General features: G+C 71.1%; 50 protein-coding genes and 2 pseudogenes (1 of these 52 cut by a window edge). 21 read left to right on the top strand and 31 right to left on the bottom strand.

Translation table 11 applies throughout. The features are described 5' to 3' along the window. Both A37W_RS0110850 and A37W_RS0110845 read right to left on the bottom strand, forming a co-directional pair. Nucleotides 1-430: the 5' portion of a hypothetical protein gene (locus A37W_RS0110850; RefSeq protein WP_018303065.1), read on the bottom strand. It extends 8 nt beyond the left edge of the window; the window shows 430 of its 438 coding nt (coding positions 1-430); it begins with the start codon at nucleotides 428-430; the stop codon falls past the left edge of the window. A 470-nt stretch (nucleotides 431-900) separates the two neighbouring features. Continuing rightward, the gene (locus tag A37W_RS0110845; protein ID WP_018303064.1) at nucleotides 901-1662 is read right to left on the bottom strand and encodes an NAD kinase; all 762 of its coding nucleotides are present in this window, start codon (nucleotides 1660-1662) and stop codon (nucleotides 901-903) included. A gap of 186 nt (nucleotides 1663-1848) precedes the next feature. On the opposite strand from A37W_RS0110845, the gene glyA reads away from it, so the two are divergent. Both glyA and A37W_RS0110835 read left to right on the top strand, forming a co-directional pair. After that, a complete protein-coding gene (gene glyA, locus A37W_RS0110840; RefSeq protein WP_018303063.1) occupies nucleotides 1849-3144 on the top strand; it encodes a serine hydroxymethyltransferase in 1296 nt (431 codons plus the stop codon). An 85-nt stretch (nucleotides 3145-3229) separates the two neighbouring features. After that, nucleotides 3230-3742, top strand: a complete 513-nt coding sequence (locus tag A37W_RS0110835) for a DUF2244 domain-containing protein (protein WP_018303062.1) — start codon at nucleotides 3230-3232, stop codon at nucleotides 3740-3742. A 2-nt stretch (nucleotides 3743-3744) separates the two neighbouring features. Here A37W_RS0110835 and A37W_RS23240 read toward each other — a convergent pair whose 3' ends face one another. Beyond that, a complete protein-coding gene (locus A37W_RS23240) occupies nucleotides 3745-3912 on the bottom strand; it encodes a DUF3008 family protein (protein ID WP_018303061.1) in 168 nt (55 codons plus the stop codon). Between the two features lie 133 nt (nucleotides 3913-4045). After that, nucleotides 4046-4510 carry a GatB/YqeY domain-containing protein gene (locus tag A37W_RS0110825; RefSeq protein WP_018303060.1) on the bottom strand — a complete coding sequence of 155 codons (465 nt, stop codon included), beginning with the start codon at nucleotides 4508-4510 and terminating at the stop codon, nucleotides 4046-4048. Nucleotides 4511-4719: 209 nt separating this feature from the next. Here A37W_RS0110825 and carA point away from each other — a divergent pair, with 209 nt between their 5' ends. Both carA and A37W_RS0110815 read left to right on the top strand, forming a co-directional pair. Beyond that, complete coding sequence (gene carA / locus A37W_RS0110820) at nucleotides 4720-5877, top strand: glutamine-hydrolyzing carbamoyl-phosphate synthase small subunit (RefSeq protein ID WP_018303059.1); 1158 nt, start codon at nucleotides 4720-4722, stop codon at nucleotides 5875-5877. Between the two features lie 86 nt (nucleotides 5878-5963). Continuing rightward, the gene (locus tag A37W_RS0110815) at nucleotides 5964-7727 is read left to right on the top strand and encodes a glycosyltransferase family 2 protein (RefSeq protein WP_156169346.1); all 1764 of its coding nucleotides are present in this window, start codon (nucleotides 5964-5966) and stop codon (nucleotides 7725-7727) included. On the opposite strand, the gene A37W_RS0110810 is transcribed toward A37W_RS0110815, so the two are convergent. Then, the gene (locus tag A37W_RS0110810; RefSeq protein WP_018303057.1) at nucleotides 7699-8343 is read right to left on the bottom strand and encodes a GntR family transcriptional regulator; all 645 of its coding nucleotides are present in this window, start codon (nucleotides 8341-8343) and stop codon (nucleotides 7699-7701) included. The two genes, A37W_RS0110815 and A37W_RS0110810, sit on opposite strands and share 29 nt — an antisense overlap. A 94-nt stretch (nucleotides 8344-8437) precedes the next feature. Here A37W_RS0110810 and A37W_RS0110805 point away from each other — a divergent pair, with 94 nt between their 5' ends. Both A37W_RS0110805 and A37W_RS0110800 read left to right on the top strand, forming a co-directional pair. Beyond that, on the top strand, nucleotides 8438-9082 hold the full coding sequence (locus tag A37W_RS0110805) for a pyrimidine 5'-nucleotidase (protein ID WP_018303056.1): 645 nt from the start codon (nucleotides 8438-8440) through the stop codon (nucleotides 9080-9082). 41 nt (nucleotides 9083-9123) lie between these two features. Then, nucleotides 9124-10332, top strand: coding sequence for a UbiH/UbiF family hydroxylase (locus tag A37W_RS0110800; RefSeq protein WP_018303055.1), 1209 nt, complete (start codon nucleotides 9124-9126; stop codon nucleotides 10330-10332). A 129-nt stretch (nucleotides 10333-10461) separates the two neighbouring features. Here the strand turns inward: A37W_RS0110800 and A37W_RS0110795 are convergent, their stop codons facing one another. Genes A37W_RS0110795 through A37W_RS0110785 form a run of 3 tightly spaced genes read right to left on the bottom strand, consistent with a single transcriptional unit; the run spans nucleotide 10462 to nucleotide 12612 of the window. Next, complete coding sequence (locus A37W_RS0110795; protein WP_018303054.1) at nucleotides 10462-11619, bottom strand: aminotransferase class V-fold PLP-dependent enzyme; 1158 nt, start codon at nucleotides 11617-11619, stop codon at nucleotides 10462-10464. Next, nucleotides 11606-12139: an Lrp/AsnC family transcriptional regulator gene (locus A37W_RS0110790; RefSeq protein ID WP_018303053.1), complete on the bottom strand. Its 534-nt coding sequence runs from the start codon at nucleotides 12137-12139 to the stop codon at nucleotides 11606-11608. Before A37W_RS0110790 ends, A37W_RS0110795 begins: the two co-directional genes overlap by 14 nt. Further along, nucleotides 12136-12612, bottom strand: a complete 477-nt coding sequence (locus tag A37W_RS0110785; protein ID WP_018303052.1) for an Lrp/AsnC family transcriptional regulator — start codon at nucleotides 12610-12612, stop codon at nucleotides 12136-12138. The genes A37W_RS0110790 and A37W_RS0110785 overlap by 4 nt, the downstream gene beginning before the upstream one ends. 116 nt (nucleotides 12613-12728) lie before the next feature. Here A37W_RS0110785 and ilvC point away from each other — a divergent pair, with 116 nt between their 5' ends. Next, nucleotides 12729-13751: a ketol-acid reductoisomerase gene (ilvC, locus tag A37W_RS0110780; protein WP_018303051.1), complete on the top strand. Its 1023-nt coding sequence runs from the start codon at nucleotides 12729-12731 to the stop codon at nucleotides 13749-13751. Nucleotides 13752-13846: 95 nt separating this feature from the next. Here the strand turns inward: ilvC and A37W_RS21535 are convergent, their stop codons facing one another. The 11 genes from A37W_RS21535 to A37W_RS0110725 form a co-directional block, all read right to left on the bottom strand. Then, a complete protein-coding gene (locus A37W_RS21535) occupies nucleotides 13847-14380 on the bottom strand; it encodes a carboxymuconolactone decarboxylase family protein (RefSeq protein ID WP_018303050.1) in 534 nt (177 codons plus the stop codon). A 67-nt stretch (nucleotides 14381-14447) separates the two neighbouring features. Next, the gene (gene glmM / locus A37W_RS0110770; RefSeq protein WP_018303049.1) at nucleotides 14448-15797 is read right to left on the bottom strand and encodes a phosphoglucosamine mutase; all 1350 of its coding nucleotides are present in this window, start codon (nucleotides 15795-15797) and stop codon (nucleotides 14448-14450) included. Beyond that, complete coding sequence (gene folP / locus A37W_RS0110765; protein WP_018303048.1) at nucleotides 15790-16782, bottom strand: dihydropteroate synthase; 993 nt, start codon at nucleotides 16780-16782, stop codon at nucleotides 15790-15792. Before folP ends, glmM begins: the two co-directional genes overlap by 8 nt. After that, nucleotides 16779-17663 carry a dihydroneopterin aldolase gene (locus A37W_RS0110760; protein ID WP_018303047.1) on the bottom strand — a complete coding sequence of 295 codons (885 nt, stop codon included), beginning with the start codon at nucleotides 17661-17663 and terminating at the stop codon, nucleotides 16779-16781. Before A37W_RS0110760 ends, folP begins: the two co-directional genes overlap by 4 nt. A gap of 87 nt (nucleotides 17664-17750) precedes the next feature. Further along, nucleotides 17751-18422 carry a cell wall hydrolase gene (locus tag A37W_RS0110755; protein WP_018303046.1) on the bottom strand — a complete coding sequence of 224 codons (672 nt, stop codon included), beginning with the start codon at nucleotides 18420-18422 and terminating at the stop codon, nucleotides 17751-17753. A gap of 170 nt (nucleotides 18423-18592) precedes the next feature. Further along, complete coding sequence (locus A37W_RS0110750; protein WP_018303045.1) at nucleotides 18593-21148, bottom strand: putative PEP-binding protein; 2556 nt, start codon at nucleotides 21146-21148, stop codon at nucleotides 18593-18595. A 219-nt stretch (nucleotides 21149-21367) separates the two neighbouring features. Further along, the gene (gene glyS, locus A37W_RS0110745; protein WP_018303044.1) at nucleotides 21368-23506 is read right to left on the bottom strand and encodes a glycine--tRNA ligase subunit beta; all 2139 of its coding nucleotides are present in this window, start codon (nucleotides 23504-23506) and stop codon (nucleotides 21368-21370) included. 85 nt (nucleotides 23507-23591) lie between these two features. Then, nucleotides 23592-24449 carry a DUF1206 domain-containing protein gene (locus A37W_RS0110740; RefSeq protein ID WP_018303043.1) on the bottom strand — a complete coding sequence of 286 codons (858 nt, stop codon included), beginning with the start codon at nucleotides 24447-24449 and terminating at the stop codon, nucleotides 23592-23594. 427 nt (nucleotides 24450-24876) lie between these two features. Continuing rightward, nucleotides 24877-25608 (bottom strand): amino acid ABC transporter ATP-binding protein, encoded by a 732-nt coding sequence (locus A37W_RS0110735; RefSeq protein ID WP_018303042.1) that lies wholly within the window; start codon nucleotides 25606-25608, stop codon nucleotides 24877-24879. Continuing rightward, entirely contained in the window at nucleotides 25605-26279 is a 675-nt protein-coding gene (locus A37W_RS0110730; RefSeq protein ID WP_018303041.1) for an amino acid ABC transporter permease, read from the bottom strand. The genes A37W_RS0110735 and A37W_RS0110730 overlap by 4 nt, the downstream gene beginning before the upstream one ends. Before the next feature lie 8 nt (nucleotides 26280-26287). After that, nucleotides 26288-27064: an amino acid ABC transporter substrate-binding protein gene (locus tag A37W_RS0110725; RefSeq protein ID WP_018303040.1), complete on the bottom strand. Its 777-nt coding sequence runs from the start codon at nucleotides 27062-27064 to the stop codon at nucleotides 26288-26290. A 337-nt stretch (nucleotides 27065-27401) separates the two neighbouring features. On the opposite strand from A37W_RS0110725, the gene A37W_RS0110720 reads away from it, so the two are divergent. The 5 genes from A37W_RS0110720 to A37W_RS0110700 are packed head-to-tail and all read left to right on the top strand — an operon-like array spanning nucleotide 27402 to nucleotide 32026. Then, nucleotides 27402-28229: an ABC transporter ATP-binding protein gene (locus A37W_RS0110720; protein ID WP_018303039.1), complete on the top strand. Its 828-nt coding sequence runs from the start codon at nucleotides 27402-27404 to the stop codon at nucleotides 28227-28229. Beyond that, entirely contained in the window at nucleotides 28226-29221 is a 996-nt protein-coding gene (locus A37W_RS0110715) for a FecCD family ABC transporter permease (RefSeq protein ID WP_229666033.1), read from the top strand. Before A37W_RS0110720 ends, A37W_RS0110715 begins: the two co-directional genes overlap by 4 nt. A 2-nt stretch (nucleotides 29222-29223) precedes the next feature. After that, on the top strand, nucleotides 29224-30234 hold the full coding sequence (locus A37W_RS0110710; RefSeq protein WP_156169348.1) for a FecCD family ABC transporter permease: 1011 nt from the start codon (nucleotides 29224-29226) through the stop codon (nucleotides 30232-30234). A gap of 11 nt (nucleotides 30235-30245) precedes the next feature. Continuing rightward, a complete protein-coding gene (locus A37W_RS0110705; RefSeq protein ID WP_018303036.1) occupies nucleotides 30246-31202 on the top strand; it encodes an iron-siderophore ABC transporter substrate-binding protein in 957 nt (318 codons plus the stop codon). Next, nucleotides 31199-32026, top strand: coding sequence for a hypothetical protein (locus A37W_RS0110700; RefSeq protein WP_018303035.1), 828 nt, complete (start codon nucleotides 31199-31201; stop codon nucleotides 32024-32026). The genes A37W_RS0110705 and A37W_RS0110700 overlap by 4 nt, the downstream gene beginning before the upstream one ends. A gap of 128 nt (nucleotides 32027-32154) precedes the next feature. Here A37W_RS0110700 and A37W_RS0110695 read toward each other — a convergent pair whose 3' ends face one another. From A37W_RS0110695 to A37W_RS0110675, 5 genes are read right to left on the bottom strand one after another with little or no spacing between them, the layout of a single operon-like run. Continuing rightward, on the bottom strand, nucleotides 32155-33273 hold the full coding sequence (locus tag A37W_RS0110695; RefSeq protein ID WP_018303034.1) for a substrate-binding domain-containing protein: 1119 nt from the start codon (nucleotides 33271-33273) through the stop codon (nucleotides 32155-32157). Between the two features lie 44 nt (nucleotides 33274-33317). Beyond that, entirely contained in the window at nucleotides 33318-34304 is a 987-nt protein-coding gene (locus A37W_RS0110690; protein WP_018303033.1) for an ABC transporter permease, read from the bottom strand. Further along, complete coding sequence (locus A37W_RS0110685) at nucleotides 34301-35287, bottom strand: ABC transporter permease (protein WP_018303032.1); 987 nt, start codon at nucleotides 35285-35287, stop codon at nucleotides 34301-34303. The genes A37W_RS0110690 and A37W_RS0110685 overlap by 4 nt, the downstream gene beginning before the upstream one ends. After that, the gene (locus A37W_RS0110680) at nucleotides 35284-36795 is read right to left on the bottom strand and encodes a sugar ABC transporter ATP-binding protein (protein ID WP_018303031.1); all 1512 of its coding nucleotides are present in this window, start codon (nucleotides 36793-36795) and stop codon (nucleotides 35284-35286) included. The genes A37W_RS0110685 and A37W_RS0110680 overlap by 4 nt, the downstream gene beginning before the upstream one ends. After that, complete coding sequence (locus tag A37W_RS0110675; RefSeq protein ID WP_018303030.1) at nucleotides 36792-37640, bottom strand: sugar phosphate isomerase/epimerase family protein; 849 nt, start codon at nucleotides 37638-37640, stop codon at nucleotides 36792-36794. Before A37W_RS0110675 ends, A37W_RS0110680 begins: the two co-directional genes overlap by 4 nt. Before the next feature lie 364 nt (nucleotides 37641-38004). Between A37W_RS0110675 and A37W_RS22815 the strand changes: the two genes are divergently transcribed. Genes A37W_RS22815 through A37W_RS0110660 form a run of 3 tightly spaced genes read left to right on the top strand, consistent with a single transcriptional unit; the run spans nucleotide 38005 to nucleotide 42924 of the window. Then, complete coding sequence (locus A37W_RS22815) at nucleotides 38005-38472, top strand: GbsR/MarR family transcriptional regulator (RefSeq protein WP_018303029.1); 468 nt, start codon at nucleotides 38005-38007, stop codon at nucleotides 38470-38472. Then, nucleotides 38469-39800 (top strand): efflux RND transporter periplasmic adaptor subunit, encoded by a 1332-nt coding sequence (locus A37W_RS0110665; protein ID WP_229666034.1) that lies wholly within the window; start codon nucleotides 38469-38471, stop codon nucleotides 39798-39800. Before A37W_RS22815 ends, A37W_RS0110665 begins: the two co-directional genes overlap by 4 nt. Before the next feature lie 4 nt (nucleotides 39801-39804). Continuing rightward, on the top strand, nucleotides 39805-42924 hold the full coding sequence (locus tag A37W_RS0110660) for an efflux RND transporter permease subunit (RefSeq protein ID WP_018303027.1): 3120 nt from the start codon (nucleotides 39805-39807) through the stop codon (nucleotides 42922-42924). A gap of 132 nt (nucleotides 42925-43056) precedes the next feature. Here the strand turns inward: A37W_RS0110660 and A37W_RS0110655 are convergent, their stop codons facing one another. From A37W_RS0110655 to A37W_RS0110635, 5 genes are all read right to left on the bottom strand, one after another. Continuing rightward, on the bottom strand, nucleotides 43057-44037 hold the full coding sequence (locus tag A37W_RS0110655) for a branched-chain amino acid ABC transporter permease (RefSeq protein ID WP_018303026.1): 981 nt from the start codon (nucleotides 44035-44037) through the stop codon (nucleotides 43057-43059). After that, nucleotides 44037-44924 (bottom strand): branched-chain amino acid ABC transporter permease, encoded by an 888-nt coding sequence (locus A37W_RS0110650; protein WP_018303025.1) that lies wholly within the window; start codon nucleotides 44922-44924, stop codon nucleotides 44037-44039. The genes A37W_RS0110655 and A37W_RS0110650 overlap by 1 nt, the downstream gene beginning before the upstream one ends. A gap of 84 nt (nucleotides 44925-45008) precedes the next feature. Continuing rightward, nucleotides 45009-46217: an ABC transporter substrate-binding protein gene (locus A37W_RS0110645; protein WP_018303024.1), complete on the bottom strand. Its 1209-nt coding sequence runs from the start codon at nucleotides 46215-46217 to the stop codon at nucleotides 45009-45011. A gap of 38 nt (nucleotides 46218-46255) precedes the next feature. Beyond that, on the bottom strand, nucleotides 46256-46993 hold the full coding sequence (locus A37W_RS0110640; RefSeq protein WP_018303023.1) for an ABC transporter ATP-binding protein: 738 nt from the start codon (nucleotides 46991-46993) through the stop codon (nucleotides 46256-46258). Then, complete coding sequence (locus A37W_RS0110635) at nucleotides 46986-47735, bottom strand: ABC transporter ATP-binding protein (protein ID WP_018303022.1); 750 nt, start codon at nucleotides 47733-47735, stop codon at nucleotides 46986-46988. The genes A37W_RS0110640 and A37W_RS0110635 overlap by 8 nt, the downstream gene beginning before the upstream one ends. A gap of 377 nt (nucleotides 47736-48112) precedes the next feature. Between A37W_RS0110635 and A37W_RS0110630 the strand changes: the two genes are divergently transcribed. The 5 genes from A37W_RS0110630 to A37W_RS0110605 all read left to right on the top strand — a co-directional run bounded on the left by A37W_RS0110630 (nucleotide 48113) and on the right by A37W_RS0110605 (nucleotide 54059). Further along, on the top strand, nucleotides 48113-49132 hold the full coding sequence (locus tag A37W_RS0110630; protein ID WP_018303021.1) for a TAXI family TRAP transporter solute-binding subunit: 1020 nt from the start codon (nucleotides 48113-48115) through the stop codon (nucleotides 49130-49132). 165 nt (nucleotides 49133-49297) lie between these two features. After that, entirely contained in the window at nucleotides 49298-51379 is a 2082-nt protein-coding gene (locus tag A37W_RS0110625; RefSeq protein ID WP_018303020.1) for a TRAP transporter permease, read from the top strand. Nucleotides 51380-52042: 663 nt separating this feature from the next. Beyond that, complete coding sequence (locus A37W_RS0110615; RefSeq protein ID WP_018303018.1) at nucleotides 52043-52249, top strand: cold-shock protein; 207 nt, start codon at nucleotides 52043-52045, stop codon at nucleotides 52247-52249. A gap of 56 nt (nucleotides 52250-52305) precedes the next feature. Continuing rightward, nucleotides 52306-53352: a fatty acid desaturase gene (locus A37W_RS0110610; RefSeq protein WP_047772249.1), complete on the top strand. Its 1047-nt coding sequence runs from the start codon at nucleotides 52306-52308 to the stop codon at nucleotides 53350-53352. A gap of 26 nt (nucleotides 53353-53378) precedes the next feature. Beyond that, nucleotides 53379-54059 carry a hypothetical protein gene (locus A37W_RS0110605; RefSeq protein WP_018303016.1) on the top strand — a complete coding sequence of 227 codons (681 nt, stop codon included), beginning with the start codon at nucleotides 53379-53381 and terminating at the stop codon, nucleotides 54057-54059. Between the two features lie 115 nt (nucleotides 54060-54174). Here A37W_RS0110605 and A37W_RS23725 read toward each other — a convergent pair. Next, nucleotides 54175-54321 (bottom strand): annotated as a pseudogene (locus tag A37W_RS23725) (IS256 family transposase); the annotation flags it as partial. Between the two features lie 232 nt (nucleotides 54322-54553). On the opposite strand from A37W_RS23725, the pseudogene A37W_RS0110600 reads away from it, so the two are divergent. Then, nucleotides 54554-55012: pseudogene (locus A37W_RS0110600) on the top strand (IS110 family RNA-guided transposase); the annotation flags it as partial. A 207-nt stretch (nucleotides 55013-55219) separates the two neighbouring features. Here the strand turns inward: A37W_RS0110600 and A37W_RS0110595 are convergent. Next, nucleotides 55220-55510 (bottom strand): IS30 family transposase (locus tag A37W_RS0110595; RefSeq protein WP_018303014.1); only part of this gene is annotated, 291 nt, incomplete at its 5' end.

The raw sequence follows: 55510 nt of genomic DNA, 5'->3' as shown, positions 1-55510 counted from the left end.
GGACGATCACCGCGACGTTGCCGCGGCCGCCCTGGCGGACGTAGGCGTCGCTGCCGCGGCCGGCCTGGATCACGCCCAGCGCGTTGCAGCGGCCGGTCTGGCGGACGTCGGCGTCGAGCCCGCGGCCGATCTGCGCGACGCCGAGGACGTTGCAGCGGCCGGTCTGGTCGGTCGTCACCTGGTTGTGGGCCCCGGACTGGCCGACGACGGTGCGGTTGCGCCAGCCGTCCTGCGCCGAGATCGTCGTGTTGCCGCGCCCGTTCTGGGTCACGGTCATGCGGTTGTGCCCGCCGCCCTGGTAGAGGCCCAGCTCGTTCCAGCCGCCCCACTGGTCGACGGTGACGCGGTTCGGCTCGGCGGCGGCGCCACTGGCGAGGGCAAGGACGATCGCGCCGGAGGCGGCGAGGCGGGTGAGGATCGTGGTCGTCATGTCGGCAGCTCCATCTGCTGAGGGCGCCTCGGGATGAGCGGCGCCGGTGAGGACGAAGCTGGGGGGTGTGGCAGAAATACCCAATATCGGCGGGAAGTTAGCCGATGAGTGCGGCGGCGCTATTGCCTATCGGACGGGGTGTTTGGGGGCTGTCGGGCAGGGAGGCGCGGCACGGGCCGGGCCTTGATGCAACGAAGTCCCGTGCTGCGCGAGGTCCCGGGTCAGGCCCGGGACGGTGATCGACGTCAGGGCGGCGTCTGGCCGCGGCCGGACGCGCCAACGATGCGGTGAGAGCGGTTTATCTCTCCACCCCCGGACAACCTCGATCGTCTCGCAGGTGGCGAGGTAGCGTCTGGCCGGGGGGCGGCCAGACGCTGCCCGGGCCGCTTGCGCGGCTGATTCCGGGCGGGTCTAGAAGATACCGCGGAGCGGCAGTTCCCTACGGGTCTTCGCCGCGGAGCCCACCCACCTCAGGCGAACTGCTCGCGAATCAGCCGCTCCTCCAGCCCGTGGCCGGGATCGAACAGCAGCCGGTGCGCCACCGCCGGCTCGCTGCGAATCTCCACCCGGCGCACGAACTTGACCGACCGCGTGTCCGCATCGGCCATGACCGGCCGCCGCTCGGCGTCGAGCACCTCGAATACCACCTCCGCCCGCTTCGGCAGCAGCGCGCCGCGCCAGCGGCGCGGCCGGAACGGCGCGATGGCGGTGAGGGCCAGGACGCCGGAGCCGATGGGCAGGATCGGGCCGTGGGCGGAATAGTTGTAGGCGGTCGATCCGGCGGGCGTCGCGACGAGGGCGCCGTCGCAGACCAGCTCCTCCATCCGCATCCGGCCGTCGACCCAGACCCGCAGCTTGGCCGCCTGCGGCCCGGCGCGCAGCAGCGACACCTCGTTGATGGCGAGGCCCTCGTGCACCTCGTCCTCGAGGTCGGTCGCCCGCATCGCCAGCGGGTTCAGCAGCGCCTCCTCGGCATCGGCCACCCGCTCGGGCAGGTCGTCCTCGGCGTAGCCGTTCATCAGGAAGCCGACGGTGCCCCGGTTCATCCCGTAGACCGGCAGGTCCAGCCCCTCGGTGGCGTGCAGCGTCTGCAGCATGAAGCCGTCGCCGCCGAGGGCGACGAGGACGTCCGCCTCGTCCACCTCGGCATCGCCGTAGCGGGCGGCGAGGCGGTCGCGGGCCTCGCGGGCGAGCGGCGCCTCGCTCGCCACGAAGGCGATCGTCATCGGCATGGCGTCTGGCGTCCCCTCCGGTCCCGCGCGAGGCGGAGGATGGGCCGACGCGGATCGGAAAGGCAAGGGGCGCACCGGAAACGTGCGCCGCCGCAGAGTACCCGCGCCGTGTCGCATTGGCGCTTTTGACGCGGGGAGCGGTCCGCTAAGAGGGCGCCAGCCCGTCCAGCCCCGAGGAGCGCCCGCATGAACGCCCCCACCCGCGACCCCGGTTTCTTCACCGAGGACCTCGCCAGCCGCGACCCCGAGATCGCCCGCGCCATCGCCGGCGAGCTGGGCCGCCAGCGCCACGAGATCGAGCTGATCGCGTCCGAGAACGTCGTCTCCAAGGCGGTCCTGCAGGCGCAGGGCTCGGTGATGACGAACAAGTACGCCGAAGGCTATCCCGGCCGGCGCTACTACGGCGGCTGCGAATGGGTCGACGTCGCCGAGGAGCTGGCGATCGCGCGGGCGAAGGAGCTGTTCAACTGCGGCTTCGCCAACGTGCAGCCGAACTCCGGCAGCCAGGCGAACCAGGGCGTGTTCCAGGCGCTGCTGAAGCCCGGCGACACGATCCTCGGCCAGAGCCTCGACGCGGGCGGGCACCTCACCCACGGCGCGAAGCCGAACCAGTCGGGCAAGTGGTTCAACGCCATCCAGTACGGCGTGCGCCAGCAGGACAGCCGCATCGACTACGATCAGATCGCGGCGCTTGCGGCGGAGCACCAGCCGAAACTCATCATCGCAGGCGGCTCGGCGATCCCGCGGATCATCGACTTCGCCCGGATGCGCGAGATCGCGGACAGCGTCGGCGCGTATCTGATGGTCGACATGGCGCACTTCGCGGGGCTGGTGGCGGCGGGCCTCTACCCCTCGCCCTTCCCGCATGCGCATGTCGCGACGACCACGACGCACAAGACGCTGCGGGGCCCGCGCGGGGGGATGATCGTCACCAATGACGAAGGCATCGCCAAGAAGGTGAACTCCGCCATCTTCCCGGGCATCCAGGGTGGGCCGCTGATGCATGTGATCGCCGCCAAGGCCGTCGCCTTCGGCGAGGCGCTGCGGCCGGAGTTCCGCACCTATCAGGAGCTGGTGGTCAAGAACGCGCAGGCGCTGGCGGACGAGCTGATGAAGGGCGGGCTCGACATCGTCACCGGCGGGACGGACAGCCACGTGATGCTGGTCGACCTGCGGCCGAAGGGCGTGAAGGGCAACGAGACCGAGGCCGCGCTGGGCCGTGCGCACATCACCTGCAACAAGAACGGCATCCCGTTCGACCCCGAGAAGCCGACCGTGACGTCCGGCATCCGCCTCGGCAGCCCGGCGGCCACGACCCGCGGCTTCGGCGAGCCGGAGTTCCGGCAGATCGCCCGCTGGATCACCCGCGTCGTCGAGGGGCTGGCTGCGAACGGCGCCGAGGACAACGGCGCGGTCGAGGCCGAGGTGAAGGCCGAGGTCGAGGCGCTGTGTGAGCGGTTCCCGGTCTACACCGACCTCTGACCCGATCCGCCGGGGCGTGATCCCGCCGCGCCCCGGCCTACATCGCCCGCCGCGGCGCGTGGACGCCGCACGATGACCAAGGCCGATGCCCTACCGCTGGACGATTCCCGAGCCCGATCCCGGCGCGCCCGCCGCGGAACTGCACCTGTGGCCGCACCGCTCGCTGCCGCCGGTCGGCTTCGTCTGGGCGATCTCGTTCATGGCGGTGATGCTGGCGCTGCCGCTGGTCGCCGTGCTGGGCTCGGCGGTGCTGTGGGGGCTCCTGCCCTTTCTTCTGGGCGCCATCGCCGCGCTGTGGTGGGCGCTGCGGCGCTCCACCGGGGACGGCGCGCTGACCGAGGTGCTGGGCCTGTGGCCGGACCGGATGCGGCTGGTCCGCTCTGCCCCGCGCAAGGCCGAGCAGACATGGGAGGCGGACCCCTACTGGGTCGAGATCCGCCTCCATGAAGAGGGCGGCCCGGTCGAGGGTTACCTGACCCTCCGGGGCGCCGGACGCGAGGTCGAGCTCGGCGCGTTCCTCAGCCCGGAAGAACGGCGCGCGCTGCGCACCGACCTGCAGCGACGGGTCGCGGCGCTGTCGCGGCGCCCGGACGCCTGATCTCAGGCGGCGCTGCCGATCGGCCAGGCGAGCTCTTCCAGCTCGGTTTCGGTCAGCCAGTCGAACAGGTCGCGCGACTGGCTGGTCAGCCGGCGGGGATCGAGCCGGCCGCGCTTGGCGTCGAGCGCCTGGCGGGCAGCCTGTTGCTGGGTTCGGGATTGTGCCAACATGGCCCCATCTCCTCCACAGAACAACTTACATTACGTTAAGCGCAGCCGACGAAACGCCGTCAGCGCCGCAGTGTTCCAGACAAATTTGCGAAAGACGGACCGGCCGGCGGGCTCTCGCCGAACCGCCGGTGCGTCAGCCCAGACGGTTCTTCACCATCGGCCCGACCCGGCCGAAATCCATCTGGCCGGCATGTCGCTCCTTGAGGACGCCCATGACCTTGCCCATGTCGCGGATCGAGGTCGCACCGACCTCGGCGATCGCGGTGTCGATGGCGGACTCGGTTTCCGCCTCGTCCAGCTGGCGCGGCAGGAACTCCTCGATCACCTTTACCTCTTCGATCTCCTTCTCGGCCAGTTCCAGCCGGCCGCCCTCCTCGTAGGCGCGGGCGCTCTCCTGCCGCTGCTTGACCATGCGGCCGAGGATCGACAGCACGACGTCGTCCGACACGCCGCCATCCTCGCCCTCGCCACGGGCCGCGATGTCGCGGTCCTTGATGGCGGCGTTGATCAGCCGCAGCGTCGACAGCCGCTCGGCCTCCTTCGAGCGCATCGCGTCCTTGAGGGCGGCGTTGATGCGCCCGCGCATGTCCGTCGTCATGTGGGTGCCGGTCCTTGAGTGGTGGGAGGCAAGGGGCCAAGGTATCCGCTCCGCCGGCCCCTTTCAACGGGCCGGGACCCGAGGTCACGAGCGCGCGGCCCGCCGGCCCTTGACCCCTCCGGGCGCCCCCCGTAGACCGCGCAGCGATCCGCGCGCCCCGGGCCGGTCGGCCCGGCACACCCGGCGCCCGCCCGTCCCAGGAGCCCGCCATGCCCCGCACGATCCCGACCGCCTGCCTCGCCCTCGCCGACGGGACGCTGTTCTACGGCCGCGGCTTCGGCGCGACCGGGGTGACGACGGCCGAGCTGTGCTTCAACACCTCGATGACCGGGTACCAGGAGATCATGACCGACCCGTCCTATGCCGGGCAGGTCGTGACCTTCACCTTCCCCCATGTCGGCAATGTCGGCGTGAACCCCGAGGATGACGAGACGGCGGACCCCGTGGCCGAGGGCATGGTGGTGAAGTGGGACCCGACCGAGCCGTCGAACTGGCGCGCGGCGGAGCCGCTGTCCGACTGGCTGGCCCGGCGCGGCCGCATCGCGATGGGCGGCGTCGACACCCGGCGGCTGACCCGGGCGATCCGGCAGCAGGGCGCGCCGCACGTGGCGCTGGCGCACGATCCCGAGGGCCGGTTCGACATCGAGGCGCTGGTCGCCGCCGCGCGCTCTTTCCGCGGGCTCGTCGGTCTCGACCTCGCCAAGGGCGTGACCTGCGCACAGTCGTACCGCTGGGACGAGATGCGCTGGGCCTGGCCGATCGGCTATGCCCGGCAGGAGACCCCGCGCCACCGTGTCGTCGCCGTCGATTACGGCGCCAAGCGCAACATCCTGCGCTGCCTCGCCTCCTCGGGCGCGGACGTGACCGTCCTGCCGGCCACGGCGACCGCCGACGACATCCTGGCGCTGGAGCCGGACGGCGTGTTCCTGTCGAACGGCCCGGGCGATCCGGCGGCGACGGGAGAGTACGCGGTGCCGGCGATCCGCGGCGTCCTCGACCGCAGCGAGGTGCCGATGTTCGGCATCTGCCTCGGCCACCAGATGCTGGCGCTCGCGCTCGGCGCGAAGACGGTGAAGATGAACCACGGCCACCACGGCGCGAACCATCCGGTGAAGGATCTCGAGACCGGCAAGGTCGAGATCACGTCGATGAACCACGGTTTCACCGTGGACAGCCAGACCCTGCCGTCGGACGTGCGCGAGACGCACGTGTCGCTGTTCGACGGGTCGAACTGCGGCATCCGCATGGACGGACGATCGGTCTACTCGGTCCAGTACCACCCCGAGGCGTCCCCCGGCCCGCAGGACAGCTACTACCTGTTCGAGCGCTTCGCCGAGGCGATGGACCGCCGCAAGACACCGGCCTGACGAGAGCCCTTGCGCGGGAGGCGCCCGGCGGCATCTGGGCGGCGCGCCCCGCGGGCTGCTTAACCGCGAATTAACCAAGGCGCGGAATGGTACCTCCGACAGGGGGCGCCATGGCACGGAACGACCGACAGGACGCGTTGCCGGCGAAGGCTGCGGCGAACACCGCGACGCGGCCCCTCCGGCCCGGCCGACCGGGGACGATCCCCTTCGATCGCGGGGCGGTGCGTCCCGACCCCTCCCTGGCCGGCCGGCTTCCGCCGCAGGACTGGCTGCGTCTCGGCGTTCTTCCCTGGCGCCGCCTGGGCGGGGCGACGGTCGTCCTGACCGATCGGCCGCGGCAGGGGCGAACGGCCGTGAGCTGGCTGGAGTCGCTCTTCGGCCCGATCCGCTTCGCGGTCTGCGACCGGGCGACCCTTCGCGACGCGTTGATCGAGGTGGCAGGGCCCGAACTCGTCGCCCGCGCCGAGACCCGGGTTCGCGCCGCCGAGAGCTGCCGCGGCCTGACGGCGGGGCGCCGCACCGCCTGGAGCCTCCTCGCCGCGCTGGCGGCGGCGGCGGTGTCGCTGACCTCGCCCGCGACGCTCCTCACCGCGCTGATGGGCCTCGTCCTGCTGACGCTCGTCGCGACGACGCTTCTCAAGCTGGCCGCCCTCCTCGCGACCCTGCGGGCCGGACCCCCGGTCGGGGAGATGACGACGGACATGCCCGATATCCTGCCGCTCATCTCCCTTCTCGTTCCCCTCTACCGGGAGACGGAGATCGCGGCCCACCTTCTGCAGCGGCTCGAGGCGCTGGACTACCCGCCCGACCGGCTGGATCTGTGCCTGATCCTCGAGGCGGACGATGCGACCACGGCCGCCACCCTCGCGGAGGCTGCGCTTCCCCCCTACGCGCAGATCGTCACCGTCCCGGAGGGCACGCTGCGGACCAAGCCACGGGCGCTGAACTTCGCTCTGGACTTTGCGCGGGGGTCCATCATCGGCATCTACGATGCCGAGGACGCGCCTGCGCCGGACCAGCTCCGTCTCGTCGCGGCGCGGTTCGCCAAGGCCGGCCCGAGGACCGCCTGCCTGCAGGGCAGCCTCGACTATTACAACACCTCGGCGAACTGGCTCGCCCGGTGTTTCACTCTGGAATATGCCGGCTGGTTCCGGGTTGTCCTGCCGGGCCTCGTCCGGCTGGGCCTCGTCGTGCCGCTGGGGGGGACGACCCTGTTCCTGCGCCGTGCGGCGATCGAAGCGGTGGGCGGCTGGGACGCCCACAACGTGACCGAGGATGCCGACCTCGGCATCCGCCTCGCCCGCCACGGCTACGCCACCGAGATGATCGGCACGGTCACGCAGGAGGAGGCGAACGCCCGCGCCTGGCCCTGGGTGCGCCAGCGGACGCGCTGGCTCAAGGGCTATGCCGCGACCTGGGCCGTGCACAGCCGGCGGCCCTCGCGGCTGGTCCGCGACCTCGGCCTCTGGCGCGCCGCCGGACTGCAGGTGCTGCTCCTCGGCACGCTGACGCAGTTCCTGCTGGCTCCGGTGCTGTGGGGTATCTGGTGGCTCGCCGCCGATGCCGATGCCGGCGCCGGCACGGCCGGGCGCGGGGCGCTGCTGGCCATCACCGTGCTGGCGCTCGCCGTGGACGCGGCGGTTCTGACGCTCGGTGCGGTGCGGGCGGGCAAGGGGCGGCTGTGCGTCTGGATTCCGACGACGCTGCTCTACTTTCCGCTCGCGACCGTCGCGGCGTGGCGCGCCCTGTCGGAATTGCTGGTGCGCCCGTTCTACTGGGACAAGACCACCCATGGGCAGTCACTGCCGCAATGGTCCGTCCCTAACCCGCCCGGTCGGCATCCAGCTTGAGCCGGGTCATGAAGGCGCGGCTGATATGCTGCCGCAGGGCCGCCTCGGCGGCGTCACCGTCGCCCGCCTCGATCGCCCCGACGATGGCCGCATGCTCGTCGAGGGCGCCCACCGCCCGCCCCTCCGCCGCGAGGGAAGTCGAGGCGAGGAGCGCCATCGACCGGTGCACGAGGTCCAGCTGCCGCATCAGGAACCTGTTGTGCGAGGCGAGGTGGATCTGCATGTGGAACCGCCGGTTCGCCCGCGCCAGCGCCTGCGGATCCCCCGCGATGGCGCGGTCGGCCTCCAGCATCTCGCGCAGGACCTGCACCTCCTCCGGCGTCGCGTGCCGCGCGGCGAGACGGGCGGCCAGTCCCTCCAGCTCTCCGCGCACGACGTAGAGGTCCGACAGCTCGGTGTGGTCGAGCGAGGCGACCATGAGCGACCGCCCGTCGCGGGCCAGCAGCCCCTGCGTCTCGAGCCGCTGCAACGCCTCGCGGATCGGCGTTCGGCTGACGCCGAAGCGCTCGGCCAGCTCGCTCTCCACCAGTCGGTCGCCGGGGCGGTAGAGCCCGGCATCGATCGCGTCGAGCACCAGCGCGTAGGCGTCCCGCGGCGGGCTGCGGCCCTCGTCCATGCCGGATCCTCCTTCGCGCGCAACCTACGCCCCCGAGTGGGGCGCGATCAAGGCGATGGTGGACGACGGTATACAAGCGGTCTAGACCGGCCGCATGGTCCGCGCCGCCTTTTCCCACGTCCGCGCCTGGGTCTTCGACCTGGACAATACGCTGTATCCGCCGGAGGCGCGCCTGTTCGACCAGATCGAGGTCCGGATGACGGCGTGGGTGATGTCCGCCCTCGGCGTGGACGCGGCCGAGGCGGACCGGCTGCGCGCCGACTACTGGCGGCGCTACGGCACGACGCTCGCGGGCCTGATGGCAGAGCATGGCGTAGATCCCGCGCCCTACCTGACCGACGTGCACGAGATCGACCTGGGCCACCTCGCGCCCGACCCCGCCCTCGCCGCCGCCATCGCCCGTCTGCCGGGGCGGCGGATCGTCTACACCAACGGGTCCGAGCCCTACGCCCGCCGGGTGCTGGCCGCGCGCGGGCTGACGGACTGCTTCGACGCGATCTACGGGGTGGAGCACGCGAACTTCCTGCCCAAGCCCGAGCAGGCGGCGTTCGAGGCGGTCTTCGCCCTCGACGGCCTCTCGCCGTCCGAGGGCGCGATGTTCGAGGACGACCCCCGCAACCTCGCCGCGCCGCACGCGATGGGGATGCGGACGGTGCTGGTGGGGCCCCAGGCGCATCTCCACGACCACATCCACCACCACACGTCCGATCTCGCGGGTTTTCTGTCGCAGCTGACCTGAGCCGGCTTTCCGCCCCGGCCGCCGCGGCCTAGATGTCGGGCATGGCGGACGACAGCTGCGACATCTTCATCTCCGGCGGCGGCGTCGCGGGCCTCGCGGCGGCCGCGGTGTTCGGCGCCGCGGGTCTTTCGGTCACGGTCGCGGACCCGGCGCCCCCGGTGACGGACGCGGGTTCCGACGGCGCCGACCTGCGGACGACGGCGTTCCTGCGTCCGGCGCGCGACCTGCTCGTCGAGGCGGGCCTGTGGGCGCGGCTGGAGGCCGACGCGACGCCGCTGAAGGTCATGCGCATCGTCGACGCCGGCGGCGCACGCACGGTGCCGCGTGTCTCCCGCGACTTCGACGCCGCCACGATCGGCGAACCGGCCTTCGGGTGGAACCTGCCGAACTGGCTGCTGCGGCGGGAGCTGGCGGCGCGGCTCGACGAGCTTCCGGGCGTGGACTTCCGGCCGGGCGTCGGGTTCCGCGGCCTGCTGGCGCGGGACGACGCCGCGCTGGTGACGCTCAGCGATGGGGCGCGGCTTCGCGCGCGGCTGGTCGTCGGCGCGGACGGCCGCGATTCGCCGGTGCGCGAGGCGTCGGGGATCGGTGTGCGGCGGGTGCGCTATGGCCAGAAGGCGGTGGTCTTCGCGGTGACCCACAGCCGGCCGCACGACGGCGTCTCGACCGAGGTGCACCGCGACGGCGGCCCGTTCACGCTGGTGCCCTTGCCCGACCGCGACGGCCTGCCCTGCTCGTCGGTCGTCTGGATGGTGCGGGGGCCGGAGGCGGCGCGCCTGATGGCTCTCGGCGAAGCGGCCTTCGCGGCGGAGGCGACGGACCGCTCGGCCGGGGCGCTCGGCCCGCTGACGCCGGTCGGGCGGCGGCAGGCCTGGCCCATCGTCAGCCAGATGGCGAACGCCCTGACGGCGCGCCGCGTGGCGCTGGTGGCCGAGGCGGCCCACGTCGTGCCGCCGATCGGGGCGCAAGGGCTGAACATGTCGCTGGAGGACGTGTCGACCCTGCGCGACCTCGCCCTTGCCCGGCCCGAGGGGCTGGGAGAGCGCGAGATGCTGGACGCCTACGCCCGCCGTCGGCACCCCGAGATCGCCGCCCGGCTCGCCGGGGTGGACCTCCTGAACCGGGCGTCGATGGCGGGGGCGCCGCCGCTGACGGCGCTGCGGGCGGCGGGGTTGGCCGCTCTGCACGACGTCCGGCCGGTGCGGCAGGCGCTGATGCGGCTGGGTCTGGGCGCGCTCGGGCGGCGCTAGGGCAAAAGACGACGGTATCACCCGAGCACGAGGGCAGCGTGTGGCCGCGGTCGGACGCTCCGGTTGCGGGCAGGATCAGGGGCGACGGGCGCAAGGTGGATCGGAAACCCGTCCCGAGGGGTGGCCGCCCTACCCCGCCGGCCCCAGCACCTTGTCCAGCACCGGCTCCAGCCGCGCCAGCGTCGCGTCCACGTCGCGCAGCTTGTCGAGCCCGAAGAGGCCCAGCCGGAACGTGCGGAACCCCTCGCCCTCGCCGACCTGAAGCGGCACGCCAGCGGCGATCTGCATCCCCTCCGCCAGAAAGGCCCGCCCGGTCTGCACCTCGGCGTCGCCGGTGTAGCTGACGACCACGCCCGGCGCGCCGAACCCCTCCGCAGCGACCGAGCGCACGCCCCGCGCCGCGAGCGTCTCGCGGACCCGTCGGCCGAGCTCCCGCTGCGCCGCCTTCGCCGCGTCGAAGCCGAAGGCCTTCGTCTCCAGCATGGCGTCGCGGAAGTCGCGCAGCCCGTCCGTCGGCATCGTGGCATGGTAGGCGTGTCCGCCCCCCTCGTAGGCCGCCATGATCGCGCGCCATTTCCTGAGGTCGAGCGCGAAGGAATCCGTCGTCGTCTCCTCCAGCCGCGCCACCGCCCGGCCCGACATCATCACGAGCCCCGCCGACGGCGTGGCCGACCAGCCCTTCTGCGGCGCGGAGATCAGCACGTCGACGCCGGTCGCACCCATGTCCACCCAGATCGCGCCGGACGCGATGCAGTCGAGGACCATCAGCGCGCCCACCTCGTGCGCCGCCGCTGCCAGCGCGGTCACGTACTCGTCCGGCAGGATGATCCCCGCCGACGTCTCGACGTGAGGCGCGAAGACGACGTCCGGACGCGTCTCGCGGATCCTGGACGTCACCTCGCCGATCGGCGGCGGGGCGAAGGGGCTGTCCGGAGCGTTGCCCTCGCTCCGCGCCATCGCCACCACCGTCTCGTCCGCGAAGCCCCCGGCCTCGAAGATCTGCGTCCAGCGGTACGAGAACCAGCCGTTGCGGACGATCAGCGCCCTGGCGCCGCGGCCGAACTGCCGCGCGACCGCCTCCATCGCGTAGGTGCCGCCGCCGGGGACCACGGCCACCGCCTCGGCGCGGTAGGCCTCCTTCAGCGTGGCCGAGATGTCGGTCATCACGCCCTGGTAGGCCCGGCTCATGTGGTTGAGCGCGCGGTCGGTGAAGACCACCGAGAATTCCGCAAGTCCGTCCGGATCCACCGGCCGCCGGATCGTGCCGGGTCCCTCACTCGCTGCCATGCGCCTGCCCTCCTGTAGTGCGCGCACGTTCTCCCCTGTCCCCGGCCGGATCACAAGCCGTCCCTCGGATCGGGCCCGGCCGCCGCTCCTCGGACAGCATCACGTTCGCCTCGACCTGCCCCACCCCGGGCAGCGTCATGATCCGCCGCCGCAGCACCCGCTCGAAGTCGGCGAGGTCGCGGGCGACGACGCGCAGGCGGTAGTCGTAGAGGCCGAGCATGTGCTCCACCCGCTGCACCTCGCGGATGGCCGTGACCGCGCGTTCGAAATCCTCGAGGCTGGCGCGGCCCTTGGCGGCGAGCTTGATACCGAGGAAGACGGTCACGCCGAACCCCAGCCGCGCGGCGTCCAGTTCCAGCCGACGCCCGGCGATCACGCCCGCCTCCTCCAGCCGGCGGACCCGCCGCCACGCCGCGGGCTGGCTGAGGCCGAGGCGACGGCCCAGCGCGGCGGCGCTGAGCCTTGCGTCCCGGGCTAACGCGGCAAGGAGGGCGCGGTCGGTCTCGTCGAGCTCGATCACAGCGGCAGCGCCTCGTCCGCCTTCACCGTGGCGACGGTCATCAGAGATTCGATGTCGGCGATGTGCGGCAGGGTCAGGATGCGGTCGCGGTAGACGGCCTGGTAATGGGCGAGGTCGGTCGCGATCACGCCGAGGCGCACGTCCACCCGCCCGAGGAAGGTCTGGATCTCCGTCACCTCCGGCACCTGCCGGGCGGCGTTCAGGAACTCGTCGAAGGCGCGCGGGTGCGACTTCTCCAGCGTGATGCGCAGGCTCACATCTACCGCGTAGCCGAGGGCCCGCCAGTCGATGACCGCCCGGACGCCGCGGATGACGCCCGCCTCCTCCAGCCGGGCGAGGCGGCGGGTCACGCGGCTGGCGGCAACCCCGGCGCGCTCTCCCAGCTCGGCATGGCCGAGCGACGGCTCGGCCTGCAGGTAGCGCAGAAGGCGGCGATCGAGATCGCCGAGAATGATTTCCTCGCTTTCGGCCATGGGTGCGCATGCCTCCTTCGCATGTCCCCCAAATACGCACTCCCGCGCTTCTCGTCACGCGCGACGTTCGGGATTATGACCGGCGCCGGGAACGACCAATCGGAAGGACGAAGAACATGCGCGTCTACTACGACCGCGACTGCGACGTGAACCTCATCAAGGACAAGAAGGTGGCGATCCTCGGCTACGGCAGCCAGGGCCACGCCCACGCGCTGAACCTGCGCGACAGCGGCGCCAAGAACGTCGTGGTGGCGCTGCGCGAGGGCTCGCCCAGCAAGGCCAAGGCCGAGGGCGAGGGCCTGCAGGTGATGGGCATCGCCGAGGCGGCGGCCTGGTGCGACCTCATCATGTTCACCATGCCCGACGAGCTGCAGGCCGCGACCTACAAGCAGTACGTCCACGACAACCTGCGCGAGGGCGCGGCGATCGCCTTCGCGCACGGCCTGAACGTGCATTTCGGCCTGATCGAGCCGAAGCCCGGCGTCGACGTCATCATGATGGCGCCCAAGGGCCCCGGCCACACGGTGCGCGGCGAGTACGTCAAGGGCGGCGGCGTCCCCTGCCTCGTCGCCGTCCACCAGGACGCGACCGGCCGCGCGATGGAGTTCGGCCTGTCCTACTGCTCCGCCATCGGCGGCGGCCGCTCCGGCATCATCGAGACGAACTTCCGCCAGGAATGCGAGACCGACCTCTTCGGCGAACAGGCGGTGCTCTGCGGCGGCCTGGTGGAGCTGATCCGCATGGGCTTCGAGACGCTGGTCGAGGCGGGCTACGAGCCCGAGATGGCCTATTTCGAGTGCCTGCACGAGGTGAAGCTGATCGTGGATCTCATCTACGAGGGCGGCATCGCGAACATGAACTACTCGATCTCGAACACCGCCGAATACGGCGAGTACGTCGCGGGCCCCCGCATCCTGCCCTACGACGAGACGAAGGCGCGGATGAAGGCGGTGCTGCGCGACATCCAGACCGGCAAGTTCGTCCGCGACTTCATGCAGGAGAACGCCGTCGGCCAGCCGATGTTCAAGGCGACCCGCCGGATCAACGACGAGCACCAGATCGAGCAGGTGGGCGAGAAGCTGCGCGCGATGATGCCCTGGATCTCCAAGGGCAAGATGGTCGACCGGGCCAAGAACTGATCGGTCCCGCCGACACGGAAAGGGCGCCCCGCGGGGCGCCCTTCTTCGTTCACCTCGTCCAGAGCGGCGGCTCCCGCGCCGGATGTCGCAGCCCGTCAGCCGGCGGCGATCGGCCGGCCAAGGACGAGCGCGGAGGTGAGTGCGGGCGGCAGGTCGGCGTAGTCCGGGTCGGGCCGGGCGCCGACCGCGTCGAGGTACTTGGCGAAGAAGCAGCGCAGGGACGCCGTCGCCGCGAGGGCCGACACGGTCGCCTCGTCCGCGCCGGCGTCGCGCAGTCGCTCGACCGCCTCCGGCTCGACCGAAGCGGCATCGCGGGCGATGGCAGAGGCGTAGTCCATCGCGGCCGCCTCGAGCGGCGACAGGCCCTCGCGGCGTAGCGCGGCCAGGATCGCGTCCCCGTCCATGCCGAGGCCGATCAGCTGGCGGGAATGGGCGAGCGCGCAGTAGCTGCTGCGCAGCTCCACCGCCGCCGCGAGCGTGGCGAGTTCGTAGAGCCGCGGCGGCAGGCTGGCGCGGACGGCGGCGGACAGGGTCTGCCAGCCGGCATAGATGCCGGGCTGCCAGTCGAACGCCCGTTCGTAGTTCGGACGCCCGTCAGGGGCGTCCGGCCGATCATGAAGGAAGGACATGGCAGCGCTCCGCGACCCGGTTGCGCGACCGACGCTACGACCGCGACCCCGAGTCGCGCAATCGGCCTCAGGCGGCGACCGAGGCGGCCTCCACCTCGGCGACGATGCCCTCGACGACCTGGCGCAGCAGCGCCTCGTCCTCGCATTCGGCCATGACGCGCACCAGCGGCTCGGTCCCCGACTTGCGGATCAGCAGCCGGCCGCGACCCTGCAGCCGGCCCTCGGCGTCGGTGATCGCGCGGCGCACCTGCGCCTGCGCCAGCGGATCGGTGCCGGCGGCGAAGCGCACGTTCTTCAGCAGCTGCGGCACCTGTGTGAATTGACGGGCCAGCGCGCTCGCCGTCTGCCCGGTCTCGACCATCGCGGCGAGGAACTGCAGCCCGGCGAGCAGGCCGTCGCCGGTGGTGGCGTAGTCGGTCATCACGATGTGGCCCGACTGCTCGCCGCCGAGGTTCCAGCCGCCGCGGCGCATCGCCTCGACCACGTAGCGGTCGCCGACCTTCGTCCGCTCCAGCCGCAGGCCGCGGCCGCCGAGGAAGTGCTCCAGCCCGAGGTTCGACATCACCGTGGCGACGAGGGTGCCGCCCGACAGCCGCCCCTCGGACGCCCAGCGCGCGGCGAACAGCGCCATCAGCTGGTCGCCGTCGGCCACCTGCCCGTTCTCGTCGAGGATCATCACACGGTCGGCGTCGCCGTCGAGGCAGATGCCGACATCGGCGCCGTGGGTCACGATCGCCTCGGCCGCCGCGCGCACGCTGGTGGAGCCGACGCCGTCGTTGATGTTGGTCCCGTTCGGCTGGGTGCCGACGGGCACGACGTCCGCGCCCAGCTCCCACAGCACTTCGGGGGCGACCTTGTAGGCGGCGCCGTGGGCGCAGTCGATCACGACCTTCAGCCCGTCCAGACGGCGGCCGTGCGGGAAGGTGGACTTCACCCGCTCGGCATATCGGAAGCGACCGTCGTCGATCCGCTTGGCGCGGCCGATGTTCGAGGCCTGCGCCGGCTCGATGTCGCTGGCGACGAGGCGCTCGATCTCGGCCTCGGCCTCGTCCGAAAGCTTGAAGCCGTCGGGGCCGAAGAACTTGATCCCGTTGTCGTTGTGCGGGTTGTGGCTGGCCGAGATCATGATCCCGACGTCGGCCCGCATCGACGTGGTGAGCAGGCCCACCGCCGGCGTCGGCACGGGGCCGAGCAGCAGCACGTTCATGCCGGTGGAGGTGAGGCCCGCGGTCAGCGCGTTCTCGAACATGTAGCCCGACAGGCGCGTGTCCTTGCCGATCACCACCCGGTGCCCGTTGGAGCCGTCGTTGCGGAAGTAGCGGCCCGCCGCCGCGCCGATCCGCAGCGCCATCTCGGCGGTCATCGGCCAGTCGTTGGCCGTGCCGCGCACGCCGTCCGTTCCGAAGAGCCTACGCATCGTCCTGTCCCACTCCGCTCACTGCCTCGTGCAGGCTGATCGCCTGTCTTGTCTCCATCGTATCGTGGACGCGCACGATCTGCACGCCTTGCGCGATGCCCCAGAGGGCGACAGCGACCGATCCGGCCGTCCGGTCCCTGGGCTCGGGCGCGTTGCCGAGAGTTCCGATGAACCGCTTGCGCGACGCGCCGAGCAGGATCGCCGGGCCGAGGGCATGATAGCCGGCGAGGTGGCGAAGCAGACTCACGTTGTGTTGCAGCGTCTTTCCGAAGCCGATGCCGGGGTCGAGGATCACCCGCTCGGCCGCGATCCCGGCGGCGTCGGCGGCGTCCAGGCGGCGGGCGAGCCAGTCCGCGACCTCGGCCACGACGTCGGCGTAGGTCGGATCCCGCTGCATGGTGGCGGGGTCGCCCTTGGCGTGCATCAGGCAGACCGGAACGCGGTGCTCGGCGACGACGCGGGCCATGTCGGCGTCATAGGTCATCGCGGCGACGTCGTTCACCATGTCGGCGCCGGCTGCGAGGGCGGCCGCGGCGACGCGGGCCTTGCGGGTGTCGATGCTGATCGGCGTCGTGATCCCCTCGGCCCGGATCGCGCGGATCGCGGGAACGGTGCGGGCGATCTCGTCCGCCTCGGGCACCTCGGCCGCACCGGGGCGGGTGGATTCGCCGCCGATGTCGAGGATATCGGCGTGGGCTGCCATCGCCCGGGCGCGCGCGATCAGCGCTGCGGGGGCGGTGAGGTCGCCGCCGTCGGAGAAGCTGTCGGGCGTGACGTTGAGGATGCCCATGATCCGCGGCCGGTCGAGCGTGAGGCCGCAGAGGCCGGGCCGCTGCCGGAACAGGCGGTCGCGCAGGGCGGCGGGCAGGTCCGCGGCGTCGGTGACGGTCTCGCCGTCCAGCACGCGGTCGAACCAGGCGAGGCGGCTGCCGGCCAGCGGCAGGGCGGCGGGAGGACGCGGGCCGCTGCCGGCGAGGGGGATCATGCGTCCCCCAGGCGGTCGAGGGTGTGGACCGGGACCTCCGCCACCGGGGCCGGGCCGCCGACGACGGCGATGGAGGCGGCGCCGATCTCTCTCGCGAGCCACGCGGCGAGGGCGGAGGGCGTCACATCCGCCGGCGGCGCGGCGGCGCCGAGGACCAGGCGCGAGGGCGCCCAGACGGCGGGGCGGCCGCGACGCAGCGCCCAGTCGATCTCGGTCCGCGAGGCGGCGACGACGAGGTCCGGCGCCGCGGCGGCGAACAGCCACGCCGCCTGGTCGAGCGCGAGAAGGTCGATGCGCGTCTGCGCCTCGGGCGTGGCCGCGCGGGGGGCCGGGCCCGCGCCGGCGAGGAGGAGCGCCGGGCGTCCGGCGAGGCGGGCGACGAGGGCGGGCAGCGCGGCGTCCTCCGCGGCGCCGGCGGGCAGGACCCAGACGTCGGCGGGCGGCAGCGGCTCGGGCGCGGCAGTGCCGCGATGCTCCGCCCCGCGCACGATCTCGACGCCGAGGGCGCCGGGCCCGCGGTCGAGCTTCTGCACGCGGACGAAGACGCGCTCCGCCTGCGGCTCGGCGAGGAGGCGGGCCGCGATGTTGTCCGCGAGCGTCTCGAGCAGGTCGAGGCGGCGGGCGGCGAGTTCGTGCCCGATCGCCTCGGCGATGCGGTCGTAGCTGAGGATCGCGTCGACTTCGTCGCCCGCCTCGGCGCCCGTTACCTCGACCACGACGTCGAACTGCAGGCGCTGGGTACGGCCCCGCTCTTCCTCGAACGCGCCGATCTCGGCCTCGGCAACGTGGCCGCGCAGCGAGATCCGGTCGCGGGGGCCGGGTGCGGTGGCGGCGGCCCGTTCCTCGGGATGGGCGAAGGCGAGGCGCGTCTCGTCGGTCATGTCAGGGTTTCCCGGCCGGGGTCGGGCCGGTCTGTACCGCCGCCGTGCGCGCCGGGCAACCTCGCGCGTCGCGTGGACCGACCCCGCTCAGGTCGTGCGGACGGGGGCGCGGTAGAACAGGTGGGCGCCGATCTGCGCGGTGCGCGACAGGCGGCCGGCCCAGGACGGATTGACGGCGCGGGTGTGGTAGTGCGTGGCGCCGGCGGTCAGGGTGCGCGGCGCGCCGTCCAGCATGGCGCGGGCGATCTTGCCGGCCACCTGCCAGGCGATCGGCTCGTGGATCGCCTCGGCGGTGCCGTCGCAGGTGTAGGTGAACTGGCAGGCGTAGAGGCGGCCGGTGCCCTGGTTGATGACGCCGCACACGCTGCCGGGATAGTCGCCGCGGTCGACCCGGTTCAGGATCACCTCGGCGACCGCGAACATCCCCTCGACGCTCTCGCCCCGCGCCTCGAAGTAGAGCGCCTCGGCCAGGCACCGCCACTCGGCCCCGCCCGTCGCGACCGGCTGGCGCGCGACCCAGAGGGCGGTGCGGGCAAAGGCGGTGGGGTCGGTCTCGATTCCGCGGGCCGCCGCCGGGGGCGGCGCGGTGAGTGCGTCGAGCGAGGTCGAGGGGAGTACGTCGAGCGCCTGCCGCTCCTGTCCCAGCAGGTCGCCCAACCGGTGCGCGAGACCGGTGTCGGCGATCGCGGCGACCGGCGCCGTCAGGCTGGCGGCGAGAAGAAGGAGCGGCGCGAAAGCGCGGAAGACGAAGAAAAGCATGCGGTTGGCCCCGTCAGTTGAAGCGGGGCCACCCCCGCCGGTCGGACGCGGTGCTAAAAAACGACGAACCGGGAGTCTATCTGATGCCTGTCGTCGCGTCCGTATCGGCGGGATTTCGCTGAACCGGAAATATCATTCCGGCACAGCAGGTTGCGGACCTATCCTGATCTTCAGCCCGAGGTTGCACGCTGCGCCGCAATGGCGAGTTGCGCGGCGGCCAGCCGTGCCGCCGGCACCCGGAAGGGCGAGCACGAAACGTAGTCGAATCCGCGATCCCGGCAGAACTCTATGGCCCGCCGGCTGCCCCCGTGCTCGCCGCAGATCGACAGCGTGATGTCGGGCCGGCCGCGGCGTCCGCGCTCGGCGCCGATCTGCACCAGCTCGCCCACCCCCTCGGTGTCGAGCAGGTGGAACGGATCCTCCTCGTAGACGCCCTGCGCCACGTAGGCGGACATGAAGCGCCCGGCGTCGTCGCGGCTGAGGCCGTAGGTCATCTGCGTCAGGTCGTTCGTGCCGAAGGACAGAAAGGCGGCGTGGGCGGCGATGTCGCCGGCGCGCAGGCAGGCCCGGGGCGTCTCGACCATGACGCCGAGCCGGTAGGTGAAGTCCCGCCCCGTCTCGGCCTTCACGGCCGCGGCGACCGCGTCGATCCGGCCCTTCACCAGTTCCACCTCGCGCATCGCGCTGACCAGCGGGATCATGATCTCGGGCACCACCGGCGCGCCGGAGCGGCTCGCCTCGACGGTCGCCTCGAAGATGGCGCGGGCCTGCATCTCGTAGATCTCGGGCACCGTCACGCCGAGACGGACGCCGCGCATGCCAAGCATCGGATTGTACTCCGCCAGCGCCTCGACCCGGCGCGTCACCTCGGCGAGCGGCAGGGCGAGACCTTCGGCAAGCTCGCGCAGGCCGGCGGTGTCGCCGGGCAGGAACTCGTGCAGCGGCGGATCGAACAGGCGGATGCAGACCGGCTGGCCGGCCATGATGTCGAACAGCCGCGCGAAATCGTCCCGTTGCAGCGGCAGCAGCCGGTCGAGCACGGCGCGGCGGTCGTCGCCGTCCTCGGCGAAGATCATCTCGCGCATCAGGCCGATCCGGTCGCCGTCGAAGAACATGTGCTCGGTCCGGCAGAGGCCGATCCCCTCGGCGGCGAAGTTGCGCGCGGTCTGCGCGTCGCGCGGCGTGTCGGCGTTGGCGCGCACGCCGATGTCGCGGAACCGGTCGGCCCACCCCAGCAGCGTCTCGACCGCGCCGCCGATCGCCGCCTCCAGCATCGGCGGCTCGCCCGCCAGCACCTCGCCCCGCGTGCCGTCGACCGTGACGATCTCGCCTTCGGCGAAGCGGCGGCCGTCGGGGGCGACGATCTGCCGGCGCTTGCGGTCGATGACGAGGTCCGAGGCGCCGACGACGCAGGGCACGCCGAGACCGCGGCCGATCACCGCGGCGTGGCTGGTCACGCCGCCCCGCAGCGTCACGACGGCCTTCGCGGCGGTCATGCCGCGGATGTCCTCGGGCGTCGTCTCGCGCCGGACGAGGATGCAGTCCTCGCCGCGGGACGCCGACGCCTGCGCCTCGGCCGAGCCGAAGACGATGCGGCCCGAGGCGGCCCCCGGGCTGGCGGCGATGCCCGAGACGACGAGATCGCGCCGCGCCGCGGGGTCGACCTGCCGGTGCAGCAGCTCGGACAGGGCCGACGGGGCGATGCGCATCACCGCCTCTTCCGGCGGGATCGCCCCGTCCTCGGCCAGCGCCACGGCGATCCGGACCGCCGCGCGGTTGCTGCGCTGGACGCGGACGGCGTCGAGGATGAAGAGCCGCTCCGCCTCCATCGTGAACTCGATCTGCATCTCCTCGCGCAGGCGCGTGCGGATCAGGCCGCCCATTCGGACCAGTTCGGCGAAGGCGTCAGGGCACAGATCCTGCAGCGAGGCGCCGCGGTCGTCCCGCGTCAGGTACATCGCGCGCGCCCCGGCGGCCAGCGCCTCGCGGCCCTGGCTCTGGCTGAGGTAGCGGCCGGTGATCTGCGGCTCGCCCGCCACCGGCTCCACGAACTGGATGACGCCCGAGCCCGATTCGTCGGGACCGACCCCGAGGGCCATCGCCTGCACCACGAGGCCGAGCCCGGCGTCGGCTGGCGCGCCCTTGGCCTGCCGCAGCAGGCGCGCCGACGTCCCCTCCCACGCCCGGGCCATGGAGCGCAGGACGCCGGCGAGCTGCACCCCGGTCGCCTGAGGAAAGGTCTCGTCCGCCTCGTCCTCGTAGGCCTCGAGCATCCGCGCCAGCGCGGCGGCGTCGGCGACGTCCGGCAGGTGGAACGGCTCGGGGTCGAGGCGGGCGACATGGACGGCGTAGGACTGGATGAAGCGCAGGTACAGGCCGGTCGCCGCCGCCTCGCCGATGCGGGGGCGCATCAGGGCGTGCCGCTCGTCGTTCATGCCGATGTTGAGGATCGCGCCGGGGCCGCCCCAGTCGGGGTCCTGGCTGGACGGCCGGACCGAGAGCAGCGGCGCCGGGCCGAAGTGCGACAGGATCGCCGGCACGTCCGGCATCCGGCCGCGGGCGATGCCGCGGATCGCGTCGAAGGACAGCGCCACGGTTGTCGGCACCGGCAGGTCGAGACGGATCAGGCGCTGCAGACACTTTGCCCGGCCGCCATGCACCGCCGGCGACATCGCCGCGGTGGGCGTGATCAGGGTGACGTCGTCGAAGAGGGCGTGTTGCTGCATCGCGGCATTCCTTCCGGTGCGCAACATAGAGGCGGCGCCGTCGCGGACCAAAGGAAACTTTCGCGGCTGCCGCGACCGGACCGGGGGGCGAAGAAAATTCGGCGAATTTTCGTCTGCGGACAGAGGGAAATTCATCGAATTTCCCTCGCGAGGCAGGCCCGCAGGCGGCGAGGAGCGCAGGCGGCGTCGGCGCGGCAACGCGCCGCGAGGCGCGCGCCCCTACCCCTCCAGTCGCCGCAGGTCCGCCACGTCGAGGCAGAGCCGCCGGATCCGGCTCAGCAGGTTCAGGCGGTTGCGCCGCACGACCTGCGCCTCGGCGTTCACCTGCACCGCCTCGAAGAAGGCGTCGATCGGCGCGCGCAGGTCGGCGAGCGCGGCCATGGCGGCGGCGAAGTTCTCGGCCTGCATCGCCGGGCCGATCTTCGCTTCCGCCGCGTCGAGCGCGTCGAACAGCGCCCGCTCCTCGTCGGCCTCGGCGAACTTGCGGTCGGCGCCGTAGCTGTACTCGACCCCGTCCTTCTCCTCGGCCTGGGTGAGGATGTTGTTGGCGCGCCTGAAGCCCTGGACGAGGTTCCCGCCGTCCTCGGTCTTGAGGAACGCCGCCAGCGCCTCGGCCCGCCGCACCAGCAGCGTCAGGTCGTCGGCGCCCGGCATGGCGAGGCAGGCGTCGATGACGTCGTGGCGAATGCCCTCGTCGCGGAGGTGGACCTTGAGGCGGTCGTGGAGGAAGGAGAGGAGGTCGCGGGCTTCAGACCAAGCCGCATCAATATGTGGCTGATCGTCGTCAAGCATGGACTGCACGTCGGAAGCCAAGTGTCCCGTCGGAGTAGGATGCCGTGCGATCCCGATCTGGATCAATTCGAAGATGTTGAGTCTGTGGCCCTGATCCAGGATTAGGCGCACCACCCCCAGCGCCGCCCGCCGCAGCGCGAAGGGGTCCTTCGACCCCGTCGGCTTTTCGTCGATGGCCCAGAAGCCTGTCAGCGTGTCCAGCTTGTCCGCCAGCGCCACCGCGACCGACACGGGCGCGGTCGGCACCGCGTCGGAGGGGCCCAAGGGGGAGTAGTGCTCGGCCGAGGCGGCGGCGACCTCCGCCGGCAAGCCGGCGGCCTCGGCGTAGTAACGGCCCATCGTGCCCTGCAGCTCGGGGAACTCGCCGACCATCTCGGACCGCAGGTCCAGCTTGGCCACCTGCGCGGCCGTCTCGGCGAGGTCCGGGTCGGCGCCGACCATCGGCGCGATCTCCCGCGCCAGCGCGGCCACACGGGCGATGCGGTCGGCCTGGGAGCCGAGGCGGCTCTCGAAGGTCACCGCCTTCAGCCCCACGCGCCATTCGTCCATGCCGGCCTTCGCCACGGCGAGGTCGTTCTCCCAGAAGAAGCGGGCGTCGGACAGGCGGGCGGCCAGGACCTTGCCGTTGCCGGCGAGGATGGTGGCGCCGTCGTCGGACGTCTCGATGTTGGCGACGGTGACGTAGCCCTCGATCCGACCGGACTTGGGATTGCGCACCGAGAAGAACTTCTGGTGCTCCTTCATCGAGGTCCGCAGCACCTCCGCCGGCAGGCCGAGGAAGTCTTCGCCGATGCGGCCCATCAGGACCACGGGCCACTCGACCAGCCCCGCGACCTCGGCCAGCAACCCCTCGTCCTCGACCACCTCCAGCCCGCGGGCGAAGGCGAGGTTGGCGGCGTCGTGGCGGATCGTCTCGGCCCGCTCCTCGGGGCGGAGGAGGACGCGGGCGCGCTTCAGCTTCGCCTCGTAATCGTCGAAGGACGACACGGCGAAGGCGTCCGGCGCCATGAAGCGGTGGCCGCGCGTGGTGGCGCCGGCTTTCAGGCCGTCCACCTCGAGCGGCACCACCTCGGCGCCGTCGTCGCCGGCGAGGAGGCACAGGATCGACTGCAGCGGCCGGACCCAGCGCAGGCGGCCCGCGCCCCAGCGCATCGACTTCGGCCAGGGGAAGGTGCGGATCGTCCGCTCCAGCACCTCGGCGACGATCTCCGCGGCGGTGCGGCCGGGCGTCTCGATGACGGCGAAGTAGGCCTGCCCCTTCTTGACGTCCCGGACCTCCAGCGCGTTGCGCGCCACGCCGGCGGAGCGGGCGAATCCGTCGACGGCGGCGTCCGGCGCACCCACGGCGGGCCCCTTGCGCTCCTCGCGGGTAGCGCGGCTCTCGGCGGTCAGGCCCTCCACCGACAGAGTCAGGCGGCGGGGCGTGGCGAAGGCGGCGGCGGAGGCGTAGGTGAGGCCCGCCTCGACCAGCCCGTCGGTCATCAGGCGCTTGAGGTCGTCCGACGCCCGCGCCTGCATCCGGGCGGGGATTTCCTCGGAGAAGAGTTCGATCAGCAGATCGGGCATGAGGGGCCGCCTTGTCCGTCGCGCGAAAGTCAGGCGCGACGGATAGAGGACGGGCCCCGAAGGGGCAAGGTCGGCCGGGGCAAGGTCAGCGGGCGGCGGCCTTCGCCTGGCGCTCCGCCTTCTGCGCCAGCGTGATCACGTCGCTGTCCGCGGCCTTCGGCACGACGCGCCATCCCGCTTCGATCACGTTGTAGACCGCGTAACAGATCAGCCCGACCGCAACGATGCCGAGGAGAACCTGCCCGTAGGCCTGCTGGCGGATGGTGGCGAAGGCGTCGCCGAAGCCGCCCGCCTGCTCGGCGTTGGACTGGATCGCGGCGAAGAGGACGAAGCCCCCGATCAGCGCGACCACGCCACCGAAGGCGATGAGGCCGACCTTGGCGAAGGGGACCAGCTTCTCCATCGTCGTGGTGGCGCGCAGGTAGCGGCGGAACTTCTCGGCATAGCCCTTGTAGATGTAGAACACGCCCGCGCCGATGATGACGAGACCGATGGCGCCGACGATCCAGCGACCCGCCGGCATGGCGAGGACTTCGGCGGTCCAGTGCTCGGCGCGGCTGTCCTCGCCGCTGCCGCCGGAGTTGCCCATGGCCAGCTGGATGGCGGTCACGCCGAGGGCGGCGTGGATGATGCCGGTCACGACCTGGCCGGTGCGCGCGATGAGGCCCTCGCCGTCGGTGCCGCGGTCCTCGAGATCCATCCAGGCGCACATCCAGCGCCAGATGGCGTAGAGCCACAGGCCGATGCCGATGACCCACAGCAGGAACGTGCCGAACGGCCAGCCGCGCAGCTGGTCGAGCGCGCCGCTCTGCCCCTCGGGCGCCTGCCCTCCGGTAATCGCGGCGGCGAGCGCGAGCCCGCCGATGATGACGTAGACGACGGCGCGGGCCGAATAGCCGGCGCGCATCGCCGGGACGACCCATCCGGGGGCTTGTTCGGACATGGACACGCTCCTCACGTTGCTGAGAGGAGCAACGCGGCAAGGGGCGTGGGTGGTTCCGACACGGGAGTCGGGAACCAGCGTTGATCTCGTCCAGCATTCAATCGACGATGACAACTGGGCTCGCGGGGCTGCGTCTGTGGTTCTCCACATCGCATCGAGCGGGCCTCCACTGGCCGCCGCACCGCGAGGCGCTCCGCCGACGACGAGCGAAGGCGAGTGCCGCGTTGACCGATGCTCGAAGATCCCCGGATGCGCCCTTTGCCGTCAGCAGCAGCGTCGTCGCGACGCTGCCTTCCGGACTCGCATCCTCCACGTTGACCCGCTGCACGCGGCGCAGATCCGGCGCGCGCCCGGTGCCAATCGGTTCGCCCGTTTGTCGGATCGCTGAGGCGGCACAAGAGCCGCGACGGCGGCCGACGCTGCGCTCTCAGCCGACCCGCCGCAGAAACCGCTGCAACCGCTCGTCCCGCGGAGACGACAGCAGGTCGGCCGGCGGGCCCTGCTCGACGATGCGGCCGCCGTCCATGAACAGGATCCGGTCCGCGATCTCGCGGGCGAAGGACATCTCGTGCGTGACGATCAGCATGGTCTGCCGCCGCTCCGCCACGCGGCGCATCAGGTCCAGCACCTCGCCCACCCATTCAGGGTCGAGAGCCGAGGTCGGCTCGTCGAACAGCATCAGCTCCGCGCCGATCGCCATCGCCCGGCCGATGCCGACGCGCTGCTGCTGCCCGCCGGACAGGGCGGCGGGATAGCTGTCGGCCTTGTCGGCGAGGCCGGTCTCGCCCAGCACCTCCATCGCCCGCGCCTCGGCCTCGGCCTTCGAACGGCCCTGCACGGTGACGAGCGCCTCCATGATGTTCTCCTTCGCCGTGCGGTTGGCGAAGAGCGCGTAGTTCTGGAACACGAAGGACGTCGCCCGCCGCAGGGCGAGGATGTCGCGCCGGCCGGCGCGGGCGGCGTCGACCGACACCGACCCGATCTCGATCCGCCCCGCCTCGGGCCGGTCGAGGAAGTTGAGGCAGCGCAGGAGGGTCGACTTGCCGGTCCCGGAGGGGCCGATGACGACGACCCGCTCGCCGTCCGCGATGTCGAGGTCGATGTCGTCCAGCACCGTGGTGGTGCCGAACCGCTTGGTGAGGCCGCGGACCCGGATCATCGCGCGAACGCCCTTCCCAGCCGCGTTTCGAGCTGCTTCTGCCCCTGGCTCAACACCTCGACGATGATCCAGTAGATCACCGCCACGACGAGGAACGCCTCGAAGTAGAGGAAGCTGCCCGACGCCTCCTTCTGCGTCGCGCCCATCATCTCGGTCACCCCCAGCGTGAAGGCCAGCGAGGTGCCCTTGATCATGTCGATGAAGTAGTTGACCAGCGTCGGCGCGGCTATTCGGGCGGCCTGGGGCAGCACGATCCGGCGCATCATCTGCCCTTGGGTCATGCCGATCGACTGGGCCGCCTCCCACTGGCTGCGGTCGACGCCGGTGATCGCGGCGCGGATCGCCTCGGCCATGTAGGCGGCGAAGTGCAGCGTCAGTCCCATGATCGCCGCCGTCACCCCGTTGATCTGGGTCAGGACGGACACGACCTGCGGCAGCCCGTAGTAGAACAGGAACAGCTGCACGAGCAGCGGCGTGCCGCGGAAGAAGCTGATGAACAGGATCACCAGCCAGTCCAGCCCCGGCACCCGCACCACGCGTTCCACCGCGAGGAGCGAGGCCAGGATCAGGGCGCAGACCATCGCCACCGCCGCCATGAACAGCGTCAGCGGCACGTAGCCCAGGATGACGGGCACCAGCCCCAGCATGTAGTCGAGGTCGAGCGCCCGCATCTCTCAGGTCAGTCCGCGTCGGTGGTGGCGGCCGTCGTGATGTCGCTGCCGAACCACTCCTGCGAGATCGCCTCCAGCGTGCCGTCCTCGCGCAGGGCGGTCAGCGCGGCGTCCACCCGGTCGCGCATCGCGCGGCCCTCCTCGTCGTCGCGGAACGGCAGGGCGTTGCGGATCTCGGAGAAGGGCTGCCCGGCCAGCTGCAGCGGCAGCGGGCTCTCGGCGATCACCTGGGCCGACGAGACGCGGTCCATGACGAAGGCATCGACCCGGCCGAGCGCCACGTCCTGCTCGATGTTTGATTCGTAGGTGCGGATGTCGATCTCGTCCGCGTTCGGCAGATCGCGCAGCAGCTGCTCGAAGTTCGAGCCGAGGTTGACCGCGACCGACCGGCCGGACAGGTCCTCGACCCCGCCGATCTCGTCGTTGCCCTCGCGCACGACAACCTGCGCGCCGTCGATGACGTAAGGTTGCGTGAAGACGAAGGCTTCCTCGCGTTCCGGCGTGATGGTGATCTGGTTGGCGATCGTGTCGATCCGGCCGGCATCCAGCGCGCCGATCAGGCCGGAGAAGGACATCGTCTCGAACTCGATGTCGAGGCCGGCCTCTTCGCCCACGGCGTTCATCACGTCGACCTCGAAGCCCTGCAGCTCGTCCTGGCGGACGAAGGTGAAGGGGAAGTAGCCGCCCGACATGCCGACCCGCAGCGTGTCGGCCTCCTGCGCGGCGAGCGGGCCCGGCAAGGCGGTGGCCGCGAGGCCGGCGGCGAGGATGAGCGATCTGAGCATCACGAGGCTCCTTTTCTGGTTTCGAGTCAGGAGGTGACGGCCGGCGCCGGAGCTTTCAACGCGTGCATCGGAAAAAGGCCGAGCGTCCACTCGTCGAACGAGGCAGCCGGACTGTTGTTCCACGAGCCGCCCTGCGGCGGAACCTGCGTTTCATGAAGCTGCGGCGGCGGCGATCGAGGCCGGCCGTGACGCCCGTCCGGCCTCTCATGATGTCGACTGCTGGCGAAAGGGACCACGGCCGTCTCGAGCGACGCCGCGCGCGCACTGCGAGGCGGAGCTTCCCGCTTGTGCCCCGAAAAAGATCCCGACTATAAAAGTCGGGAATCGAGGACCCCGCATGATCCCATCGCCCCCGTCGCGTTCCCCCGCCCTGTCCGCCCGGTCCCTCTCGGTCGGATATGGTGGCCTGCCGGTGCTGGCGCGCGTCGATCTCGACATTGCCCGAGGCGAGATGACGGCCCTCGTCGGGCCGAACGGCTGCGGCAAGTCCACTCTGCTCAAGGCCCTTGCCCGGGTGCTGCGGCCGTCCGCCGGCGGAGTGCTGCTGGACGACGCGCCGATCGCGCAGCTGCCGACGCGGACGGTCGCTCGCCGGCTGGCGCTGCTGCCGCAGGGGCCGGTGGCGCCCGAAGGGCTGACCGTGGAGGAGCTGGTCCGGCAGGGCCGCTTTCCCCACCGCACGCTGCTCCGCCCCTGGTCGCGGGAGGACGCCGCGGCGGTTGCGCGGGCGCTCGCGCAGACGGGACTGCAGGGCCTTGCCGGGCGTCCGGTCGCGACCCTCTCGGGCGGGCAGCGGCAGCGGGCGTGGATCGCGATGGTCCTGGCGCAGGACACGCCCCTGGTGCTGCTGGACGAGCCGACGACCTTTCTCGACCTCAAGGTGCAGGTGGACCTGATGGCGCTGCTCTCCCGCATCGTGCGCGAGGACGGGCGGACGATGGTGCTGGTCCTGCACGAGCTGAACCTCGCCAGCGCCTTCGCCGACCGGATCGTGATGATGCGGGACGGCCGGATCGTGCGGGACGGGACGCCGCGGGCGGTGATGCAGCCCGGCATCCTGCGCGAGGTCTTCGGGCTGGAGGCGGACGTGATCACCGATCCGGCCACCGGGCGGCCGGTCTGCCTGCCCCGGCCGGGGGCGGTTCGGACCCAGGCCGCGGCGTGACCGCGCGTCCTCTTCGTGCAGGCGGGGCGGTGGTCCTCGGCCTCGCCGTGCTGGGGGCCGTTCTCGTCGTCCATCTCGGCGTGGGGGCGAAGCCGATCGCGCTCGGCGACGTCTGGCAGGCGCTGCTCGCCCCGCGCGAGGGTGTCTACGACGACATCATCGTCCGCGAGATGCGCCTGCCCCGCGCCCTCTTCGCCGCCTGTGTCGGCGCGGCGCTGTCGATGGCCGGGGCCCTGCTGCAGGGCGTGACCCGCAATCCGCTGGCGGAGCCGGCGGTGCTGGGGCTGACCGCGGGGGCGAGCCTCGCGGTCGTCGCCGCGCTCGGCTGGCTCGGCCTCGCCGGCACGGCCGCGCTGCCCCTCGTCGCCGGCCTCGGCGCCGTGGGCGGGGCGGCGCTGACATTCGGCATCGCCCGCGCCGCGCCGGCGGGATCAGGCCCGCTGACGCTGGTCCTGTCGGGCATGGCGGTAATGACGTTCCTCAACGCCGGGCAGGAGGCGGTGACGCTGCTGAACGAGGCGGTGTTCGACCGGTTCCGGGTCTGGCTGTCCGGCTCGCTCGCGGCGGGCGACATGGCGGCGTTCCGGCACGCCCTGCCGCTCTTCGCGCTCGGCGGCGTCGCCGCGCTGGCGCTCTCCGGCCGGGTCACGGCGCTGGCGATGGGCGACGAGACGGCGGCCGGCCTCGGCGTCGACGTGGCGCGGACCCGGGGCGCGGCGCTGGCGGCGGTGGTGGCCCTGACGGCCGCGTCCGTCGCGCTCGCCGGGCCGATGTGGTTCGTCGGACTGGTCGTCCCGCACGCGGTGCGCCTCTTCGTCGGTGCCGACTACCGCCGGATCGTACCGGCCTCGGCGCTCGCCGGGGCAGTGTTCCTCATGCTCGTCGACATCGTGGCGCGCACCGTGCTGGCGCCGGTCGAGGTCTCCACCGGAATCGTCACCGCGCTCGTGGGCGCACCCGTCTTCATCGCCCTCGTGCGGGCGCGGTTGTGAGCGTGGCCGTCGCCCTCCGTCCCGCGCCGTCGCCGCGCCTCGTTGCGGCGGGGCTGGTCCTCGCGTGTGCCGCTCTTCTCGTCGCCGGCCTGATGAGCGGCGATTACGCCCTGTCGCCGGCCGAGGTGCTGGACACGCTGGCCGGCGATCCGCCCGCGCCGATGGCCGCGACGGTGGTGTGGGAGTTCCGGCTGCCCCGGGCCCTCGTCGCGTTCCTCGTCGGCGCGTTCCTCGCCCTTTCCGGGGCCCTCCTCCAGTCGCTGACCCGCAACCCCCTCGCCGATCCCGGCCTCGTCGGGATCAGCCAGGGCGCGGCCCTCGCCGTCGTGGCGGGCGCGGTCCTCGCCCCCGGCCTCGCGACCGGCGCCCGTCCGCTTCTGGCGCTCGGGGGCGCGCTCGCGGTGGCGGGTCTCGTCCTCAGCCTCTCCCGCTCGTCCCGCGACGGCGAGACGCTGCGCTTCGTCCTGATCGGCATCGGCCTGTCGGCGATGATCGCGGCCGTCACCCGCGCCTTCCTGACCTACGGCACCCTGGGCAGCGCGATGAGCTCTCTCGGCTGGCTCGCCGGGAGCCTGCACGCGGCGAGCTGGGTGGAGCTGCGGTGGCTGTCGCTCGCCGCCCTCGCCCTCCTGCCCGCGCTGGTCCTCGCGGTGCGCCCGCTGTCGGCGCTGCGCTTCGGGACGGAGGTGGCGACCGCCCTCGGCCTGCGCGCCCGCCCGGCGCGGGCGGCTCTGGTCGCGCTGGCGGTGGCGCTGGCGGGCGTGTCGGTCGCGGCCGCGGGGCCGCTCGCCTTCGTCGGCCTCGTCACGCCGCACCTCGCCCGCCGCCTCGCCCCCGCCGGGATCGGCGGCCACCTCGCCCTCACCGCGCTGGCCGGCGCCGCCCTGACCGCCGCGGCGGATCTGGCGGGCCGCCTGGCCTTCGCCCCGGTCCAGGTCCCCGCCGGCCTCGTCACCGCGCTGATCGGCGTGCCGATCTTCGTGGCGCTGATGCTGCGGCCCCAACCATCCTGAAGGAGATGACAATGCACCCGACACTCACGGCCGCCGCCCTGGCCCTGCTCGCCGCGCCCGCCGTGGCCCAGGATTATCCCCTGACCATCGAGACCAAGTTCGGCGAGACGGTGATCCCCGAACGCCCCGAGCGGATCGCGACCGTGGACTTCAACGGCGCAGACAACCTCCTCGCGCTCGGCGTGCAGCCCGTCGTGATCCGCGACTGGTTCGGCGACCGCCCCCGCGCCGTCTGGCCCTGGGCCGACGCGGTGATGGGGGAGACGCCCGAGATCCTGCGCGGCGACCTCAACTTCGAGCAGATCGCGGCGGCCGAGCCCGACCTCATCACCGCCGTCTGGTCCGGCATCACTGCCGAGGACTACCGCCAGCTCTCGCTCATCGCGCCGGTCGTCGCGGTGCCCGAGGGCACGGCGGACTATGCCCTGAGCTGGGCCGAGCAGGCGCGCATCGTCGGCCGCGCGATCGGGCAGGAGGACGAGGCCGAGGCGCAGATCGCGGCAATCGAGGCGCGGATCGAGGGGATGCGCGCGGCCCACCCGGACTGGCAGGGCCGCACCGCGACGCTGGCGACCTACTGGGACGGCACGCCGGGCATCTACCTGGAGGACGACACGCGGGTGATCCTGCTCGACGAGCTCGGTTTCGTCGCCAACCCGGTGGTGCAGGACCTGTCGGACAGCCACGAGTTCTACGCCGAGGTCTCGCCCGAGCGGATCGACGCGTTCGACAGCGACCTGCTGCTGTGGTTCGCCGACGAATACATGGCGGAGATGCAGGACCTGCCGTTCCGCTCCGCGCTGCCAGCGGTGCAGGAAGGGCGCGAGATCTTCCTCGGCCCGCTGATGACCAGCGCGTTCAGCCACGCCTCACTGTTGTCGCTGCCCTATCTCTTCGACGAGCTCGAGCCGCGGATCGCGCAGGCCTTCGACGGCGGCCTCCCCGAGGCGGAGGCGGTGACGGAGTGACCCTCCACGCCGACATCGGACGGGGCGCCTCCACGGCGCTGGCCGCCCTCGCGACGCCCGCGCCGGAGGCCGGCGCCTTCGCCGCGCGGCTGGTCGGCCCATCCGGGGCGGCGCTCGACCCGGCCCGGCTGACCGACGGCGCGGTCCGCGCGCTGATGGACGGCGAGGCCGCGGACGAGGATGGCGCGGACGACCGTCTGCGGGCCTGCTACCTGGTCGGCCGCATGGCGTCGGGCCTGTCGACGATCCTTGCCCGCCTCGCCCTCCGCGGCGTCGGGGTCGACGGCCTGGCCGCGGACGTGCGCCTTGTCCCGCGGCTTGAGGAATGGCGCGTCGACGGGGCGTCGGGCATCGTGCGGGTCTGGGACGTCTGCCTCACGGGCTCGTCGACGTGGAGTCCGGCCGATCCGCAGGCGCTCGGCCGTGCGGTCGAGCGGCCGTTCGCGCCGCTCGTCGGCGCGCTGCATCGCCTCTCGCGGCACGGCGAGACGGCGCTGTGGCGGCTGGTCGGCGACGCTCTGTCCGCCGCTCTACTCGACGAGGCCGTCCGGCTGGGACGGCCCGAGGACGGCATCGCCCTCGCCCGCACCATCCTCGCCGACCGCGGCACGGCCCTGTTCTGCCGGCAGACGGGTTTCGAGCGGATCGCCCTGCCCGAAGCGCCGCACCGGGACACCTGGATCCGCGTCCGTGGCGGCTGCTGCCGCTACTACACTCTCCCCTCCTCGGGGGGCGACTGTTGTGCGACCTGCGTCCTCAGGACCGGGGAGAGCCGGCGCGCGATCGTGCAGGCGCAGCTTCGGCAAGCGCCGAGCGGAGAATGAGCGACCGGGCGACCCGCCCGCCCGGAGCCCCGCGATCGCGGCGGCCGCAGTCGGCGTCGCAGTGGCCACTCCACAGTGTCGGCGGGACCCGGGGCGGCGGCAGGCGCCGCCGCCCCGGCCCGATCGGCTCAGTTACCGCCCCAGGCTTCGGGATAGTTCTCCATCTCGTCGCAGCCGCACATCGCGTAGTGCAGCGGCGGCATCGCCGGGTTCACGTACTCGGCGAGGTTCTCCTGGGTGATCGCCGGCTGCGGCAGCACCCATTCGGGGCCGGGCAGCGGCTCGCCCTCGATCACGCGGGCGGCGGCGATGATCGCGGTGCGCCACTGGTAGGTGGGATAGGTCGGCGCGATCGCCGTCATCCCCTCGTCCTGCCACTTGCGCAGGAAGTCCTGCTGGTCCTCGCCCACGAACACCGGGATGTCGTAGCCCGAATCCTCGAACGCCTCGATCGCCGCGACGGCCGTGGCGCCCGCGTCCATCCACACCGCGTCGATGTTGCCGCGCTGCAGGTAATCCTCGACGATGGATTTCGTCTGGGCGTTGTCGCCGTCGGTGAATTCGGCGCCGACGATGTTCATGCCCGCCTCCTCGAGGATGCGGCGGCCGGCCGAGTACCGGGTCTCGAGCACGTCGACCCCGGGCAGGATGCGCAGCATCAGCACGTCCGAGCCCTCCTCGACGTTCTCGGCGATGAACTCGGCGCCCTGGATGCCGAAGCCGTAGCCGCCGACCGGGTGGACGAAGGTCACCGGGCAGTCTGTGTTCACGCCGCGGTCGAAGACGATGACCGGCATCGCCTCGCACGCCCGCTCGACCGCGGGGGTCAGGGCGGCGGTGGTATTGGGCGAGACGATCATCACGTCGCACTCGCCGCCGGCGAGCAGGTCGTCGATGTCGGCGATCTGCTTGTCGTCCGATCCCTCGGCGTCGACGTGGATGAACTCCCCGATGGAGTCGTGGTTGGCGAGCTCCTGGTTCATGTTGGTGAAGCCGACGACCCGCCACGGGTTGTTCACGCCGGCGTTGGAGAAGCAGACCGTCGCCGGCGCCTCGATGCCGAGATCGGCCGTCTCCACCATCTCGCCGCCGATGTGCTGCAGCCACGGCTGACCCTCGGGGCCCTCGGGCTCGGCCTGCAGCTGCTCCTGCTGCCGGGCGAACTCTTCGGGGTCGTCGAAATTCTGGGCGGAAAGGGGCAAGGCGCTCAGCGCGAGCGCGCCTGTCGTCGCCAGAAGTCTCTTCATGGTCTCACTCCCTGTGTCTGTCGTCGGTCGCCATCGTCGGCGGCTCAGGTTCCCGTCTGTCTCCTCCTGTGCATGGCGAGGGCCACCGCCGCGATGAGGATGAGGCCCTGCACCACCTGCCGGACGGGTTGCGGCAGGCCTAGGAAGTTCAGAAGCGTGAAGATGGCCGTCAGCGCGAGCGCGCCGCCGAACGCGGCGGGCACCGAGCCGCGGCCGCCCAGAAGCTGGGCGCCGCCGAGGACCGCGGCGGTGATCGCCTGCAGCTCGTAGCCCGCGCCCACGTCCGTCGAGACCCCGGCAAAGCCGCCGAGGAGGATGCCGGCCACGGCGCCGGAAAGCCCCGAAAGCACGAAGGCGGTGATCCGCACCCGGGCCACCGGGACGCCGGCGAGGTGGGCGGCGACGGGATTGTCGCCGATCGCGTGCACCTGCCGGCCGAGGTTCGCGCGGTGCATCAGCCAGCCATAGGCGCCGATGACCACCGCCATCACGATGACCGAGACGGGGATGAAGCCGACCAGCGGCACGTCGCGGATCAGCTCGCGCCCGAAGAAGCGGTAGGTGTCCGGCAGGTAGCCGCGCGGCGCCCCGCCGGACCACAGGAAGGCGAGGCCGTTGAGGGTGATCATCATCCCCAGCGTCGCGATCAGCGAGGGCACCCTCAGGAAGCAGACGACGAGCCCGTTGACGAAGCCGACGACGAGGCCCAGCCCCAGCATCAGGGGGATGACCCATAGGGTCGCCGCGGGGTCGTTGTTCGTCAGCATCGAGGAGCCGACCACCACCAGCGTGATGAGCGAACCCACCGACAGATCGAAGCCGCCCGACGTGATGACGTAGACCTGCCCGGCGGCGAGGATCGCGAGCGGCGCCGCGCGCTTGAGGAAGTTCATGTAGCCGGTCGGCTCCACGAATCCGGTGTTCATGTAGATGATCGCCGCGATCAGAACGGCGAGGAGGATCCAGACCGGGTTGATGCGGGGCGCCCGGAGGCGCCGCTCCGCGCCGCGCGGACGGGTTCCGTCGGTCATGCCACGATCCTCTTCGAGCGGATCGCGTAGAAGGCGACGGCGGCCACGATGATGACCCCGCGCAGCACCTGCTTGGCGAAGCTGTCGACGCCGGCGATGTTGAAGACGGAATCGATGAGCGAGAAGATCAGCATCCCCGCCATCGTGCCCCAGATGCCCCCCCGGCCGCCGGCGAGGACGGTACCGCCGATCACGACCACGGCGATGCTCTCGAGGTCGTAGACCCCGTCCGAGCCGATCCACGGCGCGCCCGAACGCAGGCGCGAGGCGAGGTAGAGCCCGGCGATCGCCGCGCAGACCGAACAGATGACGTGCGACAGGACGAGGACGCGTCCTGCCTTGATGCCGGCGAAGCGCGCCGCCTCCTCGCTGCCGCCGACGGCGTACATGTCCGAGCCGAACTTGGTGAAGCGCAGCACGGCCCAAGCCAGCACGGCGAGCGCCAGGAGGAACAGGAGGGCGAACGGGAACGGTCCGAGCTGGCCGTAGGCGAAGACCTGGAACTCGGCCGGGACCGCGCCGGCGAAGTTCGACACGAAGGCCGACAGGCATCCCTGGATGATCAGGCTCATCCCCAGCGTCGCGATCAGCGGGTTCACCTTCAGTCCGCTCACCACGAGCCCGTTTACCAGCCCGACGACCCCGCCCAGCGCCAGCGCGGCAAGCACGGCAGGCAGGATCATTCCGGGCTCTCCGTCCATGATGACCGAGGCAAGGACGGCGGTCGCCGAGATCAGGCTGGCGACGCTGAGGTCGATCGACGCGACCAGGATCACGAAGGTCTGGCCGATGGCGGTGATGCCGAGCGCGATGGACCGGCCGAGGATCGCGATCAGGTTCTCGAACGTCAGGTACTGCGCCTGCCCGGTGGCGAACGCCACCACGACGTAGATGGCGAAGGCCCCGCCGAGCAGGATGAGGGGCGCCCAGCGCTCGAACCGGAAGGCGGGCCGCCGCGGGGCCGGGTCGCCGGAGACGCTCACGCGGCCACCCCCCTCTCGCCTGTCGCAGCGTGCATCACCTCCTGCTCGCTGGCGCCGTGGGGGAACTCGGCGACGATCCGGCCCTCCTGCATGACGAGGACGCGGTCGGCCACGCCGATCACCTCGGGCAGGTCGGACGAGATCATCAGGATCCCCGCCCCCTCGCGGGCGAGGTCGCGCATCAGGTGGTAGATCCCGGCCTTGGAGTTCACGTCGATCCCCCGCGTCGGCTCGATGAAGATCAGCAGCCGGGGCCGCATCGACAGCCAGCGCGCGACGATCGCCTTCTGCTGGTTGCCGCCCGACAGGGCGCGGATGTCCTGGTCGTAGTTCGCCGCGCGGATCTCCATACCGTCGAGCAGCCGGTCCATGCCGCCGAGGTCGCCGTTGGCGTTGCGGCGATGGCTGGACAGCGGCGAGGCGAAGGCCCGCGAGGTCAGCATGCCGTTGTCGCGGACCGACTGCATCAGCACCAGGCCCTCGCTCTTCCGGTCGCCTGGAAGAAGTCCCACGCCGCCCCGGATCGCCGCCCGCGGAGTTCGGAAGGACACCGTCTCGCCGTCGAGCGTCACCTCGCCGCGATCGAAGGGCGCCTCGCCGAACAGCGCCATCGCCAGCGCGACCCGGCCGGCACCCTGGATGCCGGCGAGGCCGACGATCTCGCCCGCGCGGACCTCGAGGTCGATGTCGCGGAGCCTGTCGTTCCCGCCGCCGCGGACCGCGAGGACCGGTGCGCCGATCTCCTCCGGCCGGGCGGGCGGGGCGTAGAAATCCTCGATGTCGCGGCCGACCATGGCCCGCACGATGGCGCCCGGTTCGGGCACCTCGTCGAAGCGGGCCGCGATCTCGCCGTCCTTCAGCACGGTCACCCGGTCGGCGAGGCGGGTGATCTCCCGCATCCGGTGGGTGATGTAGATGATCGCCACGCCCCGCCCGCGCAGCGTATCGACTGCGGCGAACAGCTCCTCGCACTCGGCCTCGTTCAGCGCGGCCGTCGGCTCGTCCATCACCACGACGCGCGCACCGGTCGAGACCGCCTTGGCGATCTCGACCACCTGCTGCGTCGCCACGTCGAGCTCGCCCACCAGCCGGTCCGGGTCGATCCGTCCCGCGGCGGCGAACAGGCTCAGAGCCTCGCGCGATTCCTCCCGCATCCGGCGGGCGTCGATCAGGCCGAAGCGCGTCCGCGGCTCGCGTCCGAGGAACAGGTTCTGCGCGACCGTCCGCTCGGGCAGCAGCGAGAATTCCTGGTAGATGACGGCGATCCCCGCGGCGAGGGACTCCACCGGATGGGAGAAATGGACCGGCGTGCCGCCGAGCCGGACTTCTCCGCTGTCGGCGCGGTAGACGCCGGACAGGATCTTGATGAGCGTGGACTTTCCCGCCCCGTTCTCGCCCACGAGGGCCTGCACCTCGCCGGCACGGACGTCGAAGCTCACGTCCGACAATGCCCGGACGCCCGGGAAGGTCTTGGTGATCCCGCGCATCTCGATCACGGGTGCGGTCATGCCGCCTCCCACGTCGTCCGGATGACGTCGTGCGATTCCCGGAACAGCGTGTCGTGGTCGGGAAAGAGCGGGCGCCAGACCCGCGTGGCCGCGGCCAGTTCCGGCACGCCCGCGCCGAAGGCCTCGAGCACGACGTGCCCGTCGAAGCCGGTTTCCCGGACCGTCCGCACGATGCCGGCGAAGTCGATCTGGCCCCGCCCGACGATGCCGCGGTCGTTCTCGGAGAGGTGCAGGACGTGCATCCGGTCGCCGAGAAGGCGGATCGCGGCGGGCTGGTCCCGCTCCTCGATGTTGGCGTGGAACGTGTCGTACATGATGCCGAAGGCCGGGTGATCCACGCGGTCGGCGTAGGCGCGGGCCTGCTCCATCGTGTTGAGGAAGTAGGTCTCGAAACGGTTCAGGTGCTCGAGAGCCAGGAGATAGCCGTGCCGTCCCGCCCGCTCCGCCATCGCGCGGTGCGCCTCGACGCCGCGTTCGATCTCATCCTCGGTCGGCCCCTGCCCCGTGAAGTGGCCGATGGGCGCATGGAAGGGTCCGCCCACCGTCTCGGACCCCAGGGCCTCGGCGCAATCCTGGATCCACGACAGGTGCGCGAGCCCGCGGCGCCGGACGTCGGCGTCGTCCGACAGCGGATTGGCGTCCGGATCCGGCACGATCGAGGTCTGCGCCCGTCCCAGCCCCATCGCGTCCAGCCGGCGGCCGAGCCATTCGTAATGGCCCGCATCGCCCCGCATCACGGGCACTTCGACGTGGTCGTAGCCGATCTCCGCGATCCGCTCGATCTGCGGCAGGTGCGACTCCTCGATGTGCCCCGCGAGGCAGAGCAGGTTGACGCCCAGCTTCATGGACGCACCGACCGCGCCAGCGGCGTCACGTTCAGGGGGACCCCCTGCAAGACCATAAGATTACCTCCCGGACGCCTCCTCCGGAGCATCCTGATAGTCATTACATTCCAACTCTTTGCGGATCGCAAACGGAAAAGCATCCGGTCACCGGCCCCGTCTCTCCGAGCAGACGGAACGCCCGCCCCCGCCGCCTGCCGGCGCGTCACGGCGTTGCCCACCGATCGGATCCTCCCCGCCTGGAGCTCGCGACCGACGCGCGACGCCGGCTGACATTCGACGCCGGTACCGTTCATTCCATTCTGAATGCTCTGGACATTCAGAACTGCCTGCTTAGATACCGGCGTCGAACGGCAAGGGATTCGGCATGTCCGGCGACACCACCACCGACCTCCGCTCGGACTTCATCGAGAGGATGGGGCTGATCGCGCAGGGCGAAGGAATGCCCCGCAGCGCCGGGCGCATGCTGGCCCTGCTGATCTGGGACGGGGAGCCGATCGCCTTCGCCGATCTGGCCGCGACGCTGCAGATCAGCCGCGGCAACGTCAGCACCTCGGCCCGCCTGCTGGAAGAGCGCGGCCTGGTGCGCCGCGTCTCCCGCCCCGCCGAGCGGCAGGACTTCTTCCAGATCGCGCCGAACGCCTTCCTGTCGATGCTCAACGGCACCCGCGTCCGGATCGAGAACGCGATGGGCGAGATCGAGAAGGTGCTCGAGACGCTGCCGGCGCGGGAACAGGGCCCCCGCACCCGCCTGACCGAATATGCCGAGTTCTACCGCGCCATCGCGGACGGGCTCCAGACCGCGGTCGACCGCCTCCAGTCCCCCGGGAGATGACCCGCATGCCACCGCGCCTCGCCATCCACCGCCCGCCGCAAGACACCGCGACCGACCACCCCGACCCCAAGGACGACGCCATGCCGAAGGATGCCTCCGCCCCGATCGCCACCGCCTCGGGCAAGCCGGACTGGGCGATGAGCCGGCGCGAGATCGAGCGGGTGCTGCGCGAGCGGGCCGGCCTGCCCCCGGTGCGGCGCAAGTGGCCCTGGGTGATCCTCGCGCTCGTCCTGATCGCCGCCGCGGGCGGCTTCGGCTACTGGCGCATGCAGCAGATGACAGCGGCGCCCGAAGTGGTGGCCGAGCCGGTCGTCGAGGTCGCGCCGGAAGACGTGGTGATGGAGGTGAACTCCGCCGAATACGCGGTGCTGGCGCCGCTGACGCTGGAGCGGGTGATCCGGGTCACCGGCACGATCCAGCCCGCCCGCCAGGCGCAGCTCTCCTCGCAGGCCGGCGGCCGGGTCGAGGAAGTGGCCGTGCAGCCGGGCGACCGGGTGTCCGAGGGCGACCTCCTGGTGCAGGTCGACGTGCAGAACCTGACGATCCAGCTCGACCTCGCCCGCTCCAACGCAGAGGCGACGCAGGTGCAGCTGGGCCTCGCCGAGACCCAGCTGGAGCGCAGCGAGGCGCTGCTCGACCGCGGCGTCGCCACCACGTCGACGATCGACGAGGCGCGGTCCAACGTGCAGGCGCTGCGGGCCAACCTCAGCGCGCAGCAGGACCAGGTGCGCTCGGCCGAGCTGCAACTGGCGAACGCCACCCTGCGTGCGCCCTTCGACGGCATCGTCTCCACCCGCTCCGCCGATCCGGGGCAGTACGTCCAGGTCGGCGCGCCGCTCGTCACCGTCGTGGATCTCACCACGGTCGAGATGCAGGCCAACGCCCCCGCCGCCGCCGGCGCGGTGCTGCGGCCGGGTCAGCCGGTCACGGTGACGGTCGACGGGCTGGAAGGCCGGACCTTCGACGGCGAGGTGACGCGCATCAATCCCGTCGCGGCCGAGGGGACGCGGACGATCCCGGTCTACATCCGGATCGAGAACGAGGACGGCGTGCTGCTGGGCGGCATGTTCGCCACCGGCCAGGTCGTCACCGCCCAGGCGGACGCGGCGCTCGCCATCCCGACCGAGGCGCTGCGCGAGGATGCGGACGGCGTGCACGTCCTGCGCATCGCGGACGGCCGGCTGGAACGGGCGGCGGTGGAGACCGGCGGCACCTGGGCCGGCGGCCTGACCCGCATCGACGGCGGCCTCTCCGCCGGCGACACCGTGATCACCGCCCCGCTCGCCGAGCTGGATCCCGGCGACGCCGTGACCCTGGTCGAGGAGTGACCGCATGTTCCTGACCCGCATCAGCGTCAACCAGCCCGTCTTCGCGACCATGATCATGGTCGCGCTGATGGTGTTCGGCGTCTACTCGTTCCAGCGCCTGCCGATCGAGCAGCTGCCGGACGTGGACTTCCCCGTCGTCGCCGTCGTCGTCTCCTACCCCGGCGCCTCGCCCGAGGCGGTGGAGAACGACGTGATCGAGCCCATCGAGGACACGGTCAACACCATCGGCGGCATCGACGACATCCAGTCCACCGCCCGGCCGGGTCAGGCGATGGTCGTGATGATCTTCGACATGGAGGTGTCCTCAGCCACTGCCGTGCAGGACGTGCGCGACAAGATGGCGAGCGTGCAGGCCGGCTTTCCCGACGGCGTGGACGACCCGCTGATCCTGCGCTTCGACCCGGCGGAGCTTCCGGTGATCTCCGTCGCCGTCAGTTCCGAGATCATGTCGCCGCGCGACCTGACCGCCCTGACCGAGGACGTGATCGTCCAGCGCCTGTCGGTGATCGACGGCGTCGGCAGCGCCTCGGTCGTGGGCGGCGTGCCGCGGCAGCTGGAGATTCTGCTCGACCCCGACCGGATGACCGCCTTCGGCGTCGGCGTGGGCGAGGTGACGGCGGCGCTGCGGTCCGAGAACCAGGATCTGCCCGCCGGCTCCATCGAGCAGGGGCGGCAGACGCAGTCGCTGCAGGTCGCCGGCCGGATCGAGAACGCGCAGGACTTCCTGGACATCATCGTCGCCCGCCGGGGCGGCCAGCCGGTGCGGCTGAGCGACGTGGCGCGGATCGAGGAAGGCGAGGCGGTCGTGAACTCGCTCGCCCTGCTGGACGGGCAGCGCGCTCTCGCCGTGGACATCGTCAAGACGCAGGGCGCCAACACCGTCGCCGTGGCCGAGGCCGTCCGCGAGGCGGTGGCCGAACTGGTGGCCGAGGACCTGCCCGACGACGTCGAGCTGGAGATCGTCCGCGACAACGCGATCCCGGTCGAGGAAAGCTACCACGGCGTGCAGAACATGCTGGTCGAGGGCGCCATCCTCGCCACCGTGATCGTGTTCCTGTTCCTGAACTCCTGGCGCTCGACCGTCATCACCGGCCTCACGCTGCCGATCTCGGTCATCGGCACGATGACGGCCCTGTGGGTGCTGGGCTTCACGCTCAACATGATGACGCTGCTGGCGCTGTCGCTCGCCGTCGGCCTGCTGATCGACGACGCCATCGTGGTGCGCGAGAACATCATGCGGCACCTGCACATGGGCAAGAACCACCGGCAGGCGGCGCTGGACGGCACCAACGAGATCGGGCTTGCCGTGCTCGCGACCACCCTGTCCATCGTCGCGGTGTTCCTGCCGGTCGCCTTCATGGAAGGCATCATCGGCCGGTTCTTTCTGCAGTTCGGCGTGACGGTGTCGGTGGCGGTGCTGATCTCGCTCTTCGTGGCGTTCACGCTCGACCCGATGATGTCATCGGTCTGGTACGATCCCGCGGCCGAGCCGGACGCCAGGCGCGGCCCGATCGGGCGGGCGGTGGCACAGTTCGACCGCTTCTTCGAGTGGGTCGGCCGGCGCTATCGCGGCATCCTCCGCTGGGCGCTGAAGCACCGCAAGACGACGCTCGCCGCCGCCTTCGCCGCCTTCGTCGGCAGCTTCTTCATCGTGCCGCTGGTGGGGGTGGAGTTCGTGCCCGCCGCCGACACCAGCGAGTTCCAGGTCGAGATCGAGACGCCCCCGGGCTCGTCGCTCGACTACACCACGGCCAAGCTGCAGCAGGTGGACCGCGTGCTGCGCTCCTTCCCCGAGGTGATCGGCACCTATGCCACGATCAACGCCGGCACCTCGGCCGCGGGCAGCAACGCGGGCACCGTCATCGCCGAGATGACCTCGCCCTCGGAGCGCACCCGCACTCCGGTCGACATGACCCTGCCGGTGCGCGAGGCGCTGGCGAGGATCCCGGGGATCGAGGTTGTCGTCGGCGCGGCGGGCGGCCTGGGCGGCGTCTCGGCGCCCGTGGTGGTGAACCTCTACGGCGAGGACATCGACCAGCTGACCCGGCTCTCGGCCGAACTGGCCAGCCGGATGAGCGAGATCGAGGGGCTGGAGGACGTCGCCTCGTCGCTGGCCGACGCGCAGCCGGTGCTGAGCATCGAGGTGGACCGCGACGCGGCCAGCGATCTCGGGATCGGGATGGGCCAGATCGCCGCGACCCTGCGGCCGATGCTGGGCGGCGAGGAGGTAACCGACTGGACCGCCCCGGACGGCCGCAACTTCGCCGTCAACGTCCACCTGCCCGAGGACCTGCGCAACGACCTGGAGGTCCTGCGCGCCCTGCCCATCGTCCGCAGCGACGGCGGCACGGTGCGGCTCGACCAGGTGGCCACCATCGTCGACGACGTCGGCCCGTCCGAGATCAACCGGCTCGACCTGGCGCGGCAGGTCTCGATCACCGCCAACCTCGGCGCCACCACGCTGGGCGAGGTGATGCCTGCGGTGCAGGCGGCGATGGACGAGCTCGACCTGCCGCCGGGCTACCGGGTCTCGACCGGGGGCGACGCCGAGCAGCTGGCCGAGACCGGCGCCGCCGCCGGCACGGCCCTGCTGCTGGCGATCGTGTTCATCTATCTCGTGCTCGCCTCGCAGTTCGGCAGCTTCCTGCAGCCGATCGCCATCATGGCCGCGCTTCCGCTGGCGCTGATCGGGGTGGTGCTGGGCCTCCTGGTCGGGGGAACGACGCTGAACATGTTCTCGATGATCGGCTTCATCATGCTGATGGGTCTGGTGGTGAAGAACGCGATCCTGCTGGTGGACAACGCCAACCAGCACGTGCGGGCGGGGATGAACCTCTACGACGCACTGCTCGAGGCCGGCTCCACCCGGTTCCGGCCGATCGTGATGACCACGCTGGCGATGATCTTTGGCATGCTGCCGCTGGCGCTGAACATCCACGAAGGCTCGGGTCAGAACGCGCCGATGGCGCACGCGGTGATCGGCGGGCTCATCAGCTCCACCGTCCTGACGCTGGTCGTGGTGCCGGTGGTGTTGACCTACATCGACGGCTTCGGCCGCTTCGTGTCGCGCTTCACCCCCCGCGCCCCAGACGACGCGCACCCCGCGCCCGCGCCCGCGGAATGAGAGGATCAGTGGCGGGCCGTATCGCCCCGGCGGATGCCGCCCGCTCGGGCTGAGCCGGGCGGCGCCCCCTCGGCCGAAAGGGTCTCACCGACGTCCGGCTTTCGTGCCGGGCGTCGCCGGGGCCCCTTCAGGCTACAGCGGTTTCTTCGTCCACCTTGCGATCAGTCCGACGATGCCTTCGCGGAACAGCAGCACGCCGGCGACGAAGATCACGCCCTGGATGACCGTCACCCACGCCCCGAGGGTAGCGAAGTAGTTCTGCATCGTCACGATGATGGCCGCGCCGAGCATCGGCCCGAAGACGGTGCCCATGCCGCCGAGCAGCGTCATCAGAACGACCTCTCCCGACATCGTCCAGTGCACGTCGGTGAGGGAGGCGAGCTGGAACACCTGGCTCTTCACCGCCCCGGCGAGCCCGGCGAGCGTCGCCGACAGGGTGAAGACCATCAGCTTGTACCGGTTCACCCGGTAGCCGAGCGACACCGCCCGCGGCTCGTTCTCGCGGATCGCCTTCAGGACCTGCCCGAACGGGGAATGGATGATCCGGTGGATGAACAGGATGCCGCCGAAGGTCACGACAAGGACGAAGAAGTAAAGCGCCATGTTGGACTCGAGCGGGATCAGCCCGAACAGGTCGTTGCGCGGAACCGACTGGATCCCGTCCTCGCCGCCGGTGAACTCGGCCTGCAGGGCGAAGAAGTAGACCATCTGCGCGAAGGCGAGCGTGACCATCGCGAAGTAGATGCCCTGCCGCCGGATCGCCAGCGAGCCGATCGCGAGGCCGAGGAGCGCGGCCGCCGCTGTCCCGGCGAGGACCGCCAGCTCGGGCGTCAGGCCCCAGACCTTGGCGGCATGGGCGGCGACGTAGCTCGCCATGCCGAAATAGGCGGCGTGGCCGAAGGACAGCAGACCCCCGAAGCCGAGCAGCAGGTTGAAGGCCGAGGCGAAGAGGGCGAAGCACATCACCTTCATCGCGAATACCGGGTAGACGAACCACGGCAGCGCCACGAGCAGGATCAGAAGGACGACGAAGATCGCCTTCTGGTGGGTCGGCATGCCGACGCTCGGCTCGGGGCGCGCGGCGGGCGAGGTGGCGGGATCCATGGTCGACATCACGCGGACCTCCCGAACAGGCCTTCGGGCTTGATCATCAGGACGATGGCCATGATCACGAAGATCACCACCGCCGACCCGGCCGGGTAGAACACCCGCGTCAGCCCCTCGACGATGCCCAGCCCGAAGCCGGTCACGATCGCCCCCATGATCGAGCCCATGCCGCCGATCACCACGACGGCGAACACGACGATGATGAGATCGGCCCCCATGTTGGGGTTCACCGAATAGATCGGCGCCGCGAGCACCCCGGCGAACCCGGCGAGCGCCACGCCGAAGGCGTAGGTCAGCGTGATCATCCGCGGCACGTTGATGCCGAAGGCGCCGACCAGCGTCGGGTTCTCGGTCGCCGCCCGCAGGTACGAGCCCAGCGGCGTCTTCTCGATCACGAACCAGGTGGAGAAGCAGACGATGACGGACGCCACGATGACCCAGCCGCGATAGTTCGGCAGGAACATGAAGCCCAGGTTCTGGCCGCCCGAGAGCGCGTCCGGAATCTGGTAGGGCAGCCCCGAGATGCCGTAGTAGTTGCGGAACAGGCCCTGGATGATCAGCGCGATGCCGAAGGTCAGCAGCAGCCCGTAGAGGTGGTCGAGGCGGTAGAGGCGCGACAGCATCAGCTTCTCCAGCACGATCCCCGTCGCGCCCACGACGAGCGGCGCCAGCAGGAGCGCCCACCAGTAGCCGATGCCGAGGTACTCCAGCAGCATCCAGGCGACGAAGGCGCCCATCATGTACTGCGCGCCGTGGCTGAAATTGATGATGTTCAGCATCCCGAAGATCACGGCGAGACCCAGCGACAGGACCGCGTAGAACGACCCGTTGATGAGGCCGAGCAGGAGCTGACCCATCAGGACCTGCGGCGGGATTCCCAGAAGCTCGAACATTGCTGCGCCCTTGATTCAAGCGTCGCCCCCGAAGGGGCGGGTGCGGGCGCGCCGGTCTCCCGGCGCGCCCCCTTGCGTGTGCCGTCAGCCGGCGGCTTCGACGAACTCGCAGCCGCCACCTTCCATCGGCAGGAAGGCTTCCTCGGCCGGGATCGTGGCGAGGAGGTTGTAGAGATCCCACTCGCCCGTCGATTCCTCGGGCGTCTTGACCTCGAAGAGGTACATGTCGTGGATCGCCCGGCCGTCCTCGCGCACGTAGCCCTGGCCGAAGAGCGGATCGTCGAACGGGTTCGCCTTCATCCACTCGACCACGGTCTCGCCGTCGGTGCTGCCCGTCGCCTCGACGCCGCGCAGGTAGTGCATGGTGCCGGAATAGACGCCGGCGTGCACCATCGTCGGCTTGGAGCCGTGCCGCTCCTCGAAGCGGGCGGACCATTCGCGGGTGGCGTCGTTCAGATCCCAGTAGAACGCTTCGGTCAGGACCAGGCCCTGCGCCGTCTGGGCGCCGAGCGCATGGACGTCGGTGACGAACATCAGCAGCGCGGCGAGCGACTGCCCGGCCTGGGTGATGCCGAACTCGGACGCCTGCTTGATCGCGTTGACCGTGTCGCCGCCGGCATTGGCGAGGCCGATGACGTTGGCGCCCGAGCCCTGGGCCTGCAGCAGGAACGACGAGAAGTCGGTCGCCGGGAACGGATGCCGGACGGTGCCGACCACCTCGCCGCCGGCTTCCTCGACCACGCGGCTCGTCTCTTCCTCCAGCGAGTGGCCGAAGGCGTAGTCGGCGGTGAGGAAGAACCAGCTGGTGTCGGCGTCGGTCATCGCGCCGCCGGTGCCGATGGCGAGCGCGGCGGTGTCGTAGGTCCAGTGCACCGTCGTCGGCTGGCACTGGCCGCGCGTCAGTTCGGTGGAGCCGGCGCCGGAATTGATGAAGGCCCCGCCCATCTCGGCGGTGATGTCCGCCACCGCGAGCGCGGCCGACGAGGTCGGCACGTCGAGGATCGCGTCGACGCCGTCCTGGTCGTACCACTGGCGCGCGATGTTCGAGGCGACGTCGGGCTTGTTCTGGTGGTCGGCGGACAGGATCTCGACGTTGAGGCCCTTGTCCTCGGCCATGAAGTCCTCGACCGCCATCTGCGCGGCGATGACCGAGCCTTCGCCCGACAGGTCCGCATAGATGCCCGAGCGGTCGTTCAGCACGCCGAGCGTGACGTCGATCGCGTCCTGCGCCATCACGGGCGCGGCGACGAGCGCCGCGGCGGCGACCGACCCGAGTGCAGTTTTCCTGACCATGATTTCCTCCTTGTTGCGGCGCGACTGCGCCTTTTTATCTACACGCCCAGATAGCGGTGCAGCTTGTCGATGTTGGCGTCGAGCTCCGCGTTCGGGATCATGTCCACCACGCGGCCCTGATCGACGACGTAGTGCCGGTCGGCGACCGAGGCGGCGAAGCGGAAGTTCTGCTCCACCAGGACGATGGTGAAGCCTTCGCGCTTGAGCTCGCGGATCGTGTTGCCGATCTGCTGGACGATCACCGGCGCCAGCCCCTCGGTCGGCTCGTCCAGCAGCAGCAGGCGCGCCCCGGTGCGCAGGATGCGGGCGATGGCCAGCATCTGCTGCTCGCCGCCCGACAGCTTGGTGCCCTGGCTGCGCCGCCGCTCCTTGAGGTTGGGGAACAGCTCGTGGATGCGGTCGATCGACAGGCCGCCGTCGCCGACGCGCGGCGGCAGGGTCAGGTTCTCCTCGACGCTGAGCGAGGCGAAGATGCCGCGCTCTTCGGGACAGAAGCCGACGCCGAGGCGGGCGATCTGGCGCGGCTGGAGGTCGATCGTCTCGGTCCCGGCGAAGCGGATCGAGCCGCTGCGCTTGCCGAGGATGCCCATGATCGCCAGCAATGTGGAGGTCTTGCCCGCGCCGTTGCGCCCGAGCAGCGTCACCACCTCGCCCTCCTGCACCGAGAAGTCGATGCCGTGCAGCACGTGGCTCTCGCCGTACCAGCCCTGAAGATCGCTGACGTCCAGCATCGGCCGGGCGGTGGCGTTGCGGGGAGTCGCGGCGGCGTCAGTCATGGCCGGCTCCGATATAGGCCTCGATCACTTCGGGCGCCTGCGAGACGGTGGCGTAGTCCCCTTCGGCCAGCACCTCGCCCCGGGCGAGGACGGTAATCCGGTCCGACAGGCTCGCCACGACGTTGAGGTTGTGCTCGACCATCAGGATCGTGCGGTTCTTCGCGATCCTGCGGATCAGCGCCGAGATCCGCTCGACGTCCTCCTGGCCCATGCCGGCCATCGGCTCGTCCAGCAGCAGCATCTGCGGCTCGAGCGCGAGCGTGGTCGCGATCTCGAGCGCGCGCTTGCGGCCGTAGGACAGCTCGGCCGCGCGATGGTGGGCGAATTCCGTCAGCCCCACCTCGTCGATGTGGCCGCGGGCCGCCTCGTCGTAGCGCGACAGCACCCGTTCCGAGCGCCAGAAGTCGTAGCTGTCGCCGCGCTGCCGCTGCAGCGCCAGGCGCACGTTCTCGAGCACGCTGAGGTCGGGAAAGACCGCCGAGATCTGGAACGACCGCACGAGTCCGAGCCGCGCGATATCGGCCGGCGACAGGCGGGTGATGTCGCGCCCCTCATAGGTGATCCGGCCGGCGGTCGGCGACAGGAACTTGGTCAGGAGGTTGAAGCAGGTCGTCTTGCCGGCGCCGTTGGGTCCGATCAGGGCGTGGATCGTGCCCTTCTCGACCGTCAGGTCGACATCATCGACGGCAACGAAGCCCTTGAATTCCTTGCGCAGCCCCCGCGCTTCGAGCGCGGCCGTCATCGACGGATGCCCCCCGGAAGCCCGCGGTTGTTCTCGCAGCGCCGCACGCCCTGCCCTCCCTCTTGTGCATCGGCGACCGCGACGCGTGCAGGCGACGCTAGGAAGGCGGCCGGGACATGTCAACGGAACCGCGGGCGGCGGGACCCGACGGAACCGGCCACGACCCCGCAAGGGCCGGAAGGGTGCTGTCGGACTGATGCCGTACGGGTCCCGGTTCGGGACGAATGATCTGCCCCTGCTCCGGACCGAGGCACCCGAAGGAGCGCGACGGCCCACGACGACTGACCTGCCCCCCAGCCGCGGCGCCGGGCATTGTGGTCGGCGGCCCGATGGTGTTGGCTCGCTTCCAGTCACACGAAACCCGGGAGGTTCTGAAAATGAACATGTTCAAGAAGACGCTGCTCGCTGCCGCGGCGGTCGCGTTCGGCTCCGCCGCCTCGGCGCAGGAGCCGCAATTCTTCCGCATCGGCACCGGCGGCACCGCCGGCACCTACTACCCCATCGGCGGCCTGATCGCGAACGCCATCTCCAACCCGCCCGGCTCGCGCCCCTGCGAGGAAGGCGGATCGTGCGGCGTGCCCGGCCTGATCGCCACGGCGCTGTCGGCCAACGGCTCGGTCGCCAACGTGAACGCCATCGCGGGCGGCTCGCTGGAATCGGGCTTCGCCCAGTCCGACGTCGCCACCTGGGCGCAGACCGGCACCGGCATCTGGGAAGACCGCGACGCGGTCGCCAACCTGCGCGCCATCGCCAGCCTGTACCCCGAGACGATCCACCTCGTCGCCAGCGCCGACAGCGGCATCACCAGCGTCGCCGACCTCGCCGGCAAGACCGTCAGCCTGGACGAGCCCGGCTCGGGCACGCTGGTCGACGCGCGGATCATCCTGGAGGCCTACGGCCTGTCGGAAGAGGACGTGGACGCCCAGTACCTCAAGCCCGACCAGGCAGCGGAGCGGATGCGCGACGGAGCGATGGACGCGTTCTTCTTCGTCGGCGGCTTCCCGGCCGGCGCGATCGCCGAGCTCGCCAGCCAGGACGACATCACGCTGGTGCCGATCTCGGGCGCCGAGGCCGAGGGCATCACCGGCGAATACACCTTCTTCGCCGAGAACACCGTGCCGGGCGGCACCTACGAGGGCGTGGACGAGGACGTGACCACCCTCTCGGTCGGCGCCCAGTGGGTGACCTCGGCCGACATGGACGAGCAGCTGATCTACGACATCACCGCCGCGCTGTGGAACGACAGCACCCGCGCGCTGCTGGACGCCGGCCACCAGAAGGGCCGCGAGATCACGATGGAGACCGCGCTCGACGGCATCGGCATCCCGCTGCATCCCGGCGCCGCCCGCTTCTACGAGGAGCAGGGCATGGACGTCTCGGGCATGACCGGCGAGTGACGTCAACTTCAGGCCGGCCCGGCGGGCCGGCCGACGGGGGCGCGGCGGGAGCACACCCGCCGCGCCCTTTTTGTCATCGCCCGGCGCAAATCAGGGCATTGCGCCTGTTTCCCCGACCGGCGGCGGGCTAGCCTGCCGGGCACGATCCACCGCACGAGACCCCCGATGACCAGCGAAGCCGACCGCCAGGAAACTCTGACCGAAGCCGAGATGAAGGCGCTGGAAGAGCGCTACGATCCCGAGGTCCGGTTCCGCCCCCTGCCCCCCCTGCTCGGCTGGGTCGTGGCGACGCTGCTCTTCGTGCTGTCGTGCTATCACTTCTACACCGCCGGCTACGGCATCCCGCCGGCCACCTTCCACCGCGGCCTGCACCTCGCCTTCACGCTGGCGCTGGTGTTCTTCTCGTTCACCTTGTGGTCCAGCGGACGCGAGCCCCGGACCGGTCTGCTGACGCCGCTCGGCCTGCCGCTCTGGGACTGGGTGCTGGCGATCGCGGGCGCGATCGCGGCGCTGTACGTGCCGTGGATCTTCAACGACCTCGCCTTCCGCGTCGGCGACCCGCTGCCCATCGACGTGGTCATGGGCACGATCCTGATCGTCGTCCTGCTGGAGGCGGTGCGCCGCTCGATGGGCTGGCCGCTGCCGGTGATCGCGCTCCTCTTCATCGCCTACGCCTATTTCGGGCAGGCGATGCCGGGCGTGCTGAAGCATCCGGGGGCGAGTTGGGAGAACATCGTCAACCACCTCTACCTGACGAGTCAGGGCATCTACGGCACCGCGCTCGGCGTGATCGCGACCTACGTGTTCCACTTCGTGCTGTTCGGCGTGATGGCGACGCGCATCGGGCTCGGGCAGCTCTTCATCGACCTCGCCTCGGCGCTGGCGGGCCGCTTCGCGGGTGGGCCCGCGAAGGTCTCGGTGATCTCGTCGGCGATGCTCGGCTCGATCTCCGGCTCGTCCATCGCCAACACCGTGACGACCGGTTCGCTCACCATCCCGGCGATGATCCGCATCGGCTATCCCCGCCACTTCGCGGCGGCGGTCGAGGCGGCGAGTTCCACCGGCGGGCAGATCACGCCGCCGGTCATGGGCGCGGTCGCGTTCCTGATGATCGAGTATCTGGGCGTGCCGCTGACGACGATCCTGACGGCGGCGCTCGTCCCGGCCTTCATGCACTTCTTCGGCGTGCTGGTGCAGGTGCACCTGGAGGCCCGCCGCCACGGCCTGCGCGGCCTGACGAAAGAGGAGTTGCCGGTCGCCTGGACCGTCTTCAAGGCTGGCTGGCTGACGACCCTGCCCCTCTTCGTCCTCGTCGCGATCCTGCTGTCCGGGCGCACGCCCTACCTCGCCGCGTTCTACGGCATCCTCAGCTGCATCCTCGTCCTGGTGATCCAGAACCTGCTGCGCCACGACTTCGGCACCGCCCTGCGCGAGTCGGTGCGCGAGCTGTGGGACGGTTTCACGGTCGGGGCAAAATACTCGCTGTCGGTCACGGCGGCCGCCGCGCTGGTCGGAGTCATCATCGGCGTCGTCACCCTGACCGGCGTCGGCTTCAAGATCGCCTACATGGTGACCTCCGTCGCCGCAGGCTGGGCCGAGAACGTCAGCGGCTGGCTCGCCTTCCTGCCGTTCGAGATCATGAGCATCGAGTCGATGACGCTGCTCTTCACGCTGCTGATGACGGCGGTGGTCTGCGTGCTGATGGGCTGCGGCATCCCGACGACGGCGAACTACCTCATCATGATCGCGGTCGCGGCGCCGATCCTCGGCCTGCTCGGCGTGCAGCCGCTGGTCGCGCACTTCTTCGTCTTCTACTACGGCGTCCTCGCCGACATCACGCCGCCCGTCGCCCTCGCCGCCTACGCCGCGGCGGGAATCGCGAACGCCAACGCGTTCAAGGCCGGGAACACCGCGTTCCGGCTGGGCATGGGCAAGGCGCTGGTGCCCTTCGTCTTCGCCTTCTCGCCGTCGCTGCTGCTGGTGACGGACGGCTTCACGTGGAGCGAGTTCGCGCTGGCCCTGTTCGGCGCGATGATGGGAATCTGGATGCTGTCGTCGGTCTTCGCAGGCTGGCTGTTCGCGCCGCTGAAGGCGTGGGAGAGGGTGCTTCTGGCGATTTCCGCCCTCCTCCTCGTGGCGCCGAACCTGACCGCGACCCTGATCGGCATCGTGCTCATTCTGCCGTCGGTGCTGCGGCAGCTGCCGATGCTCCGCCGCCCCGTCGCGGAGCGCGAGGAGCTGGGGTGAGGCAGCCGGCCTATCCTGCGCAAGCACCGGTCAGGACGGCCATCATGCCCTCCGCGAGCGTGGCCCGGTCGAAGTGGATCCGGCGGGTCGGTCCTTCGGCCGCGACGGCCCTGTGGAATGCCTGCTGACCCGCCGGGCCCATCGCGACGGCCCGGAGCGGCAGCCCCATCGTCCCGCGACGCGAGACAGGGTGGGCGCTCAGTCCAACGTACGTCTCCGTTGTGCATCTCTTTCCCCGGCCGGACCCGTGTCCGGTGGCGGTGCGCCCCCTGCGACCGCTCCGGTACCGACCGTGAAGGAAACTCCCCGGCGCGGCGCCGTCATCCGTGATGTCGGACTGCTGTGCGTCGGCCGGGGGGGGCGGGGCTGTCCCGCCTGCTCACGCGGCAGGGCGACAGCGCGTCAGAGAAGACGGATCGCGCCCCCCGCCCTGTCCACGCGCCGCCGGCAGTCGCCTTCACCGTCGGATCATTCTCACCGGTCGAGCGAGGGTTCGTCCGTCGGCCCTTGTAAGTCGGGGCCGGAGGGCGCATGTGTGTGAAGCCATCGTTGTTCGCTTCGAACCGCTGCTTTCCGTTCATCCGGCTCTCAGTTGATCGATTCAGTCTGACTTTGCCGGGCTGCCGCATCCCGTGGGCAGCACATGAACAGGAGACCACGGATATGGCCAATGGCACCGTGAAATTTTTCAACACCCAGAAGGGCTTCGGCTTCATCGAGACCGAGACCGGCGGCAAGGACGTGTTCGTCCACATCTCCGCGGTCGAGCGGTCGGGCCTCTCCGGCCTTGCAGACGCCCAGAAGGTGACCTTCGACGTCGAGACCGGCCGCGACGGCCGCGAAAGCGCCACCAACCTCGCGCTGGCCTGACCTGCTCCGGCGCCGGGTGCCCGACGGGCATCCGGCACCGGTTCGCAGGGTTCTGCATGACCCCACCTTCCGAGTCCGCCCCGACGGGCGCAGCGGTCAGTCGGGCGCGCCGTCTCGCGGCGTTCCGGACACCGGACCCGGCGCGCAGCCGCCTCGAGCTCGCCGTGACCGTCCTTCCCTTTTTCGCGCTGGCCGCGCTGTCGTGGATGGCGCTGTCGATCGGCCCCTGGCTGGCCGTCCTGCTGTCCCTGGCGAACGCGGCCTTCGTCGTGCGGCTCTTCATGATCCAGCACGATTGCGGCCACGGCGCCTTCTTCGGCGAACGGCGATGGAACGACCGCATCGGCCGGGTCCTCGGCGTCCTGACGCTGACCCCTTACGACGCCTGGCGCCGGACCCACGCCGTCCACCACGCCTCGACCGGCAATCTCGACCGTCGCGGCACCGGGGATGTCCCGACGCTCACCGTCGCCGAATACCGCGCGCTGTCGCCGGTCCGCAGAGGCGCCTACCGCCTGGTGCGGCACCCCGCGTTCCTGTTCGGGGTCGCCCCGTTCTACAGCTTCTTCCTGCAGAACCGCCTTCCGGTCGGCCTCATGCGGTCCGGCTGGCGTCCGTGGGCGAGCGCCCTCGGCACCGACCTCGCGCTGCTCCTCCTGCTCGGGGCGCTCTACCTGCTGGGCGGCCTGCCGGTTCTGCTGTTCGTCTGGCTGCCGGCCATGCTGCTCGCGGCGTCGGCCGGCATGTGGCTGTTCTACGTCCAGCACCAGTTCGAGGACACGTCCTGGGACGGCGAGGCCGACTGGTCGGTGCAGGAGGCCGCCCTGCACGGGTCGTCCCACTACGTCCTGCCGCCGGTCCTGAACTGGATCACCGGCAATATCGGACTGCACCACGTTCACCACCTGGCGAGCCGGATCCCCTTCTACCGGCTGCCGGAGGCGCTGGAGGCATCCGGCCTCGACTCCGACGCCCGGCGGCTGACCCTGCGGGAGAGCCTCGGCTGCGCCCGCCTCGCCCTCTGGGACGAGGACAGCCGCAGCCTTGTCTCCTTCGCCGACGCGCGGCGATCCGGGGCGGGCGCGGTCCCCCGCCCCGCATGAACCAGACATCCATGAAAGGTCGTCCCATGGCACAACCGAGTTCCTCGAGCCGCGTCGCCGCGGGCCACAGCCTGTTCGACAGGATGGGCAAGAAGCAGAAGAAGACCGACAGGGCCCCGGCCCCGGCGCAGACGATCCTCGTCGGCGCGCACGGCCGCTATCAGGTCAAGTCGGGCTGGCTCGCCGGCGGCTTCGTCGCCCGGGCGTTCCCGAAGCCCCCCGCGCGGGCGCGCGGCATGATCGCCGAGGCGACCGGCGCGACGGAGGAGGCCGCCATCGCCGCGCTGCACGACGTCATCGACGCCCGCGAGGCGCAGCGGACCAAGGGCCGCCGCGCCGACCCGCAGACCGGCCTCGGCATCCCGAGCGTCGAGGAATATGTCGAGGCGGTCGGGCAGGTCACCCTGTCGCGCCCGCAGACGGCCATGCTGACGGCCCTCTGCCTCGCCGGCGAGGACGGCCTCACCGACGCCCGCATCGCGAGGGCCGCAGGCTACAAGTCCGAGGCTTCGGCCAATCGCTCGCTTGCGGCCGCTGGTCTCCTGATCGCCGAATACCTCTCGGTGGACACCCGGGCCCGAGACGACGCCGACACGCCCGACGGCGCCGCCCTGCTCGGTTTCCGCACCGCCGGCGAGCTCGAGGGCGAGACCGGTCGCCGCATCCTGCACCCGGAAGTCTGCCACGCCTTGCGCATGGCGCTCTAGCGCTCGAACACCGGCAAGCCGCCCGGGGGCAACTGTCAGAGATCGAGATCGGTGATGTCCCAGCTCGTGGTGTAGCTGGTGGCGGGCCTCGCGCTCTGGTGCGGGCCGAGCCGCCGCTTTTCTCGCCATACTCGGCGCCGGTCTTGGCACCGACCTCCAGCTCCATCAGCCGCTCGGCGGCGAAGCCGATCATCTCGCGCAGCAGGTCCGCAGCACCGCTCTTCTCGACGAGCGCGCGGAGGTCCATCATCGGTTTGGTCATCGGGGGCATCCCTCGGTTCAGGTTGGCTCAGCAACCCGACCCTACCGAGAAACCCGATGGCCACCGCCAGCTACACCACCAACCGGGACGTCACCACGAACACCTCGTCGAGGTGCCACTTGCTTCCCCGCTCAAGCGGTTCCTCTGATGGTGTGGATGGCCCCGCCCCCACGGCATCGCAATGTACCAAGCTGGTGCTGTCGCAGCCCAGATAAGGGAAGGAGCCATCCACATGCGGATTACAACACTCGGGATCGATCTGGCCAAGTCCGTCTTTCAGCTCCACGGGGTGGATGCGGAGGGCGCCGTCGTTCTTCGGAAGAAGCTCCGCCGCGCCGGCCTGCTCGACTTTCTTCGCAGCGTGCCGCCGTGCCTGATCGGCATGGAAGCCTGCGCCAGCTCGCACTACTGGGCCCGGGAAATTGCGGGTCTTGGACATGAGGTGCGGCTCATTCCTCCCGCGTATGTGAAACCGTACGTGAAGCGGCAGAAAAACGACGCCGCGGATGCGGAGGCGATCTGCGAAGCAGTGACGCGACCGAGCATGCGGTTCGTGCCGGTCAAGAGCCCCGAGCAGCAAAGCGTGCTGATGCTGCACCGCGCGCGGGATCTGCTGATGCGTCAGCGCACCGTGCTGCTCAATGCAATCCGGGCGCACCTGGCCGAGTTCGGGATCGTGGCAGCGCAGGGGCCGGCCAAGACCATGATCTGGTGGCGCGGCTGAGCAACGGCGAGCCGCTCGGGGTGCCGGAGATCATCCGCTCCGCCGTGCTGGCGCCTGCGTCCCAGCTGGACAGCCTGGCCGCTGGGGTCTCGAGCGCCAGCTCATGGCGTGAGGTCCCTCTTGGAGCGCAAGCCCGCCCGCCTCACCACAGTCACCGTGGCAAACAAGGCGGTCTCAACCGGTCGTCGCAACATGGCCAGTTTCCGCATGCTCGAGGACGGCGTCCAGTGCCTCCGCCGGGGTTCTCCACCCGAGCGTCTTGCGGGGTCGCCCATTGAGCGCGGCGGCGACGGCCTCGAGGTCATCGGGACTGTGCAGGCTGAGATCGGTGCCTTTCGGGAAGTATTGGCGGAGCAGACCGTTGGTGTTCTCGTTCGTGCCGCGCTGCCACGGGCTGTGGGGATCGCAGAAGTAGACCGGCAGATCCGCGGCGACGGTCAATTCGGCATGGCGGGCCATCTCCGC

Origin of the sequence: Wenxinia marina DSM 24838, assembly GCF_000379485.1 — a bacterium.
Lineage (GTDB): Bacteria > Pseudomonadota > Alphaproteobacteria > Rhodobacterales > Rhodobacteraceae > Wenxinia > Wenxinia marina.
The sequence above is the reverse complement of the archived record's forward strand: the minus strand, read 5'-3'. Positions and strand labels throughout refer to the sequence as shown.

Excerpts from the sequence above, each read along its gene's own strand:
- A37W_RS0110725 (WP_018303040.1), bottom strand. The coding sequence starts at position 27,064 with ATGCTCAGATCGCTCATCCTCGCCGCCGGCCTCGCGGCCACCGCCTTG.
- A37W_RS0110835 (WP_018303062.1), top strand. The coding sequence starts at position 3,230 with ATGCCCTACCGCTGGACGATTCCCGAGCCCGATCCCGGCGCGCCCGCC.
- A37W_RS0110805 (WP_018303056.1), top strand. The coding sequence starts at position 8,438 with ATGGTCCGCGCCGCCTTTTCCCACGTCCGCGCCTGGGTCTTCGACCTG.
- A37W_RS22815 (WP_018303029.1), top strand. The coding sequence starts at position 38,005 with ATGTCCGGCGACACCACCACCGACCTCCGCTCGGACTTCATCGAGAGG.
- A37W_RS0110825 (WP_018303060.1), bottom strand. The coding sequence starts at position 4,510 with ATGACGACGGACATGCGCGGGCGCATCAACGCCGCCCTCAAGGACGCG.
- glyS (WP_018303044.1), bottom strand. The coding sequence starts at position 23,506 with ATGCCCGATCTGCTGATCGAACTCTTCTCCGAGGAAATCCCCGCCCGG.
- A37W_RS0110845 (WP_018303064.1), bottom strand. The coding sequence starts at position 1,662 with ATGCCGATGACGATCGCCTTCGTGGCGAGCGAGGCGCCGCTCGCCCGC.
- A37W_RS0110785 (WP_018303052.1), bottom strand. The coding sequence starts at position 12,612 with ATGGCCGAAAGCGAGGAAATCATTCTCGGCGATCTCGATCGCCGCCTT.
- A37W_RS0110645 (WP_018303024.1), bottom strand. The coding sequence starts at position 46,217 with ATGGTCAGGAAAACTGCACTCGGGTCGGTCGCCGCCGCGGCGCTCGTC.
- A37W_RS0110610 (WP_047772249.1), top strand. The coding sequence starts at position 52,306 with ATGACCCCACCTTCCGAGTCCGCCCCGACGGGCGCAGCGGTCAGTCGG.
- A37W_RS0110810 (WP_018303057.1), bottom strand. The coding sequence starts at position 8,343 with ATGGACGAGGGCCGCAGCCCGCCGCGGGACGCCTACGCGCTGGTGCTC.
- A37W_RS0110760 (WP_018303047.1), bottom strand. The coding sequence starts at position 17,663 with ATGACCGACGAGACGCGCCTCGCCTTCGCCCATCCCGAGGAACGGGCC.
- A37W_RS0110720 (WP_018303039.1), top strand. The coding sequence starts at position 27,402 with ATGATCCCATCGCCCCCGTCGCGTTCCCCCGCCCTGTCCGCCCGGTCC.
- A37W_RS0110650 (WP_018303025.1), bottom strand. The coding sequence starts at position 44,924 with ATGTTCGAGCTTCTGGGAATCCCGCCGCAGGTCCTGATGGGTCAGCTC.
- A37W_RS0110680 (WP_018303031.1), bottom strand. The coding sequence starts at position 36,795 with ATGACCGCACCCGTGATCGAGATGCGCGGGATCACCAAGACCTTCCCG.
- A37W_RS0110675 (WP_018303030.1), bottom strand. The coding sequence starts at position 37,640 with ATGAAGCTGGGCGTCAACCTGCTCTGCCTCGCGGGGCACATCGAGGAG.
- ilvC (WP_018303051.1), top strand. The coding sequence starts at position 12,729 with ATGCGCGTCTACTACGACCGCGACTGCGACGTGAACCTCATCAAGGAC.
- folP (WP_018303048.1), bottom strand. The coding sequence starts at position 16,782 with ATGATCCCCCTCGCCGGCAGCGGCCCGCGTCCTCCCGCCGCCCTGCCG.
- A37W_RS0110755 (WP_018303046.1), bottom strand. The coding sequence starts at position 18,422 with ATGCTTTTCTTCGTCTTCCGCGCTTTCGCGCCGCTCCTTCTTCTCGCC.
- A37W_RS21535 (WP_018303050.1), bottom strand. The coding sequence starts at position 14,380 with ATGTCCTTCCTTCATGATCGGCCGGACGCCCCTGACGGGCGTCCGAAC.
- A37W_RS0110660 (WP_018303027.1), top strand. The coding sequence starts at position 39,805 with ATGTTCCTGACCCGCATCAGCGTCAACCAGCCCGTCTTCGCGACCATG.
- A37W_RS0110635 (WP_018303022.1), bottom strand. The coding sequence starts at position 47,735 with ATGACGGCCGCGCTCGAAGCGCGGGGGCTGCGCAAGGAATTCAAGGGC.
- A37W_RS0110615 (WP_018303018.1), top strand. The coding sequence starts at position 52,043 with ATGGCCAATGGCACCGTGAAATTTTTCAACACCCAGAAGGGCTTCGGC.
- A37W_RS23240 (WP_018303061.1), bottom strand. The coding sequence starts at position 3,912 with ATGTTGGCACAATCCCGAACCCAGCAACAGGCTGCCCGCCAGGCGCTC.
- A37W_RS0110730 (WP_018303041.1), bottom strand. The coding sequence starts at position 26,279 with ATGCGGGCGCTCGACCTCGACTACATGCTGGGGCTGGTGCCCGTCATC.
- A37W_RS0110605 (WP_018303016.1), top strand. The coding sequence starts at position 53,379 with ATGGCACAACCGAGTTCCTCGAGCCGCGTCGCCGCGGGCCACAGCCTG.
- A37W_RS0110655 (WP_018303026.1), bottom strand. The coding sequence starts at position 44,037 with ATGTCGACCATGGATCCCGCCACCTCGCCCGCCGCGCGCCCCGAGCCG.
- A37W_RS0110625 (WP_018303020.1), top strand. The coding sequence starts at position 49,298 with ATGACCAGCGAAGCCGACCGCCAGGAAACTCTGACCGAAGCCGAGATG.
- A37W_RS0110705 (WP_018303036.1), top strand. The coding sequence starts at position 30,246 with ATGCACCCGACACTCACGGCCGCCGCCCTGGCCCTGCTCGCCGCGCCC.
- A37W_RS0110630 (WP_018303021.1), top strand. The coding sequence starts at position 48,113 with ATGAACATGTTCAAGAAGACGCTGCTCGCTGCCGCGGCGGTCGCGTTC.
- A37W_RS0110740 (WP_018303043.1), bottom strand. The coding sequence starts at position 24,449 with ATGTCCGAACAAGCCCCCGGATGGGTCGTCCCGGCGATGCGCGCCGGC.
- A37W_RS0110640 (WP_018303023.1), bottom strand. The coding sequence starts at position 46,993 with ATGACTGACGCCGCCGCGACTCCCCGCAACGCCACCGCCCGGCCGATG.
- A37W_RS0110815 (WP_156169346.1), top strand. The coding sequence starts at position 5,964 with ATGGTACCTCCGACAGGGGGCGCCATGGCACGGAACGACCGACAGGAC.
- A37W_RS0110690 (WP_018303033.1), bottom strand. The coding sequence starts at position 34,304 with ATGACCGACGGAACCCGTCCGCGCGGCGCGGAGCGGCGCCTCCGGGCG.
- A37W_RS0110695 (WP_018303034.1), bottom strand. The coding sequence starts at position 33,273 with ATGAAGAGACTTCTGGCGACGACAGGCGCGCTCGCGCTGAGCGCCTTG.
- A37W_RS0110665 (WP_229666034.1), top strand. The coding sequence starts at position 38,469 with ATGACCCGCATGCCACCGCGCCTCGCCATCCACCGCCCGCCGCAAGAC.
- A37W_RS0110750 (WP_018303045.1), bottom strand. The coding sequence starts at position 21,148 with ATGCAGCAACACGCCCTCTTCGACGACGTCACCCTGATCACGCCCACC.
- A37W_RS0110800 (WP_018303055.1), top strand. The coding sequence starts at position 9,124 with ATGGCGGACGACAGCTGCGACATCTTCATCTCCGGCGGCGGCGTCGCG.
- carA (WP_018303059.1), top strand. The coding sequence starts at position 4,720 with ATGCCCCGCACGATCCCGACCGCCTGCCTCGCCCTCGCCGACGGGACG.
- A37W_RS0110735 (WP_018303042.1), bottom strand. The coding sequence starts at position 25,608 with ATGATCCGGGTCCGCGGCCTCACCAAGCGGTTCGGCACCACCACGGTG.
- glmM (WP_018303049.1), bottom strand. The coding sequence starts at position 15,797 with ATGCGTAGGCTCTTCGGAACGGACGGCGTGCGCGGCACGGCCAACGAC.
- glyA (WP_018303063.1), top strand. The coding sequence starts at position 1,849 with ATGAACGCCCCCACCCGCGACCCCGGTTTCTTCACCGAGGACCTCGCC.
- A37W_RS0110795 (WP_018303054.1), bottom strand. The coding sequence starts at position 11,619 with ATGGCAGCGAGTGAGGGACCCGGCACGATCCGGCGGCCGGTGGATCCG.